At 71.4% G+C, this 56979-nt stretch carries 55 protein-coding genes and 1 riboswitch (2 of these 56 cut by a window edge); of the genes, 21 read left to right on the forward strand and 34 right to left on the reverse strand.

Going from position 1 to position 56979, the window contains the following annotated elements; translation table 11 throughout:
* Both ABFX50_RS15600 and ABFX50_RS15605 read left to right on the forward strand, forming a co-directional pair.
* Positions 1-518 carry the 3' portion of an ABC transporter ATP-binding protein gene (locus tag ABFX50_RS15600; RefSeq protein WP_346146982.1) on the forward strand. Its footprint begins 475 nt before the window's first position, so only the last 518 of its 993 coding nucleotides appear in the window; the start codon falls outside the window, past its left edge; its stop codon occupies positions 516-518.
* Positions 515-1495 carry an ABC transporter ATP-binding protein gene (locus tag ABFX50_RS15605; protein WP_346146984.1) on the forward strand — a complete coding sequence of 327 codons (981 nt, stop codon included), beginning with the start codon at positions 515-517 and terminating at the stop codon, positions 1493-1495. The genes ABFX50_RS15600 and ABFX50_RS15605 overlap by 4 nt, the downstream gene beginning before the upstream one ends.
* Positions 1496-1747: 252 nt before the next feature.
* Here the strand turns inward: ABFX50_RS15605 and rpe are convergent, their stop codons facing one another.
* From rpe to pyrR, 23 genes are all read right to left on the reverse strand, one after another.
* Positions 1748-2401 (reverse strand): ribulose-phosphate 3-epimerase, encoded by a 654-nt coding sequence (gene rpe, locus ABFX50_RS15610; protein WP_346146986.1) that lies wholly within the window; start codon positions 2399-2401, stop codon positions 1748-1750.
* 138 nt (positions 2402-2539) lie between these two features.
* Positions 2540-4147, reverse strand: a complete 1608-nt coding sequence (locus ABFX50_RS15615; RefSeq protein WP_346146988.1) for an RsmB/NOP family class I SAM-dependent RNA methyltransferase — start codon at positions 4145-4147, stop codon at positions 2540-2542.
* Complete coding sequence (gene fmt, locus ABFX50_RS15620; protein WP_346146990.1) at positions 4147-5076, reverse strand: methionyl-tRNA formyltransferase; 930 nt, start codon at positions 5074-5076, stop codon at positions 4147-4149. Before fmt ends, ABFX50_RS15615 begins: the two co-directional genes overlap by 1 nt.
* 2 nt (positions 5077-5078) lie before the next feature.
* Positions 5079-5627 (reverse strand): peptide deformylase, encoded by a 549-nt coding sequence (gene def, locus ABFX50_RS15625; RefSeq protein ID WP_346146992.1) that lies wholly within the window; start codon positions 5625-5627, stop codon positions 5079-5081.
* A gap of 71 nt (positions 5628-5698) precedes the next feature.
* The gene (locus tag ABFX50_RS15630) at positions 5699-7033 is read right to left on the reverse strand and encodes a hypothetical protein (RefSeq protein ID WP_346146994.1); all 1335 of its coding nucleotides are present in this window, start codon (positions 7031-7033) and stop codon (positions 5699-5701) included.
* 23 nt (positions 7034-7056) lie between these two features.
* Positions 7057-8655 (reverse strand): hypothetical protein, encoded by a 1599-nt coding sequence (locus ABFX50_RS15635; RefSeq protein WP_346146996.1) that lies wholly within the window; start codon positions 8653-8655, stop codon positions 7057-7059.
* Positions 8656-8704: 49 nt separating this feature from the next.
* On the reverse strand, positions 8705-10876 hold the full coding sequence (locus ABFX50_RS15640; protein WP_346146998.1) for a primosomal protein N': 2172 nt from the start codon (positions 10874-10876) through the stop codon (positions 8705-8707).
* Positions 10877-11178: 302 nt separating this feature from the next.
* The gene (locus ABFX50_RS15645; RefSeq protein WP_346146999.1) at positions 11179-12441 is read right to left on the reverse strand and encodes an ATP-binding protein; all 1263 of its coding nucleotides are present in this window, start codon (positions 12439-12441) and stop codon (positions 11179-11181) included.
* Positions 12442-12646: 205 nt separating this feature from the next.
* Entirely contained in the window at positions 12647-14914 is a 2268-nt protein-coding gene (locus ABFX50_RS15650; RefSeq protein WP_346147001.1) for an ATP-binding protein, read from the reverse strand.
* Positions 14915-15154: 240 nt separating this feature from the next.
* On the reverse strand, positions 15155-16342 hold the full coding sequence (metK, locus tag ABFX50_RS15655) for a methionine adenosyltransferase (protein WP_183658981.1): 1188 nt from the start codon (positions 16340-16342) through the stop codon (positions 15155-15157).
* Positions 16343-16471: 129 nt separating this feature from the next.
* Complete coding sequence (locus tag ABFX50_RS15660) at positions 16472-16738, reverse strand: hypothetical protein (protein WP_346147003.1); 267 nt, start codon at positions 16736-16738, stop codon at positions 16472-16474.
* Between the two features lie 216 nt (positions 16739-16954).
* On the reverse strand, positions 16955-18202 hold the full coding sequence (gene coaBC / locus ABFX50_RS15665; protein ID WP_346147005.1) for a bifunctional phosphopantothenoylcysteine decarboxylase/phosphopantothenate--cysteine ligase CoaBC: 1248 nt from the start codon (positions 18200-18202) through the stop codon (positions 16955-16957).
* A 7-nt stretch (positions 18203-18209) separates the two neighbouring features.
* On the reverse strand, positions 18210-18479 hold the full coding sequence (gene rpoZ, locus ABFX50_RS15670; RefSeq protein WP_183658975.1) for a DNA-directed RNA polymerase subunit omega: 270 nt from the start codon (positions 18477-18479) through the stop codon (positions 18210-18212).
* Positions 18480-18503: 24 nt separating this feature from the next.
* Positions 18504-19040 (reverse strand): guanylate kinase, encoded by a 537-nt coding sequence (gmk, locus tag ABFX50_RS15675; protein ID WP_346147086.1) that lies wholly within the window; start codon positions 19038-19040, stop codon positions 18504-18506.
* 136 nt (positions 19041-19176) lie between these two features.
* A complete protein-coding gene (mihF, locus tag ABFX50_RS15680) occupies positions 19177-19500 on the reverse strand; it encodes an integration host factor, actinobacterial type (protein ID WP_183658973.1) in 324 nt (107 codons plus the stop codon).
* A 302-nt stretch (positions 19501-19802) separates the two neighbouring features.
* Positions 19803-20492 carry an orotidine-5'-phosphate decarboxylase gene (gene pyrF / locus ABFX50_RS15685; protein ID WP_183658971.1) on the reverse strand — a complete coding sequence of 230 codons (690 nt, stop codon included), beginning with the start codon at positions 20490-20492 and terminating at the stop codon, positions 19803-19805.
* Complete coding sequence (locus ABFX50_RS15690) at positions 20489-21457, reverse strand: dihydroorotate dehydrogenase (RefSeq protein ID WP_183658969.1); 969 nt, start codon at positions 21455-21457, stop codon at positions 20489-20491. Before ABFX50_RS15690 ends, pyrF begins: the two co-directional genes overlap by 4 nt.
* On the reverse strand, positions 21447-22313 hold the full coding sequence (locus ABFX50_RS15695; RefSeq protein ID WP_221242423.1) for a dihydroorotate dehydrogenase electron transfer subunit: 867 nt from the start codon (positions 22311-22313) through the stop codon (positions 21447-21449). Before ABFX50_RS15695 ends, ABFX50_RS15690 begins: the two co-directional genes overlap by 11 nt.
* Before the next feature lie 6 nt (positions 22314-22319).
* The gene (gene carB, locus ABFX50_RS15700) at positions 22320-25607 is read right to left on the reverse strand and encodes a carbamoyl-phosphate synthase large subunit (protein WP_346147009.1); all 3288 of its coding nucleotides are present in this window, start codon (positions 25605-25607) and stop codon (positions 22320-22322) included.
* Complete coding sequence (carA, locus tag ABFX50_RS15705) at positions 25594-26700, reverse strand: glutamine-hydrolyzing carbamoyl-phosphate synthase small subunit (RefSeq protein WP_183658963.1); 1107 nt, start codon at positions 26698-26700, stop codon at positions 25594-25596. Before carA ends, carB begins: the two co-directional genes overlap by 14 nt.
* On the reverse strand, positions 26697-28025 hold the full coding sequence (locus ABFX50_RS15710; RefSeq protein WP_346147011.1) for a dihydroorotase: 1329 nt from the start codon (positions 28023-28025) through the stop codon (positions 26697-26699). Before ABFX50_RS15710 ends, carA begins: the two co-directional genes overlap by 4 nt.
* Positions 28025-28939 (reverse strand): aspartate carbamoyltransferase catalytic subunit, encoded by a 915-nt coding sequence (locus tag ABFX50_RS15715; protein WP_183658959.1) that lies wholly within the window; start codon positions 28937-28939, stop codon positions 28025-28027. Before ABFX50_RS15715 ends, ABFX50_RS15710 begins: the two co-directional genes overlap by 1 nt.
* The gene (pyrR, locus tag ABFX50_RS15720; RefSeq protein WP_183658957.1) at positions 28936-29469 is read right to left on the reverse strand and encodes a bifunctional pyr operon transcriptional regulator/uracil phosphoribosyltransferase PyrR; all 534 of its coding nucleotides are present in this window, start codon (positions 29467-29469) and stop codon (positions 28936-28938) included. The genes ABFX50_RS15715 and pyrR overlap by 4 nt, the downstream gene beginning before the upstream one ends.
* A 316-nt stretch (positions 29470-29785) precedes the next feature.
* Between pyrR and ABFX50_RS15725 the strand changes: the two genes are divergently transcribed.
* The 8 genes from ABFX50_RS15725 (at position 29786) to bldD (ending at position 37899) form a co-directional block, all read left to right on the forward strand.
* Positions 29786-30007 carry a DUF3040 domain-containing protein gene (locus ABFX50_RS15725; RefSeq protein ID WP_183658955.1) on the forward strand — a complete coding sequence of 74 codons (222 nt, stop codon included), beginning with the start codon at positions 29786-29788 and terminating at the stop codon, positions 30005-30007.
* A gap of 79 nt (positions 30008-30086) precedes the next feature.
* Positions 30087-31484, forward strand: a complete 1398-nt coding sequence (locus tag ABFX50_RS15730) for an amino acid permease (protein WP_346147014.1) — start codon at positions 30087-30089, stop codon at positions 31482-31484.
* A gap of 16 nt (positions 31485-31500) precedes the next feature.
* A complete protein-coding gene (locus ABFX50_RS15735) occupies positions 31501-32730 on the forward strand; it encodes an arginine deiminase (RefSeq protein WP_183658951.1) in 1230 nt (409 codons plus the stop codon).
* 2 nt (positions 32731-32732) lie between these two features.
* The gene (argF, locus tag ABFX50_RS15740; protein WP_346147015.1) at positions 32733-33737 is read left to right on the forward strand and encodes an ornithine carbamoyltransferase; all 1005 of its coding nucleotides are present in this window, start codon (positions 32733-32735) and stop codon (positions 33735-33737) included.
* Positions 33738-33886: 149 nt separating this feature from the next.
* Positions 33887-34822: a carbamate kinase gene (arcC, locus tag ABFX50_RS15745; RefSeq protein ID WP_346147017.1), complete on the forward strand. Its 936-nt coding sequence runs from the start codon at positions 33887-33889 to the stop codon at positions 34820-34822.
* 11 nt (positions 34823-34833) lie between these two features.
* Entirely contained in the window at positions 34834-36258 is a 1425-nt protein-coding gene (locus tag ABFX50_RS15750; RefSeq protein WP_346147019.1) for an amino acid permease, read from the forward strand.
* A complete protein-coding gene (locus ABFX50_RS15755) occupies positions 36255-37139 on the forward strand; it encodes a universal stress protein (protein WP_346147021.1) in 885 nt (294 codons plus the stop codon). Before ABFX50_RS15750 ends, ABFX50_RS15755 begins: the two co-directional genes overlap by 4 nt.
* Before the next feature lie 265 nt (positions 37140-37404).
* A complete protein-coding gene (gene bldD / locus ABFX50_RS15760) occupies positions 37405-37899 on the forward strand; it encodes a transcriptional regulator BldD (protein ID WP_026214021.1) in 495 nt (164 codons plus the stop codon).
* Between the two features lie 153 nt (positions 37900-38052).
* On the opposite strand, the gene ABFX50_RS15765 is transcribed toward bldD, so the two are convergent.
* Positions 38053-38835, reverse strand: coding sequence for an MBL fold metallo-hydrolase (locus tag ABFX50_RS15765; protein ID WP_346147023.1), 783 nt, complete (start codon positions 38833-38835; stop codon positions 38053-38055).
* A gap of 83 nt (positions 38836-38918) precedes the next feature.
* On the opposite strand from ABFX50_RS15765, the gene ABFX50_RS15770 reads away from it, so the two are divergent.
* Positions 38919-39317 (forward strand): MerR family DNA-binding protein, encoded by a 399-nt coding sequence (locus ABFX50_RS15770; protein WP_346147025.1) that lies wholly within the window; start codon positions 38919-38921, stop codon positions 39315-39317.
* Positions 39318-39512: 195 nt separating this feature from the next.
* Here ABFX50_RS15770 and ABFX50_RS15775 read toward each other — a convergent pair whose 3' ends face one another.
* The 3 genes from ABFX50_RS15775 to ABFX50_RS15785 form a co-directional block, all read right to left on the reverse strand.
* Positions 39513-39959, reverse strand: coding sequence for an SAV_6107 family HEPN domain-containing protein (locus ABFX50_RS15775; protein WP_183658939.1), 447 nt, complete (start codon positions 39957-39959; stop codon positions 39513-39515).
* A gap of 315 nt (positions 39960-40274) precedes the next feature.
* Positions 40275-40466, reverse strand: a complete 192-nt coding sequence (locus tag ABFX50_RS15780; RefSeq protein WP_346147027.1) for a ferredoxin — start codon at positions 40464-40466, stop codon at positions 40275-40277.
* Complete coding sequence (locus ABFX50_RS15785) at positions 40463-41626, reverse strand: cytochrome P450 (protein WP_346147029.1); 1164 nt, start codon at positions 41624-41626, stop codon at positions 40463-40465. Before ABFX50_RS15785 ends, ABFX50_RS15780 begins: the two co-directional genes overlap by 4 nt.
* Positions 41627-41708: 82 nt before the next feature.
* Here ABFX50_RS15785 and ABFX50_RS15790 point away from each other — a divergent pair, with 82 nt between their 5' ends.
* Positions 41709-42323, forward strand: coding sequence for a TetR/AcrR family transcriptional regulator (locus ABFX50_RS15790; RefSeq protein ID WP_346147031.1), 615 nt, complete (start codon positions 41709-41711; stop codon positions 42321-42323).
* Positions 42324-42664: 341 nt separating this feature from the next.
* Positions 42665-43648, forward strand: a complete 984-nt coding sequence (locus ABFX50_RS15795) for an aldo/keto reductase (protein ID WP_346147032.1) — start codon at positions 42665-42667, stop codon at positions 43646-43648.
* Positions 43649-43837: 189 nt separating this feature from the next.
* Here ABFX50_RS15795 and ABFX50_RS15800 read toward each other — a convergent pair whose 3' ends face one another.
* Complete coding sequence (locus ABFX50_RS15800) at positions 43838-44665, reverse strand: L,D-transpeptidase family protein (protein ID WP_346147034.1); 828 nt, start codon at positions 44663-44665, stop codon at positions 43838-43840.
* Positions 44666-44763: 98 nt separating this feature from the next.
* On the opposite strand from ABFX50_RS15800, the gene ABFX50_RS15805 reads away from it, so the two are divergent.
* Both ABFX50_RS15805 and ABFX50_RS15810 read left to right on the forward strand, forming a co-directional pair.
* Positions 44764-45240: a YbaK/EbsC family protein gene (locus ABFX50_RS15805; RefSeq protein WP_346147036.1), complete on the forward strand. Its 477-nt coding sequence runs from the start codon at positions 44764-44766 to the stop codon at positions 45238-45240.
* Positions 45237-45782 (forward strand): GNAT family N-acetyltransferase, encoded by a 546-nt coding sequence (locus ABFX50_RS15810; protein ID WP_346147038.1) that lies wholly within the window; start codon positions 45237-45239, stop codon positions 45780-45782. The genes ABFX50_RS15805 and ABFX50_RS15810 overlap by 4 nt, the downstream gene beginning before the upstream one ends.
* Positions 45783-45907: 125 nt before the next feature.
* Here the strand turns inward: ABFX50_RS15810 and metF are convergent, their stop codons facing one another.
* The gene (gene metF, locus ABFX50_RS15815) at positions 45908-46828 is read right to left on the reverse strand and encodes a methylenetetrahydrofolate reductase [NAD(P)H] (protein WP_183658922.1); all 921 of its coding nucleotides are present in this window, start codon (positions 46826-46828) and stop codon (positions 45908-45910) included.
* A 99-nt stretch (positions 46829-46927) separates the two neighbouring features.
* Here metF and ABFX50_RS15820 point away from each other — a divergent pair, with 99 nt between their 5' ends.
* Positions 46928-47974, forward strand: coding sequence for a polyprenyl synthetase family protein (locus ABFX50_RS15820; protein WP_346147040.1), 1047 nt, complete (start codon positions 46928-46930; stop codon positions 47972-47974).
* Positions 47975-48136: 162 nt separating this feature from the next.
* Here the strand turns inward: ABFX50_RS15820 and thiE are convergent, their stop codons facing one another.
* The 3 genes from thiE to ABFX50_RS15835 are packed head-to-tail and all read right to left on the reverse strand — an operon-like array spanning position 48137 to position 50330.
* Positions 48137-48772: a thiamine phosphate synthase gene (thiE, locus tag ABFX50_RS15825; protein WP_346147042.1), complete on the reverse strand. Its 636-nt coding sequence runs from the start codon at positions 48770-48772 to the stop codon at positions 48137-48139.
* Complete coding sequence (locus tag ABFX50_RS15830) at positions 48750-49124, reverse strand: Rv2175c family DNA-binding protein (RefSeq protein ID WP_183658916.1); 375 nt, start codon at positions 49122-49124, stop codon at positions 48750-48752. Before ABFX50_RS15830 ends, thiE begins: the two co-directional genes overlap by 23 nt.
* 30 nt (positions 49125-49154) lie before the next feature.
* Positions 49155-50330 carry an NAD(P)/FAD-dependent oxidoreductase gene (locus ABFX50_RS15835; protein ID WP_346147045.1) on the reverse strand — a complete coding sequence of 392 codons (1176 nt, stop codon included), beginning with the start codon at positions 50328-50330 and terminating at the stop codon, positions 49155-49157.
* Positions 50331-50387: 57 nt separating this feature from the next.
* A riboswitch (TPP riboswitch) is annotated at positions 50388-50502 on the forward strand.
* Here ABFX50_RS15835 and thiO point away from each other — a divergent pair.
* The 5 genes from thiO (at position 50491) to ABFX50_RS15860 (ending at position 54844) form a co-directional block, all read left to right on the forward strand.
* Complete coding sequence (gene thiO / locus ABFX50_RS15840; protein WP_346147046.1) at positions 50491-51546, forward strand: glycine oxidase ThiO; 1056 nt, start codon at positions 50491-50493, stop codon at positions 51544-51546. (Overlaps the previous riboswitch by 12 nt.)
* Before the next feature lie 14 nt (positions 51547-51560).
* A complete protein-coding gene (gene thiS, locus ABFX50_RS15845; protein ID WP_346147048.1) occupies positions 51561-51761 on the forward strand; it encodes a sulfur carrier protein ThiS in 201 nt (66 codons plus the stop codon).
* A complete protein-coding gene (locus tag ABFX50_RS15850) occupies positions 51754-52509 on the forward strand; it encodes a thiazole synthase (RefSeq protein WP_346147050.1) in 756 nt (251 codons plus the stop codon). The genes thiS and ABFX50_RS15850 overlap by 8 nt, the downstream gene beginning before the upstream one ends.
* Positions 52510-52706: 197 nt before the next feature.
* The gene (pknB, locus tag ABFX50_RS15855) at positions 52707-54629 is read left to right on the forward strand and encodes a Stk1 family PASTA domain-containing Ser/Thr kinase (protein WP_346147052.1); all 1923 of its coding nucleotides are present in this window, start codon (positions 52707-52709) and stop codon (positions 54627-54629) included.
* Positions 54630-54640: 11 nt separating this feature from the next.
* Complete coding sequence (locus ABFX50_RS15860) at positions 54641-54844, forward strand: hypothetical protein (protein WP_346147054.1); 204 nt, start codon at positions 54641-54643, stop codon at positions 54842-54844.
* A gap of 54 nt (positions 54845-54898) precedes the next feature.
* On the opposite strand, the gene alc is transcribed toward ABFX50_RS15860, so the two are convergent.
* Positions 54899-55846 carry an allantoicase gene (gene alc, locus ABFX50_RS15865; RefSeq protein WP_346147056.1) on the reverse strand — a complete coding sequence of 316 codons (948 nt, stop codon included), beginning with the start codon at positions 55844-55846 and terminating at the stop codon, positions 54899-54901.
* Between the two features lie 18 nt (positions 55847-55864).
* On the reverse strand, positions 55865-56979 hold the 3' portion of the coding sequence (allB, locus tag ABFX50_RS15870; protein ID WP_346147058.1) for an allantoinase AllB. It continues 190 nt past the right edge of the window; 1115 of the gene's 1305 nt are visible here — the last part of the coding sequence; its start codon lies off the right edge, out of view; its stop codon occupies positions 55865-55867.

Raw genomic sequence — 56979 nt, forward strand, 5'->3', positions numbered from 1 at the left:
AGCGCGCCACGATCGCGATGGCGCTGGTGTGCGACCCGGGCCTGCTGATCGCCGACGAACCGACCACCGCGCTGGACGTGACCGTGCAGGCGCAGATCCTCGACCTGCTAAGGGAGCTGCAGGAGCAGAGCGGCACCGCGATCATCCTCATCACCCACGACCTGGGCGTGGTCGCCACCGCCGCCCACGACGTGCTGGTCATGTACGCGGGCAGGGCCGTCGAGCGCGGCACCGTGCGTGAGGTGCTGCGCGAGCCCCGCCACCCGTACACGTGGGGGCTGCTCGGCTCGATGCCGACGCTGCGCCGCCCCGTCACCGAGGAGCTGCGGCCTGTGCGCGGCGCCCCTCCCAGCCTCCTCAACGTGCCGAAGGGCTGCCCGTTCCACCCGCGCTGCGACTTCGTGGAACTGCCGGGGCCCCGGGTGTGCACGGGCGAGCGGCCCGAGCTCTCCCCGCCGCGCGGGCACGGCGACGCCTGTTACCTGACCATGAAGCAGAAGCGGGAGGTGGCCCCATGACGCTGCTGGAGCTGTCGGGACTGGAGAAGCACTTCCCCGTCAGGGGCGGCTTCCCGATCAGGCGTCAGATCGGCAGGGTGCACGCGGTGGACGGCGTCGACCTGACCGTCCACGCGGGGCAGACGCTCGGCCTGGTCGGCGAGTCCGGGTGCGGCAAGTCCACGACGGGACGCCTGGCCGCCCGCCTGCTCGAGCCCACCGCGGGACGCGTCCTCTACGACGGCCGCGACATCAGCCACGCGAGCCGCAGGGCGCTGCGACCGATCAGGCCGGAGATCCAGATGATCTTCCAGGACCCGTACTCGTCGCTGAACCCCCGCCACACGGTCGGCGCGATCATCAGGGGCCCGATGGACGTCAACGGGCTCAACCCGAAAGGCGGGCGCGAGGCCAGGGTCCGCGAGCTCCTGGAGATCGTCGGGCTCAACCCCGAGCACGTCAACCGCTTCCCGCACGAGTTCTCCGGCGGCCAGCGGCAGCGGATCGGCATCGCGAGGGCGCTGGCGCTGAAGCCCAGGCTGATCGTCGCCGACGAGCCCGTCTCCGCGCTCGACGTCTCGATCCAGGCCCAGGTGGTCAACCTGCTGGGGCGGCTGCAGCGGGAGCTCGGGATCGCCTTCCTGTTCATCGCCCACGACCTGGCCGTGGTGCGGCACTTCTCGCAGCGGGTGGCGGTGATGTACCTGGGCAGGATCGTCGAGATCGGCGACAGGACCTCGCTCTACGAGAGCCCCCGGCACCCGTACACGCACGCGCTGCTGTCGGCGGTGCCCGAGGTGGCGGTGGACGGCGGCGGCAGGGAGCGGATCAGGCTCACCGGCGACGTGCCGTCGCCGATCGACCCGCCGTCGGGCTGCCGCTTCAGGACCAGGTGCTGGCGGGCGCAGGAGAAGTGCGCGCTGACCACGCCGCCGCTGACGCGGCTGCAGGGCGACCGCGAAGGCCACCTGACCGCGTGCCACTTCCCGCTGCCCTGATCCCGCGCCCGCTGACCCCGCCCGCTGATCCCGTACGGCAAGCCCCGCCACGCCCACCGTGGTCACCGCTGACCGCCCGTCCATCACGCGATCTCCAGCAGGACTCCGGCGCGCCACCCCGACGCCGCATCCGGCGACCTCCGCCCCGCCGCCGCGCATGCCCCGCCGCCACGCGGAGCCCGTGGCGGCGCCGGGCGGCGTCGGGCGCCGGGGCGCGGCGGGGTGGTGGGGCCGTTCGCGGTGAGAGAGCCGTCAGGTGGTGGCGAGTTCGCGGAGGTGGTCGATGGCGGCCGAGGGGTCGGCGGCGCCGTAGACCGCGCTGCCCGCGACGAACACGTCGGCGCCCGCCTCGGCGCAGCGCTCGATGGTGTCGGCCGCCACCCCGCCGTCGACCTGGAGCCACACCTCGCCCCCGTACCTGGCGATCAGCTCCCTCGCCCGCCTGATCTTCGGCAGGACCACGTCGAGGAACTTCTGTCCCCCGAAACCGGGCTCCACGGTCATCAGCAGCAGCATGTCGATCTCGGGCAGCAGGTCCTCGTACTGCTCGACCGCCGTCGAGGGGTTCAGCGCGAACCCCGAGCGCGCCCCCGCCGCGCGGATCTGGCGCAGCGTGCGCACGGGGGCCTTGGCGGCCTCGGCGTGGATGGTGACGCTGCCCGCGCCCACCTCGGCGTAGGCGGGGGCCCACCGGTCGGGGTCCTCGATCATCAGGTGGCAGTCGATCGGCGTCGAGGTGGCCTTGAGGAGCGCCTCGACGACCGGAAGGCCGATGGTGAGGTTGGGCACGAAGTGGTTGTCCATGACATCCACGTGCAGCCAGTCGGCGTTCGGCACGCGGGCGGCCTCGTCGGCGAGCCTGGCGAAGTCGGCGGACAGGATACTGGGCGAGATCTGAACGGCCATGATGCCCAGAGTTTAGTGAACGCCTTCCGGCTGTCCGCCACCGGCCGCCGAGCCGCTGCCCGCACCCGGCCGTCCAGGCTAGCGCCAGCGGCCCCGTCCTGACAGGACCTGAGGCGCGAACGCACGCCCCCGGCAGGGTCAGGAGGGCGTGGCCGTCTTGCGCAGAAGCGCGATGAACATGGCGTCGGTGCCGTGACGGTGGGGCCAGAACTGCGCGTGCGGCCCGTCGCCGAGCCCCTCGACCTCGGGCAGGAAGGCACGGGCGTCGAGCTGTTCGGCGTCGTTCCTGCGCTTCAGCGCGTCGGCGACCACGACCTGGGTCTCGGCCAGATGCGGCGAGCAGGTCACGTAGGCCACCACGCCGCCGGGCCGCAGCGCGTCGAGGGCGGCGGCCAGCAGACGGCGCTGGAGCGCGCCGAGCTCGGCCACGCTCGCGGGGTCACGCCGCCACCTGGCCTCAGGACGGCGGCGCAGTGCGCCGAGCCCGGTGCAGGGAGCGTCGAGCATGACCCTGTCGAAGACGCCAGGACGCCACGGCGGCTCGGTGCCGTCCGCGGTGACGACCGCGGCCTGCCTGGTGGTCTGCCAGACCAGCCGGGCCCTGTGGTACTGGGCGTCGGCGGCCAGCAGCCTGGCGCCTCCGGGGAAGGCGGCGGGATCGCGGGCGTCGAGCCCCGCCAGGTCGCCGTGGGTGGCGATGGCGTCGAGCAGGCCCGCCTTGCCGCCGGGGCCCGCGCACATGTCCAGCCAGAGCTCGTCGGGGCCCTCCACGGGAACCCTGGTCAGCGCGAGGGCGACGAGCTGGCTGGCCTCGTCCTGGACGGCGGCGCGGGTCTCGGCCACCGCGAGGACCCGGCCTGGGTCGCCCTCGGGAAGGTAGGCGGCGTAGGGCGAGTAGCGTCCTGGCTCGGCCCCAGAGTCCTCGAGCTCCTCCATCGAGCTGCGCCCCGGCCTGACCACCAGCGTGACCATGGGCCTGGCGTTGTCGGCGGCCAGCAGCTCGGAGGTCTCCTTGGGGTCGCCGCCGAGCGCGTCGCGGAAGGCGCTGACGATCCAGCGGGGATGGCTGTAGGCGACCGCGAGGTGACCGACGGGGTCGGTGTCCTCCGAGGGCGCGACGATCGGGATCCACTCCTCCAGGGACCTGGAGGCGATCTTGCGCAGGACGGCGTTGGCGAAGCGGGAGGCGCCGGTGCCGATGCGCAGCCGTACCAGGTCGACGGTGGTGCCGACGGCCGCGTGCGGAGGGACGCGCATCTTGAGCAGTTGGTGGGCGCCCAGGCGCAGCGCGTCGAGCACGGCAGGGTCGGGCTCGCGGTCGCCGCACATGGCGATGATCGAGTCGTAGGTGCCAAGACCGCGCAGCGTGCCGTAGGCCAGCTCGGTCGCCAGCGCGGCGTCGCGGCCGGCGAGGCCGCGCTCGCGCAGCAGGCGGGGCATGAGCAGGTTGGCGTAGGCGTCGCGCTCGTCGACGGCCCTCAGCAGGTCGTAGGCGGCGTTGCGCGCCTCGTCGCGCGTCGGCTTCGGCGGTCGCGGCCCACGACCGCGCCCTCCGGGGCCGCGCCCTCCCGCAGAACCTGGCCCGCCAGGCGAGCCCTGCCCTCCCGAGGCACCCCGACCTCCGGAAGATCCGTGCCCTCCGGAGGAACCGCGGCCGCCCGAAGGCCCGCGGCCCCCCGAGGAGCCGGAAGAACCGCCCGAGGAGCCCGAAGAGCCCCGGCGGCCCTGTGATCCACGATCCGCCATCAGACCAGCCGATCCTCAGCCGTGAGGCGCACGCCGCGCGCCCACTCCCCCGCGGTCATCAGCCGCTTGCCCTGTGGCTGCACCTCGCCCAGCTCCACCGGGTGGGTGCCGGTGCCGACGCGCACGGTGTTCTTCTCCACCGAGAGCTCGCCGGGGGCCAGCCGCTCAGCCGACGCGACAGGCCGTACGGGGCCGAGCTTCACCCGCTGGTCGCGGAAGGTCGTCCACGGCCCCGGGTTGGGCGTGCAGGCCCGCACGAGCCTGTCCACCCGCATGGCGGACGCGCTCCAGTCGACCTGGGCGTCCTCGACGGTGAGCTTGGGCGCGACGGACACCCCTTCGGGCGGCTGGGGACGGGCCTCCAGCGTGCCGTCCTCGACGCCGTCGAGCGTGGCCGCCAGCAGCCCCGCGCCCGAGATCGCCAGTCGCGCCAGCAGCTCGCCGCTGGTGTCGGTGGCCTTGATCTCCTCGGTGACCACGCCGTAGACGGGCCCCGCGTCGAGCTCCTTCACGATCTGGAAGGTGGCCGCGCCGGTGATCTCGTCGCCGTGGAGCACGGCGTGCTGCACGGGAGCGGCGCCGCGCCAGGCGGGCAGCAGGGAGAAGTGCAGGTTGATCCACCCGTGGCGGGGGATGTCGAGCGCGGACTGCGGCAGCAGGGCCCCGTAGGCGACCACGGGGCAGCAGTCGGGCTCCAGCGCGGCCAGCTGGGCGAGGAAGTCGGGGTCGCCCACCTTGGCGGGACGCAGCACCTCGATGCCGGCCTCCTGCGCCAGCTCGGCGACCGGGCTGGGCTGCAGGGAGCGTCCCCTGCCCGCGCGGGCGTCGGGACGGGTGAGCACGGCCACCACCTCGTGGCGCGGCGAGTCGATCAGCGCGCGCAGCGAGGGCAGCGCGGTCTCGGGAGTGCCGGCGAAGACCAGGCGCATCGTCAGAGGGCCCTCCCGCCCGTGGCGTGGGGTGAGAACTTCACCGTGGGGGCGGACAGCCCGCTCCACTCGGCCTCGCGGATGGCCTTCATCGCCAGCTTGCGCTGCTTGGCGTCCATCCTGTCGATGAACAGGATGCCGTCGAGGTGGTCGGTCTCGTGCTGGAAGCACCTGGCCATCAGGTCGGTGCCCTCGAGCACGACCGGCTCGCCGTGCATGTTGAAGCCCTTGGCGACCGCCCTGATCGCCCGCGGCGTCGGGAAGGACAGGCCGGGGAAGGACAGGCAGCCCTCCTCGCCCTCCTCGTCGAGGTCGGCCGACAGGTCGAGGTCGGGGTTGATCAGGTGCCCGAGCTGGTCGTCGACGTAGTAGGTGAACACGCGCAGGCCGACACCGATCTGCGGGGCCGCGAGGCCGGCGCCCGGCGCGTCCATCATCGTGTCGGTGAGGTCCTTGACCAGCTTGCGCAGCTCCTTGTCGAAGTCGACGACGGGGGCCGCCGGGGTGCGCAGCACCGGGTCACCGAACAGCCGGATCGACTGAATGGACAAGGGGTACTCCGTTCGCGTAGATGGGATCAACCCAGTCTACTGATGGGAAACGACGCGCTTGGCTCACGCGGTCAGTCGGGCGCGTTCCCCGTGAGCTGGGCCTCCAGCGAACGGGCCTTCATCGCGGCCTTCCTGGCGGCCTTGGCCACCGCCTGGTCCCCGTGGTGGTTGGCGAGCAGGTCGAGCACGGCGATGGTGTCGGGGTGGTCGACGGAGGCCATCTCGCCGACCAGGCGCACCAGCTCCTCGCCTGCCTCCAGGACGTCGAAGGAGCCCATCGCGCCCGGCGCGTCGGCGAAGTAGAGCAGCGCGGCCAGCGAGTCGATCGCGATCCAGGTGTGGTCGTCGGGGCTGAGCGGCGGCGCGGGCAGGTCGCGGATGTGCAGCCAGGAGGCGGCGTAGCGCCACATGAGCGGCTCGTCGAGCGCCTTGCGGACGGGCAGCTCGGCCTCGGGGCCCAGCTCCTCCAGGATGGTGCCGACCGCGCCGCGCTGCCCCGCGGTGCCCGAGGCGGCGACCTGGACCAGCTCGTGGGCGGCCGACTCGGGAGAGCGGCGCTCCAGCCAGTAGGCGACCACGCTGGGCGTGACCGCGCCCGTGATCATCGCCTCGACCAGCTCGGCGGCGGCGTAGTCGGAGTAGACCTCGACCTCGGCGGCCGTCGGCGCGTCGTGGCCCTCGCGCAGCAGGTCGCGCCTGACCGCCCAGACACCGAGCGGGGTGAGCCTGAAGTGGCCCGTGGCGGTCTGCTCGACCAGGCCGCAGTACTCGAGCACCGCCAGCGCCTCGTAGAGCTCGGCGGGCAGCACGGCGGCCAGGCGGCGCAGCTCCACCACGCCGGGGGCGCAGGCCACCTCGTGGGAGTGCAGGATGCCCTTGGCCAGGGTGGCGGCGGCCACGCCCGTGCGAACGGAGTAGATGGTGGCCAGCGTCTCGGCCAGGTGCTCGTCGATCACCTTCGACCCCGTCAGGCCAGGCTCCTCGGCGTTGGCGTCGGCCCTGTCGAGGACGTCCATCACGACGCCGTCCCAGAACTCCAGCGTCGCCTCGACCGGCAGCTGCGACGGGAGCGGGCCGCGGCCGGCCGTGCCCCTCATGATCTGCAGCAGCCCCGTGTTGACCGCGACGATCCACAGCAGGCGCAGGCGCGAGGGAGCCAGGCCGAGCTCGGCGACTGCGGCCTCGGCGTCGGCCGCGTGCAGCAGGCCGTGCTCGGTGACCGGACGGGTGCCCGTCCACGCGGTCAGACGCATGGCGTCTGCGACCAGCGGCACCCGTGGCACCGCCCTGGCCAGGTCGGCGTCGGACGCGAGCGCGACCGGCGGGAAGACCAGGCCTTCGACGTGCTTGTCCTCGAGCGGAGGAGGCTTACGCAGCTCGGTGAGATCGAAGACGTTGTTTGCCACCCACGAAACTTACTGCACACGCGTCACAGGGACGTACCGATCGCGCGGGAGCGTGCCTTGAACGCGGCTTTCCTGGCGGCCTTCGCCAGGGTGCCGTCGGGGATGGATCTGCCGAGAAGTTCGAGGACGTCGACCACGTCGGGGTGGTCGACCCGCCACATCTCCTCGATCAGGTAGGCGGGCGGTCCCGAGGCGGCGATGTTCTCGGCGAAGATCTCCGGGTCCTCCTCGGCGGCGGGCATCGCGAGGGCGAGCATGTCGACGCTCACCCAGAGCAGCTCCTCCTGCGTCAGGGGAGGCGCAGGCAGCCCACGGGAGGTCAGCCAGTGGATGGCGTGCGGGCGCAGCTCCTGGTCGTCCAGGCAGGCGCGCACCGCGCTCTCGGCGGCCGAGTCGAGCCTGTCGACGATGGTGACCGCGATGCCGCGCGCCACGGCCGGCGCGCCGCCCGCCGCCGACAGCAGCTCGGCGGCGGCCTCGGCGGGGCTCCTGCGCTCCAGCCAGCGCTGGATGTCCTCCTCGGCCAGCTCCGTCGGCATGCCCGACAGCAGCCCTTCGATCAGGCCCATGGCGTCGGCGGCGGCCAGGTCCTCGGCTTCCGGAGCCTCCAGGCCGTGGCCGAGGTAGAGGCGGCGCAGGCCGTAGCAGGCCAGGGGGGTCAGCGTGACGGCGTCGCCCGAGCGCGACACCAGGCCGCAGTGGGCCAGGCGGCCGAGCGCGGCGTCGACGTCGGGCCGCTCGTACTCGAGCAGCTCGTCGAGGTACTCGCCGACCACCGTCACGGGAACGGGCGACTGCAGGCGGTAGAGCATGTCGAACAGGTCGTAGAGCTCCTCGTCGAGCTCGGCGGAGCCGGTGACCTGACCGGCGGTGTCCTTCTCGACGAGGAACTCGACCATCGAGGCCCACGCGTCCATGGGCGCGCCCCGCTCGCGCAGGCGGCCGAGGTCCCACAGCAGGCTCGGGGTCGGCAGCGGCGCGGCCGCCGCGTCCTTGACGCGCAGGCGCCCCTTGGCGGTGGGCGTGGTGCCGCGCTCGGCCATCCACTCGCCGAGCGCGCGCGCCTCGCCCAGGACGGGGACGGCCTCGAGCGCCGCCTCCAGCTCGTGCTCGGGAGCCAGCCGTACGGCAGGCAGCGGCGCGCAGGCGGGGCAGTCGCACGGCGCCTCCCCCAGGTCGGGCACCTCGCCCGCAGGAATGGCGATCGACTGCTCGAGCGACTCGGGCCCGATCGAGCTGAACAGGCTCTTGGCCATGCCGAAGTTGGCCGGGTCGGCCAACGCGGTGGCCATCTCAGGCTCGATCCCGGTGAGCGCGCCGCGCATCAGCGCGGCCCGCTCCTCGGAGATCTCACCCAGGTCGAGGAGGAAGTCGACCAGCGTGCGTGCGGCCGCGACGGTCTCGGACGCGCTCTCGGGCGGCGCGATGACCTTGCGGGGATAGATCGACAGGAGCAGCTCTTCGAAGGTGGCAGGGGTGAACTCGCCGAGCTCGGTCACGTTCAGGTAGTCGCTGGCGTAGTCGCAGAGCAGCCGGACCTCGTCCGCGTCCACGTCGACTTCGTGCGCCCGCCCCCAGGCGCGCAGATCGTCGATGGCTCGGTTCACCCATTCGATCGACACAGGGTGACGCTAACGGAGTACTTACGCCCGCGCGAATCGGGGAAAGGGGCTATATCAGGTCGAGAGGGTCAACACTTACCCTCACGACATCCTGCGCCTTACGCGCCGCACGCACCCCCGTGGCCCCTTTCAGCGCGAGAGCCAACTCAGGCCCCACCGACCTGGGCACGCGGATCATGGCACGTTCCTGCTCGCCGTCGCTCCTTCTCGTCTCCACGGGGACGGGCCCGAGCACCTGCGCCTGCGAGGGCAGCCTGACCTCCCCGAGCATCTCCCTGACGGCCGAGGGCGAACCGGTCAGCGTCGCCATCCGCACCGCGGGAGGGAAGCCCAGCTCCCTCCTGTCGGCCAGCTCGCGCTCGGCGTGCGTGATCGGGTCCCAGCGCAGCAGCGCCTGAACGGCGGGCATCGCGGCGTCGGCCAGCACCACCAGCTCGGCCGAGGGCCTGAGCAGGGCGGCGGCGTTCATCCAGCGGCGCACCGCCTCCTCCCCCGCCCTCAGATCGGCCCTGCCCAGCATCGCCCACCCGTCGAGCAGCACCGCCGCCGTGTAGCCTCCCGCCGCGACAGGCTCGGCGCCGGGCGTGGCCACCACCAGCGCCCGCCCCTCCCCTACCGTGGCCAGCACGCCGTCGCGGCCCGAGGTCTTCACGGGCACCGAGGGAAAGGCGCGCCCCAGCTCCTCCGCCGTACGGCGGGCGCCCACCACGGAGGCGCGGATCCTTCCGTCGCCGCAGGACGGGCAGCGCCAGTCGCCCGCGATGCGCCCGCACCACCGGCAGTAGGGGGCGGCGTGCCCGCCCCTCAGCGCCAGCGGCCCGTGACACAGCAGCTGCTCGGTGAGCGTCGCGCGTGTCGGCGGGTGCGCGCACCGCGCCGGAGCCCTGCACGTACGGCAGGCGAGCGAGGGCAGGTATCCGCGACGCGGGACCTGCACGAGCACCGGCCCGTCCTCCAGGCCCAGCCTCAGCGCCCGCCAGGCCACACTGGGCAGCCGCGCGGCGCGGGCCGCCTGGTCCTTGGCGAGCTCGCCGTCCTCTCCGGCGGGCTTCACCCTCGGCGCGACGGCTCTGACGGTGGCCCTGTCGGCCACGATCGGGCCCGCCCACCCGGAGGCCAGCAGCTGCGTGGCCTCGGCCGTGCGGGAGTAGCCGCCGATCAGCATGCCCGCGCCCGCCCTGTGCGCGCGCAGCGCCAGCACCTCCCTGGCGTGCGGGTAGGGGGACAGACGTTCGGCGTGCAGGTCGTCGCCGTCGTCCCAGATGACGACCAGGCCCAGCTTCTCGACGGGGGCGAACATCGCCGCCCTCGTGCCCACGACCGCCCGCACCTGACCGCGCAGCGCCCGCAGCCACCTGCGGTAGCGCTCGGCGGGCCCGAGGTCGGCGGTGATGGCCACATGCCTGCCCTCGCCCAGCGCCCCGGTCAGCGCCTCGTCCACCATGACGACGTCCTTGCCGTCCGGGACGACGACCACCGCCGCCCTGCCGCCCTCGAGCGTCGCGCGCACGGCCTCGGCGACGGGGACCGCCCAGCCGGTGTTGCCAGGCAGCGCGCTCCACACGGCTCTAGGGTGCCTGCCGTCCCTCAGCGCCTCGAGGAAGGAGGGCCCCATGGGGTAGGCCTCCCACGCGCCCGAGCCCTCGCCGGTCCGCCCTGGCCGCTCCTCGTCCGCCACCGCGCCGCCCTGCTCCCCGCCGCCCTGCTCCGTCCCACCGGGCGCCGTCCCACCGGGCGCCGTCCCACCGGGCTCGGTCTGGGCGGGCCCGGTCTGGGCGGGGGCGCTCTTGTCGGACTCGGCGCGGGCGTGCCTGGGGGGCACCGCCAGCCGCAGCACGTCGGCCATGGTCCCCGCGTAGCGGTCGGCGACCGCGCGGGTCAGCCCCGCGATCTCGGGGGTGAGCACGGGCTCGGGCGAGACCACCCGCTCCAGCGCCGCCAGCCTGCCGCCGTGGTCGCTGCCCGCCACCCGCTCCAGCAGGAAGCCGTCGACGAGCTTGCCGGCGAAGCGGACCCTCACCCGCACGCCAGGACGCGCCTCCGCGTCCATCCGCTCGGGCACCAGATAGTCGAAGGGCCTGTCGAGGTGCGGGAGGGGGTTGTCGACGACGACCCTGGCCACCGGCAGGTCGGCGGCGGCCACGGGGGCGCCGAGGGTCTTGGCCTTCTCCGCGGGCCGTACGGCCTCCAGTGGCAGCAGGGCATCGTCGGAGTCGGTCACAGACTACGTCTACCAGATGCCGGGCACCGGCCGGTCAGGCCGGAGCCGCCAGGGCAGGTTCTCCGAAGGGCAGCCGGCGCGTGGTGCCGCCGGCAGTGTCGCGCGGCCCGCTGACGTGGACCTTTGCCAGGTGTGGAGCTCCTCCCTCCACTGTGGACCAGCGGGCGGCCTCGAGCGGCGGGACGCCCGGCAAGCGCTTCGGCCTGCGGGGCGACGCAGGAATTGCCGCCGCGGACCGCCCGGCCGCCCGCCGGCATCACCAGCATGGACAGTGGCGGCGGGCGCCGCATCGGGAGAAGTGCCTAGAGCCGCACCGAGGTGTCCTCGGTGGTCACCCAGGCGGCCACGTGGGTGCGGGAGGCCAGGTTGCTCTTGGCGAGGATGTTGCGAACGTGGGCGTCCACCGTGCGCTTGGAGATCACGAGCCTGTTGGCGATCTGCAGATTGGTCAGCCCCTCGGCGATGAGGGTGGCGACCTGCGCCTCCCTCGGGCTGAGCGGGGCCGCGCGCGGCGCGGGAGGCGTGCGCGGGGGTGGCGGCGGCGGAGGCGTCCGGTCGAGGGGGGCTCGCTGCCTGCCGTCGAGGCGGGCCAGGCCCACGCGCCGGTAGAGGCCGAGCAGCCGGTAGCGCATGCCGTCAGCCGTGGGCTCCCTGAGCACGACCGAGTGGTCGACCAGGTCGCACAGCACGGCGGCGACGTCCGCCTCCGGCAGGCCTGCCGCCGCGCCCGCCGCCTCGGCGACCTCCAGGGGGAAGCTCCCGCTGAGCACCGACAGCGCCTCCCACAGCACCCGCTGCTCCGCGCCGCACAGGGCGTGGCTCCACTCCACCAGCGAGCGCAGGTCGCGCTGGCGGGCCAGGACGTTCGTGCTGGAGCCCGCCAGGTCGGGCCAGCGGTCGTCCATCCGCTCCAGCAGTTCGGCCAGCGGCAGCGAGCGCAGGCAGCCGGCGGCCAGCTCGATGGCCAGGGGGACCCCTTCCAGGCTTCTGCAGATCTCCTCCGCGAAGGGACGGGTGGCCTCGGTCAGCTCGAACCCCTGGTCGACGGCGCGTGCCCGCTCGACGAGCAGCGCGAGCGCCTGGTGTTCGGGCAGCGGGCCGACGGTCAGGACCCGCTGGCCCGGCACGGTCAGCAGCACGCGGCTGACGGCCAGCACCTTCGTCGTGCCCGTCCCCCGCAGCACCGCCTCGACCAGCCTCGACACCGGGCCCATCAGGTGCTCGCAGGTGTCGAGGACCAGCAGGGCCCGCCATCCCGCGAAGGCGTCGGCCACCTCCTCCGCCGTCGTCAGCTCCGGCCTGCCCATGGTCGCCGCCACCGCGGCGACCAGGGAGCGCTCGTCGGCCACGTGGGAGAGCTCGGCGTACCACACCCCGTCGGGAAAGCGCCTGCGCGCCCCGTGGGCGACCCTGGTCGCCACCCTGCTCTTGCCCACCCCTCCTGGCCCTGTCACGGTGACCAGACGCGACTCCGACAGGCCGAGCAACCCCTCGGCGATCTCCTCCGCCCGCCCTGCGAGGCTGGTGTACTCGACAGGCAGGTTCCCCTTCCCCGCTGTGGTCATCTCGGTCACTCCTTCGGCGAACCCTGGGGCCCGGCGGGCCGGCACCCCCGTAGCCGCCCGCCGGGCCGTCCGTCTCGCGAACGTCCTGGTTCGCGATCGACGCGAACCGCCCCCGCGGCCCCCGAGGTACGGACACGACGAGTATTCAGGGCATCACGCTTGGCAACATCGGGAGAAGTGCCTATTCCCATCACGATGTTCGGGCTCATGAGCGCCCGCGCTCCTTGATCACCCAGGCGGCGATCTGGCTGCGCCCGGCGAAGCCGAGCTTCTTGAGGATGTTCTCCACGTGGGTGTCGACGGTCCTGGTGGCGATCACCAGGCGCTGGGAGATGAGGCGGTTGGTCAGCCCGTCGGCCACCAGCCTGGCCACGTCGATCTCCCTCGGCGTGAGCAGCGCCAGCCCATGGTCCTCCTCCTGCCGGGAGGAGCCTGGGCACAGCGTCAGGGCGCACGCGACCACCTCCGCCGCCGACATGGCCTTCCCCGCGGCCGCCGCCCTGACGTAGTGCGGTCCGAGCGCGGCGCGCAGCCGCTCCTCACAGGCCGAGTGCTCCCTGGCCAGCTGCCGCGAGCCGAAGAAGGCGCTCACCTCGACCTTCCACAGGCCGCCTGTGGCGCTCAGCAGCATGGCGGCGCGGGTGTGCTCGTCGAGGTCGGTGGCCAGCCAGCCCACCACCTCGACGGCGAAGGCGGTGGCGTGGTTGGTGCGCATGCGCGCGTGGGCGCGCACCGCGGAGGTGGCCAGGCGCATGGCCTCGGCGTACTCGCCCCTGCCACGCAGCGCGAGCGCCAGGATGAGGTCGGCCCAGGCGCCGATGACGTCCTCGCGCTGCTCGGCGCAGAGCCTGCGGGCCCTGCGCAGCACGTCCACGGCCTCGTCGAAGCGCAGCTGCGCCACGTGGACCAGCCCGAGGGTGACGATCCCCTCGACCGCGGCGACGCCGCGGCTGCCCGTCATGGCCTTCAGCGCCCGCCTCAGCCCCTGCTCCGCCGCGTCGAGCTCGCCCATCACGAAGTGGTACATCCCTCGCACGACCTCCAGGCGGCGGCTGCCGGGGTGCTCCCTTGGCTCGTCGGCTGCCTCGAGGGCGGCGACCAGGTCGTCGGCCTCGGCCAGGCTGAGCCGCGCGGCTTCGAGGTCGCCCTGCCCGACCCTGATGTGGGTGAGCGTCATCAGGGCCGCGAGCCGGGGGAAGCCCTCGATGCCGCTGGTGGCCAGGAAGCGTTCGAGATAGCTTCTGCCCTCCCTCGACATCCCCGCGTACAGCCAGAGGAACCACAGCCCCACCAGCATCCGCGCGCAGCTGTCCACCTGTCCTTCGGCGGCGGCGTACGACTCGATCGCCGCGCGGAAGTTGGGCCACTCCCCGCGGGCCGTGCTCCAGGTCGCCAGACGGCTGACGGAGTTCTGCTCGCACCCGAGCCTGACGGCCATGGCCAGGTAGTGCTCCCTGTGCCGGCGCCGTAGCTCGCCGAGCTCGCCGGCCGACATCCTGGCCAGCGCGAACTGCCTGACGCCACCGAGCATCCTGTAGGCGACGCGGCCCTCGTCCCGCTCGGTGATGACGACCGACCTGTCGACCAGCGCGGCGAGCGCGGGATAGACCTCCTCCTCGGCCAGCCCCTCGCCCGAGCACACCGCCTCCGCCGCCGCGAGGTCGAAGGGCCCGGCGAAGACGGCGAGCCGCCGCCACAGCAGCCGCTCCTCGGGTCCGCACAGATCGTGGCTCCAGCCGGCGGCCGACTCCATGACCGAGCCGCCAGGCTGCCCTCCCATCGTGCGCAGGATCTCCTCCAGCGGCATGACCCGCGCCCGCACCGCGGCCAGCTCGATGGCCAGCGGAACGCCCTCCAGCCTGCGGCACAGCCCCGAGACCAGCGCCGTGTTCTGCTCGGTCAGCCTGAAGGAGGGATCGGCCATCCGCTCGACGAGCAGCGCGTACGACTCGGTGGCCGCCACCTCCGCCAGCGAGGCGCCCGCGCAGGGCACGCTCATCGGGCGCACCTCCACGGTGTGCTCGCCAGGCGCGCGCAGCACCTGCCTGCTGGTGAGCAGCATGTGCAGCCCTGGCGCCGCCGCCAGCAGCGCCTGGGCCAGCGCGGAGACCTCCTCCGGCAGGTGCTCGCAGCCGTCGAGCACCAGCAGTGTCCTGCGCGGACGCAGATGGCCCGCCAGCAGGCGCACCCCGCTGTGCGAGACCAGCTCGTGGATCCCCATCGCCTGGGCGAGCGCGTGCTCCAGGCTCTCGGCCGAGGTGAGGCCCGACAGGCTGACGAAGACGACGCCGTCGGCGAAGGCCCTGCGCGTCAGCCTGGCCGCCCTGATCGCCACCCTGGTCTTGCCCACGCCCGCGACGCCCGTCAGCGTGACGAGCCTGCCGCGCTGCAGGGCGCGCCGTACGGCCCCGACCTCCGCCCTGCGTCCGACGAGGCTGGTGGTCTCCTGTGGCAGGGCGGGCCTGAACGTCACGGACCCGTCCCCGCTCGGCGTGACGACGGCACGCCCGTGCCGCCGACGAGTAAAAGGCTCACGGTCAAAGATCTTGCCCATCCGGCGAGCTGCCTATCCGCGATCTCACCTACGGGCGGCCTCCCCGGCCGGCTGGAGGCCACCTGGAAGCCACGTTATAGAGATCGCCGCGATTCCTCCCGCCGAACGCGGCAATGCCGCACTCCACAGGAGTGCGGCATTGTCGTGGACGCGAAGGGGTCAGAGACCGGCGGCGGTGCGCAGCGCCTCGGCGCGGTCGGTCGACTCCCACGAGAAGCCCTCACGGCCGAAGTGGCCGTAGGCGGCGGTCTCGGAGTAGATCGGGCGCAGCAGGTCGAGGTCGCGGATGATCGCGGCGGGACGCAGGTCGAACACCTGGGTCACGGCCTCCTGGATCTTCTCCACGGCGACCTTCTCGGTGCCGAAGGTCTCGACGAACACGCCGACCGGATGCGCCTTGCCGATGGCGTAGGCGACCTGGACCTCGGCGCGGTCGGCCAGACCGGCGGCGACGATGTTCTTGGCGACCCAGCGCATCGCGTAGGCGGCCGAGCGGTCGACCTTGGACGGGTCCTTGCCGGAGAAGGCGCCGCCACCGTGGCGGGCCATGCCGCCGTAGGTGTCGACGATGATCTTGCGTCCGGTGAGGCCGGCGTCGCCCATGGGGCCGCCGATCTCGAAGCGGCCCGTCGGGTTGACCAGCAGGCGGTAGCCGTCGGTGTCGATGTCGAGCCCGGCGAGCACGTGGTCGACCACGTGCTCCTTGATGTCGGGGGTCAGCATCTCCTTGAGGTCGATCTCCGCGGCGTGCTGCGTGGAGACGACGACCGTGTCGAGGCGGACGGGCTTGTCGCCGTCGTACTCGATGGTGACCTGGGTCTTGCCGTCGGGACGCAGGTAGGGCACCAGGCCCGACTTGCGCACCTCGGACAGGCGGCGGGCCAGCCGGTGCGCCAGCGTGATAGGCAGCGGCATCAGCTCGGGCGTCTCGCGGCAGGCGTAGCCGAACATCAGGCCCTGGTCGCCCGCGCCCTGACGGTCGAGCTCGTCGATGTCACCGTCGACGCGGTGCTCGTAGGCGTCGTCGACGCCCTGGGCGATGTCGGGCGACTGCGCGCCGATGGAGGCCGACACGCCGCAGGAGGCGCCGTCGAACCCCTTGTGGGAGGCGTCGTAGCCGATCTCAAGGATCTTCTCGCGGATGACGCCGGCGATGTCGACGTAGGTCTCGGTCGTCACCTCGCCTGCGACGTGGACCTGGCCGGTAGTGATCAGCGTCTCGACGGCGACCCTGCTCTTGGGGTCGTCCTTGAGCATGGCGTCGAGAATCGCGTCACTGATCTGGTCGGCGATCTTGTCCGGGTGGCCTTCTGTGACCGACTCGGAGGTGAACAGGCGACGTGACAACTCAGTGGCTCCTCATGCAGCGGCTGCTGACGGATGTGCGGCTCGGGCGGGTAGGACACGCCAGGGCCATCGCCGAAGTGTAGCCCTACATGCCTGCGCGCCGCGAAACTGCTCTCATTGTGCCCCTTGTCAGAGCTCAGGGAGCGGATCCAGGGGCAGCAACTCGGGGTCGAACACCTCCGCGTCGGCCGCTGCCACGACGGCGGCGTACTCCTCGTCGAACTCGAAGAACATCTCCCCCACCTGGATGACGGGGCTCGGCGCCATGGTGATGGGGCCCAGCCTGGTCGCTCGGGGAAAGGCGGCGTAGAGCGAGACGGGACGGTCGTTCCTCAGCATCCTGGTGGCCAGGACGGAGACGGACCTGTCGGTCACGACGATCAAAAAGTTGGCCACGCCGGGCGGGCCTATGGACAGCGCGGGAAAGACATAGCGGATCTCCTCCCCCTGACGCAACAGAGCCCGGCAGCGATCTCTGACAGCCGACGTCACCGGCATCGCATCCCCCCTCGCCGACCCTCAGTATCCGCAGGCAGACGGGGTGCCGCAACGGTTGATCAGGTAACCGCCCATGCCGAAAGCGCGCTTGCCTGAACGGTCGAGGCGGGCGCCTCAGACGAGGCGGGCGGCCACCAGGCCCCACACGGTGTCGGCGAGGTCCTCCTTGGGACCGCGCGGCACCTCCACAGGGGAGCCGCCCGCGACGAGCACGGTGGCGGCGTTGTCGGGGGTGCCGAACGCGAGCCCCTCGCCGACCTGGTTGACGACCAGCAGGTCGCATCCCTTGCGGGCCAGCTTGGCCTGGCCGTTGGCCAGCACGTCGTCGGTCTCGGCCGCGAACCCCACGATCACGTACGGCGGCGCCCCCGCGCCCGAGGAGGCGCCAGGGCCCGGGACGGGGCCCACGCCCGCCGCCTGCCTGGCCGCGCGCCTGCGCTCGCCGAGCTCGGCGAGGATGTCGGGGTTCTTGACCAGCTCGATCGGCTCGGGCTCGCCGTCGCGCTTCTTGATCTTGGACTCGCGCCGCACCGCGGGCCTGAAGTCGGCCACGGCCGCCGCCATGACGACGGCGTCGGCGTCGGCCGAGGCGGTCAGCACGGCCTCGCGCAGTTCGAGCGCGGACTCGACCCTGACGACCTTGGCGCCCGCCGGATCGGGCAGTGACACGTTGGCGGCGACGAGGGTGACCTCGGCCCCCCGCGCGACGGCCGTACGGGCGAGGGCGTAGCCCTGCAGCCCCGAGGAGCGGTTGCCGAGGAAGCGGACCGGGTCGAGGGCCTCGCGGGTGCCGCCGGCCGAGATGACGACCTTGCGCCCCTCGAGGTCGCGCGGACGGCCCGCCATGACGGTGCGGCAGATCTCGAAGATCTCCGCGGGGTCGGGCAGCCGTCCTGGTCCCGTGTCGGCGCCCGTGAGGCGCCCGACGGCGGGGTCGATGACGATGGAGCCCCGCTCGCGGAGGGTGGCGACGTTGGCCACGGTCGCGGGGTGCTCCCACATCTCGGTGTGCATCGCGGGCGCGAACACCACGGGGCACCGAGCGGTGAGCAGGGTGGTGGTCAGCAGGTCGCCGGCGAGTCCGTGGGCCGCCTTGGCCAGCACGTCGGCGGTCGCGGGCGCCACCACGACGAGATCGGCCTGCTGGCCGAGCCGCACATGGGGCACCTCGTGCACGCCGTCCCAGACGTCGACGGTCACCGGGTGGCCCGACAGCGCCGCCCACGTGGGCTCGCCCACGAAGCGCAGCGCGTCGCGGGTCGGAACGACCCGCACCTCGTGACCCGACTCGGTGAACAGGCGCAGGAGCTCGCAGGCCTTGTAGGCGGCGATGCCCGCGCTGACGCCCAGGACGACCCTCATGGAAGGGTCAGACCGCGCCTTCGATGGGCTCGGCGTTGAGCAGGCCCTCGGAGACCTCGCGAAGCGCGATGGACAGGGGCTTCTCCTGGGCGTGGGTCTCGACCAGGGGACCGACGTACTCCAGCAGGCCCTCGCCGAGCTGGGAGTAGTAGGCGTTGATCTGGCGGGCCCGCTTGGCGCCCATGATCACCAGTGAGTACTTGCTGTCGACGATGTCGAGCAGCGAGTCGATCGAGGGGTTGGTGATGCCCTCGGTCGTGGGGGCGATGCCTGCCACGTTGTCAGACCTCTCGTCGGAATGCTATGCAGTCATCAAGGCTATCAGCCTGTGGCATACGTCCTGGACGTTCGTGTTGACCAGCGTGGTATCGAACTCCTTCTCGGCCGCCATCTCGACCCTGCCCGCCTCGAGGCGGCGGGCGATGACGTCCTCGGGTTCGGTGCCGCGGCCTCGCAGCCGCTTCTCCAGCTCCTCCCACGAGGGAGGGGCGAGGAAGACCAGCAACGCCTCGGGCATGCTCTCCCGCACCTGCCTGGCGCCCTGGAGGTCGATCTCCAGCACCGTGGGCACGTTCTGGGCGAGCTTGTCGATGACGGCCTGCCGTGGCGTGCCGTACCTGTTTCCCGCGAACTCGGCCCACTCCAGCAGCTCGCCGGAGGAGATGAGCCTGTCGAAGCCCTCGTCGTCGACGAAGAAGTACTCCACACCGTGGGTCTCGCCCGGACGGGGCTTCCTGGTGGTCACCGAGACCGACAGCCACACCTCTGGGTGTGCCCGCCGGAGCTCGGCGACGACCGTGGACTTGCCGACGCCCGACGGCCCGGAAAGGACCGTCAGCCGCCGGGTGGCGCGCTCGTGAGAGCCACCACCCGGGGGAACGAAACCACCGCGATCCGTGCCATCACCATCGGACCAGGACCTGTCGGTCACTTCGTTACCCCCGTCGAACCTGCGCTTTTCTGTGGTACCGAGGTTAGCCCTCGTTGCCACCGAACTCGCGCTCGAGGGCAGCCCTCTGGTTCGCACCGAGACCCCGCACGCGGCGGGACTCGGCAATAGCGTGCCGCTCCATCAGCTGCTTGGCGCGGACCTTGCCCACGCCGGGGAGCGACTCCAACAGAGCCGACACCTTCATCTTGCCGATGACGTCGTCTGTCTGCCCATCCTTGAGCACCTCAGCCAGAGAAACCGCGCCGTGCTTGAGCCGGTTCTTGACCTCGGCACGCTCCTTACGGGCCTTGGCAGCCTTCTCCAGGGCTGCGGCGCGCTGCTCAGGGGTCAGGGGAGGAAGAGCCACGCCGGGTCACCTCGAATTTCTGTCGATGTACTCGGACGGGAAGGGAAACTAGCTGGTCAACGCGTCCTTAGCAACGTCAAAGGCAGTTTCTGTGGTGACAAAGTCCAGTTCAGCACTTTGCGTGATCACGAAACCACGCTGCGTAGATCAAATCGCCCTCACTTCCCGGTTCTCGCCGTTCGTCAAGCGAGATCACCGGAATGCGATCATGATCACAGAACCCCGTCCGGAGGGGTGGAAACGGGCGGCCGAAAGCCTGCTGGAGAAGGGCTTCGAGCGCGCCCGCCGTACCGGACGAACGGTCACGAACGCCGTAGAGAGGCCGCAATGGAGGCAGCGGTCGCACCGGGGTCGGGAGAGGCCGTGATGGGGCGGCCGATGACGAGCAGGTCCGCGCCGTCGGCCAGCGCCTGCTCGGGTGTGGCCACCCGCGCCTGGTCCTGGCTGTCGGCCCCCGCGGGGCGCACTCCCGGAGTGATCAGCGTGATGGAGGGCCCCACGGCCGCGCGCACCGCGGCGACCTCGTGGGGCGAGCACACCAGAGCCGTCGCGCCCGCCTCCACCGACATCACCGCCATCCGCCGCACGGCGTCCTCGGGGGTGCCCTCGACGCCGATGGCGGCCAGATCGGCCGCCGACAGCGACGTGAGGACGGTCACCGCCGCGATCTTGGTGTGTGGAGCGGCCTCCACGGCCGCCTGGATCATCGCGGGGCCCCCCGCCGCGTGCACGGTCAGGATGGCGGGCCGCAGGCGCGCTACGGCCCTTGTGGCCCCTGCGACGGTGTTCGGGATGTCGTGCAGCTTGAGGTCGAGGAAGACCCGCACCCCGCTGGCGCCGCGCACGGAGGCGATCACGTCGGGTCCGTAGCGCAGGTACAGCTCCAGGCCGACCTTGACGGTGCTCACGTGCGGGGTCACCAGCGAAGCCCAGCGGGCCGCGGTCTCCAGATCAGGTGCGTCCAGGGCGACGGCGATGGGTGCGGGCGTCACAGGGAACTCTCCTCCGAGTCGACGAGCAGATGTCTTGCGGTGGGCCGGTGGGCCAGGCCGACGGCGTCGGCCAGGCGGTGGAAGCCCTTGGCCTGCAGCAGCTCCTCGAGCTCGCGCTCGATGCGCAGGCAGGCGTAGGGGTCGTGGAAGAGCGCCGTGCCCACCCCGACGACGCAGGCGCCCGCCAGGATGAGCTGGAGCGCGTCGTGCCCGCTCGTCACGCCGCCGACGCCCACGATGGGCACGCCGGGGATGGCGGCGTGGACCTGCCAGACGCACCTGACCGCCAGCGGCAGGATCGCGGGCCCTGACAGGCCGCCGGTGCCCGCGGCGAGGGTGGGCCTGAGCGCGTCCACGTCGATGCTCATGCCGAGCGGATTGTTGATCATGGACAGGGCGTCGGCTCCCGCGTCCACGCAGGCGCGGGCGACGGCCACGACGTCGGCCACGTCGGGTGAGAGCTTGGCGACGACAGGCACGTCGTAGCGCATGACCGAGCGGACCGAGGCGATCACCTCGGCCGCCGCTCCCCCGTCGCGGGCGAAGACGCGGCCTCTGTCCTCGATGTTGGGGCAGGCGAGGTTGACCTCGACGGCGGTCACGCCCGGCGCGTCGGTCAGGCGGCGGGCCAGCGCGGAGTACTCGGCGACGGTGCCGCCGCCGACGGAGACGACGGTCCTGATGCCGCGCTGGGCCAGCCACGGCAGCTCGCGTTCGAGGAAGGCGTCGATGCCTGGACCCTGCAGTCCGACCGCGTTGAGCATCCCGGAGGGTGTCTCGGCCATCCTGGGCGTCGGCCTGCCCGCGCGCGGGGCCATGGTGATCGACCTGGTCACCAGCGCGCCGAGGCGGTGCAGGTCGAAGAACTGGGCCAGCTCGCGTCCCGAGCCCGCGCACCCGGCCGCCGTGGTGACGGGGTTGGCCAGCTCGACATGGGCGAGGAAGGTGCGCATGTCAACCGACATTGCGCGCTCCGCCGCCCGGGGCCCCGAGCGCGTCGAACGGGATCGTTCCGACGTCCTCGAACCGCACTCGTTCCCCCCTGAAGACAGGACCCTCCACGCAGGCGCGCACCATCCTGGTCACGCCGTCGTCGCCGATGACGGGCAGCACGCAGGTCATGCAGACCCCGATGCCGCAGGCCATCGACTCCTCCACCGCCACCTGGACGGGGATGTCGAACTCGATCGCCACCGCGGTGACCGCGCGCAGCGTCTCCATCGGCCCACAGGCGTAGATGACGTCGGCGCGCGTGTCGGCGATGACGGAGGGCAGCACGTCGGTCACGCTGCCGCGCAGGCCGAGCGAGCCGTCCTCGGTGGTGAGCGTGGTCGTCTCTGCCATCCTGCGGGCCCGCATCGCGCCGAAGACCCTGTCGGCCGAGGCCGCGCCGAGCGCGAAGTCGATGCGGCAGCCCCGTTCCATCAGCGCGTCGGCGAGAGGGAACAGGGCGGCCGCGCCGTACTCGGCGCCGACCAGGACGCAGCTGGCCGGGTCGCGGGGCAGCGGGAAGGGCCGCCCCAGCGGCCCCACCAGGTCGAGGGTGTCGCGGGCGCGCCGCTCGGCCAGCCATGACGTGCCGGGGCCCTTGGCGGTGAAGACCAGCTCCACCGTGCCGCCGTAGTCGGGCTTGACGTCATGGATGGACAGGGCGCGCCTGGTCACCATCGAGGTGCGCGGACCCCCGACGGCGACCGAGACGAAGTGGCCTGGCCTGAACCTCTCGGCGACGCCGGGCGCCACGACGGTCAGCGCATGGTAGGCGTCGACCCGGCGCGTCGTCAGCACCGTGCCCGTCACCTGCACCGGAGTCCCGGCCAGACTCGATCACCCCCGCAGGGCTCGTGCGTGCTCCTGAAGGGACCGTACGCCCACATCGCCCCGCACGATGGCCTGGATGCCCGCCGCCGCCGCGGCGAGTCCCTGGACCGTCGTGATGCACGGGATGCCGCGCAGCACGGCCGCGGTGCGGATGTCGTAGCCGTCGAGGCGCGGCCCGGACTGGCCCGGGCTGCCGAACGGCGTGTTGACGATCAGGTCCACCTCGCCGTCCAGGATGCGCTGCACGATCGTCGGCTCACCGTCGGGTCCCGTTCCCTCGCTCTGCTTTCGCACGATCTTGGCATGGACTCCGTTGCGGCGCAGCACCTCCGCGGTGCCCTCCGTGGCGAGAATCTCGAAGCCGAGATCGGCGAGCGCGCGCACCGGGAAGATCATCGAGCGCTTGTCCCTGTTGGCCACCGAGACGAAGGCCCTGCCCTTGGTGGGCAGTTCGCCGTAGGCGCCCGCCTGGGACTTGGCGTAGGCGATGCCGAAGAACTCGTCGATGCCCATGACCTCGCCCGTCGAGCGCATCTCGGGGCCGAGCACGATGTCGACGCCGCGGAAGCGGTTGAACGGCAGCACCGCCTCCTTGACCGCGATGGAGGCGTCGAGCGGCAGCGTGCCGCCGTCACCCGTCGCGGGCAGCATGCCCTCGGCCCTCAGCTCGGCGACCGTGGCCCCCATCATGACGCGGGCCGCCGCCTTCGCCAGCGGCACCGCCGTCGCCTTGGAGACGAAGGGCACCGTACGGCTGGCCCTCGGGTTGGCCTCCAGGACGTAGAGCACGCCCGCCGCCATCGCGTACTGCACGTTGAGCAGGCCGCGGACGCCGACGCCCCTGGCGATGCCCTCGGTGGCGGCGCGGATGCGCTTGATGTCGTTGCCGCCGAGGGTGATCGGCGGCAGCGCGCAGGCCGAGTCGCCCGAGTGGATGCCCGCCTCCTCGATGTGCTCCATCACGCCGCCGAGGTAGAGCTCCTCGCCGTCGAACAGGGCGTCGACGTCGATCTCGATGGCCTCGTCGAGGAACTTGTCGACCAGGACCGGGTGCCCGCCCTCCTGGGCCGCCATGTAGGTGGTCAGCGTCTCGTCGTCGTAGACGATGGCCATGCCGGCGCCGCCGAGGACGTAGGAGGGGCGCACCAGGACCGGGTAGCCGATCTCGTCGGCGATGGCCAGCGCCTCGGGGACGGTCAGCGCCGTGCCGTGCTTGGGCGCGGGCAGCCCGGCCTCCGCCAGCACGCGGCCGAACGCACCGCGCTCCTCCGCGAGGTGGATGGACTCGGGCGAGGTGCCGACCACGGGCACGCCGGCGTCCTTCAGCGCCTGGGCCAGTCCGAGGGGTGTCTGGCCGCCGAGCTGCACGATGACGCCCACGACGGGGCCCGTCTGCTGCTCGGCGTGGACCACCTCGAGGACGTCCTCGAGCGTGAGCGGCTCGAAGTAGAGCCGGTCGGAGGTGTCGTAGTCGGTCGAGACCGTCTCGGGGTTGCAGTTGACCATGACGGTCTCGAACCCGGCCCTGGACAGCTCGAAGGAGGCGTGCACGCAGGCGTAGTCGAACTCGATGCCCTGGCCGATGCGGTTGGGCCCGCTGCCGAGGATGAGGACCTTCGGCCTGTCGCCGTGGGGGACCTCGCTCTCCTCGTCGTAGGTGGAGTAGAGGTAGGGCGTCTTGGCCGCGAACTCCGCCGCGCAGGTGTCGACGGTGTTGTAGACCGGGCGCAGGCCGAGCGCGTGGCGCAGGTCGCGCACCCGCGTCTCGTCCATGCTGCGGATCTCGCCGATCTGGGCGTCGGAGAAGCCGAGGTGCTTGGCCCGCTCCAGCGCCTCGCGGGTCAGCTCGGGCGCCTCGCCGAGCGCGCGGGCCTCCTCGTCGAGCAGCATGAGCTGGTCGATGAACCACGGGTCGATGTTGGTCGAGTCGAACAGCTCCTCGGCCGTGGCGCCCGCCCTGATGGCCTGCTGCATGGTGCGCAGCCTGCCGTCGTGGGGGGTGCGGCAGTCGTCGAGCAGCTCCTGCTTGGGCGCGACGTGCCCCGCCCAGGAGAAGGACGAGCCCTTCTTCTCCAGCGACCGCAGCGCCTTCTGCAGCGCCTCGGGGAAGGAGCGGCCGATCGCCATGGCCTCGCCCACCGACTTCATGTGCGTGGTGAGCGTCTGGTCGGCGCCGCGGAACTTCTCGAAGGCGAACCTCGGCACCTTGACCACGATGTAGTCGAGGGTCGGCTCGAAGGAGGCCGGGGTCTCCTTCGTGATGTCGTTCGGGATCTCGTCGAGCGTGTAGCCGATCGCCAGCTTGGCCGCGATCTTGGCGATGGGGAAGCCCGTCGCCTTGGAGGCCAGCGCCGAGGAGCGCGACACGCGCGGGTTCATCTCGATGACGATCATGCGGCCCGAGCTCGGGTTGACCGCGAACTGGATGTTGCAGCCGCCGGTGTCGACGCCGACCTCACGGATGACCGCGATGGCCACGTCGCGCATGTTCTGGTACTCGCGGTCGGTCAGGGTGAGCGCGGGGGCCACGGTCACGCTGTCGCCGGTGTGCACGCCCATCGGGTCGATGTTCTCGATGGAGCAGACGATGACGACGTTGTCGGCCTTGTCGCGCATGACCTCGAGCTCGTACTCCTTCCAGCCGAGGATCGACTCCTCGAGGAGCACCTCGGTGGTCGGCGAGGCGTCGAGGCCCGCGCCCGCGATGCGGCGCAGGTCGTCCTCGTCGTAGGCGAAGCCCGAGCCGACGCCGCCCATGGTGAAGGAGGGGCGCACGACCAGCGGGTAACCCAGCTCGCCGGCCGCCGCCACGCACTCGTCCATGGTGTGGCACACCACCGACCTGGCCGACTCGGCGTTGAGTCCCTGCTCGCGCGCGACCTTGGCGACGATCTCCTTGAAGCGCTCGCGGTTCTCGCCCGCCTGGATGGCGTCGAAGTCGGCGCCGATCAGCTCGACGTCGTAGCGCTCGAGCACGCCCGCCTCGTGCAGGGCGACCGCGGTGTTGAGCGCGGTCTGCCCGCCCAGGGTGGGCAGCAGCGCGTCGGGGCGCTCCTTGGCGATGATCTTCTCGACGAACTCGGGGGTGATCGGCTCGACGTAGGTGGCGTCGGCGAACTCGGGGTCGGTCATGATCGTGGCAGGGTTGCTGTTGACCAGGATCACCTTGAAGCCCTCGGCGCGCAGCACGCGGCAGGCCTGGGTGCCCGAGTAGTCGAACTCGCACGCCTGCCCGATGACGATCGGTCCTGAGCCGATGACCAGGATCGACCTGATGTCCTCACGCTTGGGCACGGCTCATGACCTCACAGAACTCGTCAAAAAGGTAGGCGGCGTCGTGCGGGCCGGCGGCCGCCTCGGGGTGGTACTGCACGCTGAAGGCGCGCCCGTCGAGCAGCCGCAGCCCCTCGACGCACTGGTCGTTGAGGTTGACGTGGCTGACCTCCGCGCGGCCGTACGGCGTGTCGAAGGGCTCGCCGAGCGGCGCCTGGACGGCGAAGCCGTGGTTGTGCGCCGAGATCTCGACCTTGCCCGTGCGGACGTCCTGGACGGGCTGGTTGACGCCGCGGTGGCCGTAGCGCAGCTTGTAGGTCGGCAGGCCGAGGGCGCGGCCGAACAGCTGGTTGCCGAAGCAGATGCCGAAGAACGGGATCCCCGCCCCGAGCACCTCGCGCAGCGTCGTGACGTCGGCGGTGGCGGGGTCGCCCGGGCCGTTGGAGAAGAAGACGCCGTCGGGCGCGACGGCCATGACGTCCTCGAAGCTCGCGGTGGCCGGCAGCACGTGCACCTCGCAGCCGCGTTCGGCCATGCGGTGCGGGGTCATGCCCTTGATGCCCAGGTCGACAGCGGCGACGGTGAAGCGCTTCTCGCCGATGGCGGGCACCACGTAGGGCTCCCGCGTGGCCACCTCGGCGGCCAGGTCGGCGCCCTCCATGGCCGGTGAGCGCCGCACGCGCTCGACGAGGGCTTCCACCGGCTCGGAGGGAGCGGTGAAGATGCCCGCGCGCATGGCGCCACGCTCGCGCAGGTGGCGGGTCAGCGCGCGGGTGCCGGTGATCGCGATGCCGACGACCCCCTGCTCCTTGAGGTAGTCGTCGAGGGAGCGGTTGGCCCGCCAGTTGGAGACCACCCTGGACGGCTCGCGCACGACGTATCCGGCGACCCAGACCTTCGAGGACTCGGGGTCCTCGTCGTTGACGCCGGTGTTGCCGATGTGCGGAGCGGTCATGGCGACGATCTGGCGATGGTAGGACGGGTCGGTGAGGGTCTCTTGGTAGCCGGTCATACCGGTGTTGAAGACCATCTCACCGAACGTCTCGCCCTCGGCGCCGTACGGGATTCCGTGGAAGACACGGCCGTCTTCCAAGACAAGGACGGCGTTACTCAAGCGAGCTTCCCTTCGAGAACGGTTGGCCTGCCACGCAGGAACGTCGCCAGCACCCTGCCGGGGAGGGTCATGCCCTCGTAGGGGGTGTTGCGGCTCTTGGAGGCGAAGGAGGAGGGATCCACCTCGGCGCGCGCGGTGGGGTCGTAGAGCACGATGTTGGCGGGGGCGCCGACCTCGAGCGGCCGGCCGTGCCCGGGCAGGCGGCCGATGCGCGCGGGGGCGGCGGACATGCGCTCGGCGACGCCCGCCCAGTCGAGCAGGCCGGTGTCGACCATGGCCTCCTGGACGACGCTGAGCGCGGTCTCGAGGCCGACCATGCCCATGGCCGCCGCGGCCCACTCGGTCTCCTTGTCCTCGACCGGGTGCGGCGCGTGGTCGGTGGCCACCACGTCGATCGTGCCGTCGGCCAGGGCCGAGCGCAGCGCCTCGACGTCGGCGCGGGTGCGCAGCGGCGGGTTGACCTTGTAGATCGGGTTGTAGGAGCCGTTGGGCGACTGCTCGACCAGCTCGTCGGTGAGCAGCAGGTGGTGCGGGGTCACCTCGGCGGTGACGTTCCAGCCCTTGGACTTGGCCCAGCGGATGATCTCCACCGAGCCCGCCGTGGAGACGTGGCAGACGTGCAGGCGCGAGCCGACGTGCGCGGCCAGCAGGCAGTCGCGGGCGATGATCGCCTCCTCGGCCACCGCGGGCCAGCCGGACAGGCCGAGCCTGCCGGAGATGACGCCCTCGTTCATCTGGGCGTCCTTGGTGAGCTTGGGCTCCTGGGCGTGCTGGGCGACGACGCCGTCGAAGGCCTTGACGTACTCGAGCGCCCTGCGCATGAGCACGGCGTCGTCGACGCACCTGCCGTCGTCGGAGAAGACGCGCACGCGGGCGGCCGAGTCGGCCATCGCGCCGAGCTCGGCCAGCTGCTTGCCCTCCAGCCCGACGGTGACGGCGCCGACCGGCTGCACGTCGCAGTGGCCGAACTCCTGGCCGAGCCGCCAGACCTGCTCGACGACGCCCGCGGTGTCGGCGACCGGCATGGTGTTGGCCATGGCGTGGACGGCGGTGTAGCCGCCGCGGGCGGCCGACTGGGTGCCGGTCTGCACGGTCTCGGCGTCTTCGCGGCCCGGCTCGCGCAGGTGGGTGTGCAGGTCTACCAGGCCGGGCAGGGCGATCGCGCCCCGCCCTTCGACGACCTCGGGAAGCCCCGCCTCGGCCGCGCCGTCGCCGTCGGGCCGGGTGCCTTCGGACCCGGCGGGACGGATCTCCGCGATGAGGCCGTTGACCACGGCGATGTCGACGGGCTCGCCGCCCAGGATGCGAACGTTCTTGATCAGCATCAGATCTCTCCCCCGAGCAGCAGGTACAGGACGGCCATGCGGATGGTCACGCCGTTGGCGACCTGCTCGACGATCGTCGAGCGCGGCGAGTCCGCCACCTCGGCGGCGATCTCCATGCCCCTGTTCATCGGGCCCGGGTGCATGACGATGGCGTCGTCGGGCATCTTGGCGAACCTGTCGCGGTCGAGGCCGTAGCGGCGGGAGTACTCGCGCTCGCTGGGGAAGTAGGCGGCGTTCATCCGCTCCTTCTGCACCCGCAGCATCATCACGACGTCGGACTTGGGCAGCACCGAGTCGAGGTCGTAGGAGACCTCGCACGGCCAGGTGCCGATCGAGACCGGCAGCAGCGTCGGCGGCGCGACCAGGGTCACGTCGGCGCCGAGCGTGGCCAGCAGCAGCACGTTGGAGCGGGCGACGCGGCTGTGCAGCACGTCGCCGACGATGGTGACCTTGCGCCCCTCGAGGTTGCCCAGGCGGCGGCGCATGGAGAAGGCGTCGAGCAGCGCCTGCGTGGGGTGCTCGTGGGTGCCGTCGCCCGCGTTGACGACGCTGCCGCGCACCCAGTTGGCCAGGCGGTGCGGAGCGCCCGAGGCGCCGTGGCGGATGACGACGGCGTCGGCGCCCATCGCCTCGAGGGTCAGCGCGGTGTCCTTGAGCGACTCGCCCTTGGAGACGCTCGAGCCCTTGGCGGAGAAGTTGATGACGTCGGCCGACAGGCGCTTGGCCGCCGCCTCGAAGGAGATGCGGGTGCGGGTGGAGTCCTCGAAGAACAGATTGACCACCGTACGGCCGCGCAGCGTCGGCAGCTTCTTGATGGAGCGTTCCGAGACGCGGGCCAGTTCCTCGGCGGTGTCGAGGATCAGCAGCGCGTCGTCCTTGGTGAGGTCGGCCGCCGAGATGAGATGCCTGTTCACTTGATCAGCTCCACTGCGTCGCGCCCGTCGGTCTCCTCCAGGTAGACCTTGACCTTCTCGCTCTTGGAGGTCGGGAGGTTCTTGCCCACGTAGTCGGCCCTGATGGGCAGCTCGCGGTGGCCCCTGTCAACCAGGATGGCCAGTTGCACGGCCGTGGGCCTGCCGAGGTCGTTGAGCGCGTCGAGCGCGGCGCGGACCGAGCGTCCCGAGAAGAGCACGTCGTCGACGAGGACGACGGTCCTGCCGTCGATGCCGTCGGCGGGCAGGTCGGTACGGCCCAGCGGGCGCGCGGGGCGCAGCCTGAGGTCGTCGCGGTACATCGTGATGTCGATCGAGCCGACGGGGACCTTCACGTCTTCGAACTGCTCGATCCGCTCGGCGAGCCTGGCGGCGAGAGTGGCGCCCCGGGTCGGGATGCCGAGGAGGACGACGCCGTCGGCGCCCTTGGTGCGCTCGAGGATCTCGTGCGCGATGCGGGTCAGCGCCCGGTGGATGTCCGGGCCTTCGAGAACGGCCCTTGGTTCGGACATGGGTGTAGCTCACCACCTTTCCCGCCTCACAGGACGGGTCTTAAAGGGTGTTGGGTCGCAGTCACATTACCAGCAGCTACCAGCAGCGATACGCCGGGGCCACTCCGGCGTCACGCCGCCCGTCGTACGGCGACGAGGTCGGCCACGGAGAACGCCCACGAGCTCGTGGAGCGGCTGACCGGCAGGCCGACGACGCGAGGCGGCCGGGGATCACCCCTGGGCTCACCGAGTGCGCTGAAGCACGACTGAGCGATTTTGCAAAAGCGGACAAAAGAGATAAAAACTCCTCCAAGTCTTTCTTGGGGAGGTTTGCAGCATGGCCCTGTCCGAGCGCGAGCGCCAGGTCCTCGACGGCATCGCGCGCCAGTTCGCCGCGGACGATCCGGCGCTCGCGCGCAGCTTCTCCGAGCACGGCAAGGGCCCTGTGACGGCCGAGCGCATCGCTGGTCGATGGGACGCGTGGCCCGCGGCCCTGATCGCGGTCTGCCTCGCGCTGTTCGCCGTCGTGCTGATCCTCTCCGGCTCGCCACAGGCCTGAACGGCGTTTTGGCACTCTCCGCGTAGGGGAGGTCACCCGATGTCGTATGACTCGGGGGATTTCTGCGTCGGGGGGCGCTATGGGGGAACCGCGACGGCCGGCTGACGTCGGCCTCGACAGCGCCGAATCCGAAATCGCGGGGATCGTCCCCGTCCATGGCCGCAGCCTCGGCCTCGGCTCGGCCGTCGCGCTCGTCATCGGCAACGTCGTCGGCACGGGCATCTTCCTGCTGCCCGCCTCCCTCGCAGCGTTCGGCACGGTCAGCCTGGTCGCGATGGCGGCGGTGACCGTCGGCGCCATCGCGATGGCGATGGTCTTCGGCAAGCTGGGCGCCAGGATTCCCGCCGGCGGCGGACCCTATGCCTACGCGCGCAACGCCTTCGGCGAGTTCGCCGGTTTCTGGAACGCCTGGTCGTTCTGGCTGACGGCGTGGATCGGCAACGCCGCCATCGCGGTGGCGTGGGTCGGCTACGTGCAGTACTTCGCCCAGCAGGTCGTCGGCCTCGACTGGAGCGGCACCGCCGCCGCGATCGTCATCGCGCTGATCGGCCTCTGGATCCCCGCGGTGGTCAACATGCTCGGCGCCAGGAACATGGCGGCCTTCCAGCTGGTCACCACGATCCTGAAGTTCGCGCCGCTGCTGTTCGTCGCCGTGGTGGGCCTGTTCTTCGTCCAGGGCGCCAACTTCGGCCCCTTCAACGCCACCGACGGCAACTGGGTCGGGGCGCTGTCCCTGGCCGGCGCGGTCGCGCTGTTCATCTACTCCGGCGTGGAGAGCGTCTCCATCGCCGCCGAGAAGATCAAGGACCCGGCCCGCAACATCGGCAGGGCCAGCATCATCGGCGTCCTCGCCTGCGCGGCCCTGTACATGCTGAGCACCGTCGCCGTCATGGGCACCGTCCCGCACGCGCGGCTGCTGGAGTCCTCGGCGCCGTTCGCCGACGCGCTCAACAACATGTTCGGCGGCTCGGCGGGGGGCGTGCTCATGGCCGCCTGCGCCATCATCTCCGGCATCGGCGCGCTCAACGGCTGGACCATGCTGGTGGCGGAGATGCCGATGGCCGCGGCCAGGGACGGGATGTTCCCCGCGATGTTCGCCAGGGAGTCGCGGCGCGGCGCGCCCCTCGCGGGCATCCTCGCGGGGACGATCCTGACCTCGGTGATGCTGCTGGTGGCCTACGCCTCGGAGAACGCCTTCAACACGATCGTGCTGCTGGCCTCCTTCACCACCGTCATCCCCTACTTCTTCTCCGCCGCCGCCCAGCTGTACTGGCTGGTCACGGGGGCTCGCGTGGTCGACAAGAGGCGGCTGACGCGCGACATCGTCATCAGCGTGATCGCGCTGGTGTTCGCGTTCTGGATGGCGTACGGCTCCGGCGCCGACGCGGTCCTCGGCGGCACGCTGATGCTCCTGGTGGGTGTGCCCGTCTACATCTGGGTGAAGGCCAAGCGAGGCGAGTACGGCCCGCAGGTCTAGGAAAGGAAGACTGGTTATGACCTTTCATGTCGATTCCGAAGTGGGCAAGCTCTCCAAGGTCCTGCTGCACAAGCCAGAACTGGCGCTGAAGCGGCTCACGCCGACCAACAAGGACGCCTTCCTCTTCGACGACGTGCTGTGGGTGCAGCGCGCGGTCGAGGAGCACGAGGAGTGGCAGCAGACCCTCAGGGACCGGGGCATCACCGTCTACATGCTGGCCGACCTGCTGCGGGAGACGCTCGACATCCCCGAGGCGCGCAAGCACATCCTCGACCACGTCGTCGACGAGCGCTGGCACGGCCCGCTGGCCACCGACGCCGTCCGCAACACGCTCGACGCGCTCCCTTCCAGGGACCTGCAGCAGTTCCTCACCGGCGGCATCACCAAGGCCGAGATCATGGAGCGGGGCGCCGACCCCAAGAGCGTCGCCTTCCACGTGCTCGACGACCACGACTTCGTCCTGCCGCCGCTGCCCAACCACCTGTTCACCCGCGACACCTCCTGCTGGATCTACGGCGGGGTGTCCATCAACGCGATGAAGAAGAAGGCCAGGCAGGCCGAGACGGTCAACTTCGAGGCGATCTACACCTACCACCCGATCTTCGCGGCCGAGGCCGGCAGGTTCGAGGTGTGGATGCCCGGCACCAAGGTCGCGCCCGCCACCATGGAGGGCGGCGACGTCCTGGTCATCGGGCGCGGCTCGGTGCTGATCGGCATGAGCGAGCGCACCCAGCCGCAGGCGGTGGAGATGCTCGCGCGCAACCTGTTCGCCAAGGGCGCGGCCAAGAAGATCGTGGCGCTCAACATGCCGAAGGCGCGCGCCTTCATGCACCTCGACACCGTCATGACCATGGTCGACGTCGGCGTGTTCACCAAGTACGCCGGCCTCGGCATGCTGCCCTCGTACACCATCGAGCCCGGTGACAACGAGAAGGAGCTCAAGGTCACCGACCACCCCGCCGAGGACATGCACAAGGCGATCGCCAGGTCACTCGACCTCGACGACATCAAGGTGCTGACCGCCACGCAGGACGTCTACGCCGCCGAGCGGGAGCAATGGGACGACGGCTGCAACGTGCTGGCCGTCGAGCCCGGCGTCGTCGTCGCCTACGAGCGCAACACCACCACGAACAACTTCCTGCGCGACAACGGCATCGAGGTCATCACCATCCGCGGCAGCGAGCTCGGCCGCGGCAGGGGCGGCCCTCGCTGCATGAGCTGCCCGCTCGAGAGGGAGGGCATCTGACCATGGGCTTCAACCTCCGCAACAGGAGCTTCCTGAAGGAGCTCGACTTCACGCCCGAGGAGTTCGCCTTCCTGCTCAGGCTGTCGGCCGACCTCAAGCAGGCCAAGTACGCCGGCGTCGAGCGGCAGCGGCTCAAGGGCAAGAACATCGCGCTCATCTTCGAGAAGACCTCCACGCGCACCCGCTGCGCCTTCGAGGTCGCCGCCCACGACCAGGGCGCGCACGTCACCTACCTCGACCCGAGCGGCTCACAGATGGGCCACAAGGAGTCGGTCAAGGACACCGCGCGCGTGCTCGGCAGGATGTTCGACGCCATCGAGTACCGCGGCTCCAGGCAGGAGTACGTCGAGGAGCTGGCCGCCTACTCGGGCGTGCCGGTGTGGAACGGCCTGACCGACGAGTGGCACCCGACGCAGATGCTGGCCGACATGCTGACCATGCAGGAGCACAGCGACAAGCCGCTGCACGAGATCTCCTTCGCCTACCTCGGCGACGCCCGCAACAACATGGGCAACTCGCTGCTGGTCACCGGGGCGATGTTCGGCATGGACGTGCGCCTGGTGGCGCCCAAGGCGCTGCAGCCCGACCCCAAGCTGGTCGTCAAGCCCGCCAAGGACCTGGCCAAGCAGACCGGCGCGACGGTGACGATCACCGACGACGTGGGCAAGGGGGTCAGGGGCGTCGACTACCTCTACACCGACGTGTGGGTGTCGATGGGCGAGCCGAAGGAGGTCTGGGACGAGCGGATCACGCTGCTGAAGCCGTACCAGATCAACGACAAGGTCGTGAAGGCCACGGGGAACGCCAAGGTCAAGGTGATGCACTGCCTGCCCGCCTTCCACAACAGGGAGACGAAGGTCGGCGAGGACATCTACGAGAAGACCGGGCTGGACGCCCTGGAGATCACCGAGAGCGTCTTCGAGTCACCACGCTCCATCGTCTTCGACGAGGCCGAGAACCGCCTGCACACCATCAAGGCCGTCATGGTCGCGACCCTCGGAGACTGACATGCGCAGCCACCGCGCCCTCCGGGCGAACACCATCAAGGCACGTGCACACCTCGCAACCCTCGGAGACTGACATGCGCACCTACCGCGCCCTCCGGGCGAACACCATCAAGGCACCTGCACACCTCGCCACCCTCGGAGACTGAGCGATGCGGGTACTGGTCGCCCTCGGGGGCAACGCGCTCATGAAGCGCGGCGAGAAGCCGGACGCCGACACGCAGCGGGCGAACGTGGCCGTGGCGCTCAAGACGCTGTCGAAGGTCGCCGAGCGGCACGAGCTGATCATCACGCACGGGAACGGCCCGCAGGTGGGCGTGCTGGCGCTGGAGAGCACGTCGGACCCCCACCTGACCAAGCCCTACCCGTTCGACACCCTGGTCGCCGAGACGCAGGGCATGATCGGCTACTGGATGCTGCAGGCGCTGCAGAACGCCCTGCCTGGCCGTCAGGTGATCTCGATCGTCTCGCAGACCCTGGTGTCGGCGGTCGACCCCGCCTTCGACGACCCGACCAAGTTCGTCGGCGAGGTCTACGACGAGGAGGAGGCGCGGAAGCTGGCCGAGGAGTACGGCTGGACGGTCAAGCCCGACGGCCAGTACTGGCGCCGCGTCGTCCCCTCGCCCAAGCCGCAGCGCGTGGTCGAGACCAGGCTGATCCGCAAGCTGGTGCGCGACGGCGTCACGGTGGTGTGCGCGGGAGGCGGCGGCATCCCCGTCATCCGCGACGAGAACGGCCGGCTGTCGGGCGTGGAGGCCGTCATCGACAAGGACCTGACCGGCTCGTTGCTGGCCGAGTCGCTGGAGTGCGACGCGTTCCTGATCCTCACCGACGTCCCGCGCGTCATGAGGGACTTCGGCACGCCCCTGCAGAGCGAGATCAGTCACACCACTCCGCACGAACTGCGCTCGATCGACTTCCCCGAGGGCTCCATGGGGCCGAAGGTGGAGGCGGTCTGCAGGTTCGTGGAGACCACGGGCGACATGGCCGCGATCGGCAAGCTCGACGAGGCCATGTCGATCCTGGAGGGCACGGCGGGGACGATCATCACTCCGAACGCCACCTGGCCGTTGTCCAGCACCCTGTAAGGAGGCTCCGCGTGGCGCTCGTCGAACGGCTGTTCCGCACCAAGCCCACCGACCAGATCGTGGCGGAGGGCGGACACGGAGAGGGCGGCGAACTGCGCCGCACCATGTCCCTGTGGCAGCTGACGCTGTTCAGCGTCGGCGCCACACTGGGCACGGGGATCTTCGTCATCCTCGGCCAGGCCGTCCCGAAGGCGGGGCCCGCGGTCGTGCTGGCCTTCGTGCTGGCCGCCGTCACCGCGCTGTTCTCCGCGCTGTCCTACGCCGAGCTCGCGGGGACGATCCCGGTGTCCGGCTCGTCCTACTCCTACGCCTACGCCACGCTCGGCGAGATCGTCGCGTGGGTGTGCGGGTGGTGCCTCATGCTGGAGTACGCGGTCTCGGTGGCGGCCGTCGCCGTGGGCTGGGGCGAGTACCTCAACACCTTCCTCCAGGGCGCCTTCGGCTGGACGCTGCCGGCGGCGATCACCCACTCCCCCGGCGACCAGGGCGGCGTGGTCAACCTGACCGCCATCCTCATCGTGGTGCTGGCCACCTGGCTGCTGCTGCGCGGCGCCTCGGAGTCGGCCACGGCGAACTCGATCTTCGTGCTGATCAAGGTCGCGGTGCTCGCCTTCTTCTGCGTGGTGGCCTTCACCGCCTTCCAGTCGGGCAACTTCGCCAACTTCGCTCCCATGGGCGTCGCCGGCGTCACCGCCGCCGCCGCCCAGGTCTTCTTCTCCTACATCGGCTTCGACGCCGCGTCCACGGCGGGCGAGGAGGCCAAGAACCCCAGGCGCGACCTGCCGCTGGCGATCATCTTCTCGCTGGCCATCGTCACGGTGATCTACGTCCTGGTCGCGCTGGCGGCCATCGGCGCCATGCCGTGGACCGACTTCGACCCCGACTCCACCGAGGCCAGCCTCGCGCTCATCGTCGACCTGGCCACCGGTGCCACCTGGCCCGGGCTCATCGTCTCCTTCGGCGCGGTCATCGCGATCGCCAGCGTGGTCATCACCGTCCTGTACGGCCAGACCCGCATTCTGTTCGCGATGTCGCGCGACGGGCTGATCCCCAAGGTCTTCCAGCGCGTCGACCCGCGCCGCCAGGTGCCGGTCGCCAACACCCTCATCGTGTGCGTGTTCGTCGCCGTGCTGGCCGGGCTCGTGCCGCTCGGGCAGCTGGCCGAGGCCACCAGCATCGGCACGCTGTTCGCCTTCACCATCGTCAACATCGGGGTGCTCGTGCTCCGCCGTACCAGGCCGGACCTGCCGCGCACCTTCCGCACGCCGCTGTTCCCGATCACACCGATCCTCGGCGTGATCTTCTGTGTGCTCCTCATGTACGAGCTGGCCTGGGTCACCTGGGTGGCCTTCCTGCTGTGGACCGGCGTGGGCCTGGTGGCCTACTTCCTGTACGGCTTCGGCCACTCGCGCCTCAACGAAGGGAGCGTCCGATGAAGATCGAACATGTCCTCGCCGGCTTCCTGCCCGACTCCCGCGGCCATGACGGGCTGGCGCTCGCCGTCCTGCTGGCACGTCAGGCTGAGGCGAAGCTGACGGTCGCGACCGTCCAGCCCCCTCCGTGGGCCTCGCCCGGCCCCGGCAGGGCCGACGAGAGCGCGTGGCGGGCCTATCTCAAGGAGCAGGCCACAGCGGGGTTCGACCAGGCGCGCCAGGTGGCGGGCGAGCAGGCGGACTACATCACCCGCTTCAACAGGGGCAGCGGACGCGGTCTCGTGGAGCTGGCCCGCACCTCCGACGTCGACTCCGTGGTGATCGGCTCGGGCCCGCGCGGGTCGAAGGGGCGCATCTCGCTCGGCAGCACGGCCGACCAGCTGCTGCACGCCTCACCCGTGCCGGTGCTGCTGACGCCCAAGGGCTACGCCGAGGACCTGCCCTCGCGCGTCGACAGGCTGACCGTCGCCTACCGGCGAGGGCCCGGCTGCGACTCCGCGGTCAGCGTCGCGGTCGGCGTGGCCGCCGCGCTGGACGTGCCGCTGCGCCTGGTCACGCTGGTGGTGGGCGCGAACAGGGCCAGGATCGAGCAGCAGATGCTCGGGAACCTGCGCGAGCAGGCCACGGCCGACCTCGAACGGGCCGTCGAGGGCCGCCGCCGTGAGGTCGAGGTGGAGACGCTCGAGGGCAGGAACGTCACGACCGCGTTGGCGGAGACCGAATGGCGGAAGGGCGAACTGATCATCCTCGCCTCCAGCGAGTCGGGGCCGCTACGGCGGGTCTTCCTCGGGGACACATCGGTCAAGATCATAAGGGCGGCGCCGCGTCCGGTGCTCGTCCTCACCCGAGAGCCGTTCGGTTCTCGGCAAACACTGACGAAGTAGTGTTACTCAAGGGACATGGGTGACGTTTGAGGCGGACCCTCCCGGACCGGATTCGGCATCTTTTTTCCAATCAGCTTGACCTTCGGCTCCCACAGCTTTACCGTCACTGTCCGTAACCACACCTCGCGGCGTTCTGGGGTAAAACCCCAAAGCCACGGCTACCGAAGGTGCCCGTTCGGGCGTCAACCCCCCGGTGGTCCAGGCACAAGCCGCGAGGGAGCACAATCTACTGAGAGCTGTACATAACGAGCCGGGGGGCCACACGATGCCGTCTGAGTACGCCAAGTCGCTGGGTGCACGACTCCGCGCCATCCGCACCCAGCAGGGGCTGTCCCTGCACGGAGTCGAAGAGAAGTCGCGCGGACGCTGGAAGGCGGTCGTCGTGGGTTCCTACGAACGCGGCGACAGAGCGGTCACGGTGCAGAAGCTTGCCGAGCTTGCCGACTTCTACGGCGTGCCGGTCTCCGAGCTGCTGCCCGGTGGCGCGGCGCCCAGCCCGCTCGGGCCGACGCCGAAGCTTGTGATCGACCTTGAGCGCCTGGCGACGCTGCCCAAGGAGAAGGCGGGGGCGCTGGCGCGCTACGCGGCCACCATCCAGAGCCAGCGTGGCGACTACAACGGCAAGGTGCTGTCCATCCGCCAGGAGGACCTGCGCTCGCTTGCCGTCATCTACGACAAGTCGCCCAGTGAGCTGACCGAGGAGCTGATCAGCTGGGGCGTGCTCGACGCGGAGGCCCGCCGCGCCGTCGAGTCTTTCTGACCCCCTCACGCCCGGACGAAGGGGCGCCTCCGGAATCTCCGGAGGCGCCCCTTCGCCGTCCACCCCGCGTCTCAGGCCCGCTCGCCTCTGTAAGGGGCCTGCCCCCGGACTTCAGGCGAGCGCCCGATTCACCCAGCGGACCTGTCCAGGGGCTCAGGCCCGCTGGGTGAATCGGGCGAACTCCCACGGGTCGTGCGCGGAGAAGACGCTCACCTCGTCCGCGTGCTCGCTCGCCAGCTCCCGCAGCCTGCCCTGGTTGGCGATCCGCAGCTCGGCGTCGACCTGCGAGTCGAGCTGCACGATGTCCAGCAGCGGGTGCGACTCGGGGCTGCCCGTGTCCAGCTCCCGGTGGTAGAAGTAGGCGTCGCCCGCGTGCACGAGCCACTCCTTCCCCGCCCGTACGGCGACCGCCGCGTGGCCGACCGTGTGCCCGCCCAGCGGCACCAGCAGGAACTCCTCGGGCAGCTCGCGCAGCGCCTGGACGCCCGCGAAGCCGTACCACTCCTGGCCATGGCCCGTGCCGTACGTCTCCCAGCGCGGCCCGTGCGCCCAGTGCGCGGGACGGTAGCGGCGACTCGGCCCCTCGGCCATCGCCGCCTCGTACTCCGCCGCCATGACGTGCACCCGCGCCTCGGGGAAGTCGGGAAGCCCGCCCGCGTGATCGACGTCGAGATGGGTCAGCACGATGTGCCGGACGTCGGCGGGGTCGTAGCCCAGCTCGGCCACCCGGCTCAGCGCGGTCTCGCCCCTGTCGAGCCGCGGCGAGACCAGCTCCACCCACTCGGGGTCGAGGACCTCTGCCGGCCTGTCCACGGAGTCGAGGCCCAGCCCGCTCTCGACCAGCACCAGCCCGTGCGCGTCGGTCTCGACCAGCAGCGCGTGGCACACAGCGGCCGCGGACTCGAGGCCTTCGTAGGTGGGGTCGAGGACGCGCATGGACCCCAGGTTCAAATGGTGAACTCTTGTCATGCGGCCTACACTGCTACTTGAAGCGCGGTTCAAGTCAAGGAGGTTCCCGGATGCTGCTCGACATCGGCGAGGTGGCGCAGCGGTCCGGCCTGGCCGCCTCCGCGCTGCGGTTCTACGAGCGCAAGGGGTTGATCAGCCCCGTCGGCCGCAACGGGATCAGAAGGGCCTACGAGCCTGAGACGCTCAGCCGCCTGGCGCTGATCGCCTGCGCCAGGCGTGCGGGGTTCACCCTGACCGAGATCGCCACCCTGCTGCACGCGAGGCCGTCCGACGCGGCGCTGCGCGAGCGCGTGGCGCAGAAGGCCGACGAGCTCGACGGGCGCATCGCCCAGCTCACCCGCATGCGCGACAGCCTGCGCCACGCGGCCTCCTGCACCCACGACCCGCTGGTGTCCTGCCCCGAGTTCAAACAGGTCGTGCGCGGCGAGACACCCGACCCCGCGAGCTGACCTCTTTCGGAGGCCGGACGTGATCTCGCAGGGGCGGTGTGGGAGTTGGTGGAGGCGGGGATGAGGCACATCGTGCTGAGCCTGCCCACGCCGTACCCGGAGGGCGTGGCCCGCCGGCTCACCGACGAGATCATCGCGCCGGTTCGAGCGGGTCTCTGAACGCCGGCCTCCCTGGCGGGGCCGACGGGTGCGGGGTCAGCCGGCGAGGGGGATGGTGACCGGCAGCACGGGCTGGCCGGGGACGCCGAGGATCTGCTCGACCGTGGAGACGAACGTCTCGGCCTCGGCCAGCAGCTCGTCGGCGTCGGCGAGGGTCACGCCGCGCACCATGCCGGCCTCCGCGGCGGCACGCTTGGCGGCGCTGATCGAGAAGTAGCCTGCCCACTCGGCGAGCTCGGGCTCGGCCTCGGGCAGCAGCTCCCACGCGCTGCGCAGGCGCCGCCTGCGGCCCTCCATCGGACGGGGACGGGCGGCGAGGATCGCCGCCGCCGCGCGCAGTGCCGCCAGGTGGGCGGCCACATATCGGGACGCGGGGGTGCGGGCCGTCGCGGCCTCGGCCAGGCAGCCGCGTGAATCGGTGAGATGTGCCCTGACCGCAGGCGACAGCCTGGGCCCGTGCGTGTCACTGAGCCGTGTCGTCATGCCAGCCTCCTTTGAGGGGTCTTGGCGGCTCCCGGCGTTCGCGCCGATGAAGTCAACAGTTGCAGACCCCACCGACATTTCCGCCGGGCGGCCGGACGAGGAGCTTCCCCTCTCCCCGTCCGGCCAGGGCACGCCCACTCGTCTCCGCCGACGACGAGGACGCACCCTTCGCCCGGGGGACCCGACCGCGGGCTCCGCCTGGGGGTGGCGACGCCCGCGACCAGGTCCTTCGACGTGAGCCGCGAGCCTCACGTCGTCATCGAACATAATTTCGATGACCGAGGATGTCAACCGATTCCGCGAACACAGGTTCGATCAAACAGCCGCCAGCGCGCCCGAGGGGCAGAGGGTGAGCGCCCGCCTGACCGCCTGCTCCAGACCTGCGGGCACCTCGCTCCTGAGCACCACGACCAGGCCCTCCTCCTCGCTCTGGTCGAACACGGCCGGCACGGTCAGCGCGCACATGCCGGCCCCGATGCACACCCCCGTGTCGGCAGTGACCCTCACCAGGTCACCCGCAGGCTGTGCACGCCGTAGATGCTCATGTCCGCCCGCATCGGCACCTCCTCGGCGGGGATCGCCAGCCGCAGCGAGGGGAAGCGCCGCAGCAGCGCGGGGTAGGCGACCCGCATCTCGATCCTGGCCAGCTGCTGGCCGAGGCACTGGTGGATCCCGTGGCCGAAGGACAGGTGGCTGCCCGCCGGCTGCCGTACGTCCAGCGCGCAGGGGTCGGCGAAGCGGGAGGGATCGCGGTTGGCGGCCGGGATGGACAGCGCGACGCACTCCCCTGCCCTGATGGTCGTGCCCTCGATGACGACGTCCTCGACGGCGGTCCTCGTGGGGCCGACATGGATGATCGACAGGTAGCGGAGCAGCTCCTCCACCGCGTTGTCGATCACGGCGGGGTCGTCGCGGACGAGCGCGAGCTGCTCGGGGTGTTCCAGCAGCGCGAACGTGCCGAGCGCGAGCATGTTGGCGGTCGTCTCGTGCCCCGCCACCAGCAGCAGGAAGCCCATGCCCGCGATCTCGTCGTCCTCCAGCTCCCCGCCGCCGATCAGCCCGGTGAGCAGGTCGTTGGCGGGCTCGACGCGCTTGCGGGCGATGAGCGTGTGGAAGTACTTGACCAGGTCGTCGACCGCCGACTCCATCTCTCCCGGAGAGCTGTCCAGCCGCAGCAGCCTTGCCGACTCGCTCTGGAAGTTCTCCCTGTCCTCGTACGGCACGCCGAGCAGCTCGCAGATGACCAGCGAAGGGATCGGCAGCGCGAAGTCGCGCACCAGGTCGGCGGGCGGCCCCGCGCGCTCCATGTCGTCGAGGCAGGTCGCGGCGATCTCCTCGATGCGAGGCTGAAGCTGGTTCATCCTGCGCACGGTGAAATGCCCGGTGAGCAGCCGCCGGTAGTGCGTGTGATCGGGCGCGTCCATGCGGAGGAAGAAGCCCGGCGGCACGCGCCCCTTCGGCAGGTGCCTGGAGGCGACGAGCGGATGCTGGAGATCGGGCTCGGTGCTGAACCTCGGGTCGGACAGTACGGCACGGCCGGCCGCGTGCCCGCGCACCAGCCAGCCGACGTGCCCGTCCGCGAACGTCAGCGGCCGCACGGGCGCAGGATCGTCGAACAACTCGTCCGGCGGATCGAGCCTGCGCTGCCGGCTCATCGGGTAGGTCATACCGCACTCCTTCGTGAGATCGACTCCCTCCCAGAAAACATCATCGGATGCAAAGTTTCAATCAGTGCAGTATCTTGGTTGCATGAAGGTCGAAACGGGACTTCGAGCACGTAAGAAGGCCCGCACCAGACGCGCGCTGGTGGAGGGCGCGATGCGGCTGTTCACGCAGAAGGGCTACGAGCAGACCACGCTGGCCGAGATCGCCGCCTCGGCGGACGTCTCGACGCGCACGTTCTTCAGCTACTTCGCGGGCAAGGAGGACGTGGTCTTCTTCGACGCCGACGACCGCCTGCGCGAGGCCCTGGCCATGATCGGCGGACGACTGCCGGGCGAGTCGGTCGCCGCCCTGCTGGCGCGGGTGGTGGAGGCGGGCGCACGGTGGGAGGACGACCTCACGGGCAGGCTCGCCACCGAGCGCTTCCACCTGATGACGGCCGTGCCCGCGCTCCAGGCCAGGGCGCTCCACCTGCTGTTCGACAGCCAGCGGCGGCTGGCCGAGGCGTTGTGCTCGGCCTACCCCGACGAGGTGGACCCCGTGACGGCCGCGGCCGCCGTCGGCTCCTTGGTGGGAGCGGCGAAGCTGGCGGCCGTCATGAGCCTGACGAGGGGCGAGACTCCCGAACAGGCGTGGACGGCGGCGCGCAGGGCGGCGGAGATCGCCGCGGGAGGTCTCCGGCCGCTCGGCCGCACGCCCTGACAGACCCGCCAGGAGCCCTCAGGGCTTCCTGGAGCTCCTGATACGGCCTCCGGCCACTCGAATGGCCCGGCCGCCTGACGACTGCCCTGCGTGGATGTGAAGGCCCACTGGACCCACGACAGCAGCCGGCGCGACCGCGCCCCGGCCTTCCCTGGAGAAGGGCGGCGACCCTCGAGTGGTCAGGCCGGTCCAGACGCCCGCCGCGCCTCCAGCGGACGACAGAGGCACTGGCCCCCATGCCGCCGATCGTGATCCTCTCCTCCGTGGTGTAAGACACCCTTTGTCCGTGATGTCACCCCTGACCGGCATCGCGGGAGGCAACCGACCCGGATAGGAACGATGTGAACCACGATCGCCAGCCGTACCGCAGATGTGGCCGCAGCGGGCTGCTGCTGCCCGCGATCTCCCTCGGGCTGTGGCACAACTTCGGCGACGGCAGAACTCTGGAGAGCCAGCGGGAGATCCTGCACAAGGCGCTCGACCTCGGCATCACCCACTTCGACTTGGCCGACCGCTACGGCCCGCCGTTCGGCGCGGCCGAGCACACCTTCGGCGCGATCTACCGGCGTGACCTGCGCTCGCTGCGCGACCACATCGTGGTCACGACCAAGGGCAGCAACCCCATGTGGGACGGCCCGTACGGCAAGGGCAACTCCCGCAAGCACCTGCTGGCCACGCTCGACCGCTCCCTCGACAGGCTCGGCCTCGACTTCGTCGACATCTTCTACCTGCACAGGCAGGACCCCGAGACACCGCTGGAGGAGCAGGCGGCCACGCTCGACCACATGGTCCGCACCGGCAGGACGCTCTACGTCGGCGTCTCCAACTTCAGCCCCGAGGCGACGGCCGAGATCGCCGCCCTGCTGCGCGGGATGGGCACGCCGCTCCTGGTCCACCAGCCCCGCTACTCGATGATCAGGCGCGGCATCGAGGCGGAGCTGCTGCCCGTGCTGGAGCGCGAGGGGATCGGCTGCGTCGTCTACTCGCCGCTGGCGCAGGGCCTGCTGACCGACCGCTACCTCGACGGCATCCCCGACGACTCGCGCGCCGCCGAGGGCCGCTTCCTCGGCAGGAGCGACGTCACGCCAGAGGTGGTCGGCTTCGTCCGCGCGATCGGCTCCATCGCCGCCGAGCGGGGGCAGACGGTGGCGCAGATGTCGCTGGCGTGGGCGCTGCGCGACCCGCGCGTCACCTCGGTGCTGGTGGGCGCCTCCAGCGCCGCCCAGCTGGAGTCGAACGTCGCGGCAGTCGACAGGCTCGACTTCACCGAGGGCGAGCTGGCCGCGCTCGACCGGGCCGCGAAGGAGGCGGACGTCCTCGCGTAGGAGCACCGGCCTGCTCCACCTCGGCGGGCGCTCGCAGGGCCTTGCCCTTCGGGCGCCCGCCGGTGCGTCTCGTCGGTGCCCGCACGCCCGGCCAGGTCACCTCCGGCCCCCGCCGGCTTCCACGATCACCTGGCCGCGGGGCGCCCGAGGCGTCGTGGCGTGACCCGGAGGGCCGGCCTCAGCGCGGAGCTATCGCTGGAAACGGCCTCGGACGTGCACGGGAACGCCCTTGCCGAGGAGCCCAGGGAGCACCCCCGCCACGTTCATCGGCAGCCGCACACACCCGTGCGAGGCGGGGTACAGCGGCACCGACAGCGCGCCGTGGAAGGCGATGCCGCCGTTGAAGAAGATCGGGTTGTAGAGCTGGCCCAGGTAGGACCTGTGCCAGCCGGAGGCGCGCCACGTCGTCTTGAAGTTGCCCGTCGGCGTGGTCGCCGAGCCGCAGAAGCGCTGCGACTTGCCCTGCCACACGGCCGTCTCGCAGTACGGCACGCCGCTGCCCGAGGAGATGTGGGTGATGAGCTTCACCTGGCCGTCGACGTAGAGGACCATGACCTGCTTGGCCAGGTTGACCTCCGCCCTGGTGGGCTTCCCGCCGGGCACCAGGATCTTCGGGCTCTTCGGGCTCTCCAGCGCCGCCCACGTCCGCTTGCCGACGGTGCTGCTCGGCTTGATGCCGTTGACCTTCTGGAAGGCCCACACCGCGGCGAGCGTGCTGCCGCCGTACCTGCCGTCGACCCTGCCTGGCAGGTAACGCAGGTCCTTCAGGCGCTGCTGGAGCCACTTGACCGCCGAGCCCTTGGAGCCGAGCTTGAGCGGCTTGTCAGGCGCGGTGACCGCGCCGGCCATCACCGCCGCGCCCGCCTTCACAGGCGTGCCCGCCTTCACGGACGCGACCTGCGTGGCCCCCGTCACGGGCCGCACGTCCACGGCGGCGGCCGCCGGGCCGCCCGCTGAGAGAATGACGGTCCCAGCCGTCATGAGCGCGGCCAGACCGAGCTGACGTCGTGCCCACATGCCAACCATCCCCTCATATCATTAACAATTGAATCAACGGACCCTAGCGCACCACCATGCCTCGGCAATCCGTTGGTCAATCTGTTTAGAGTGGGCGCATGCCCGAAAAGTTGCACCCCAACGCCGTCCGCGTCGCATCGGCACTGCGTGAGCTGGGTGCCACAGGTGAGATCGTGGTCCTGCCCGACTCGGCGCGCACCGCCGCCGAGGCGGCCGCCGCGGTGGGCGTGGACGTCGGCGCCATCGTCAAGAGCATGCTCTTCGAGGCCGACGGCGCTCCCCTACTGGTGCTGACCAGTGGCGCGCACAACGTGGACGTGAACCTGATCGCCCGCACGGTCGGCGCCGAGAAGGTGCGCAGGGCTGCGCCCGAGTTCGTCCGCGCGGCCACCGGGCAGCCCATCGGCGGCGTCGGCCCCGTCGGCCACCCCGCGCCCATCCGCACGCTGGTCGACAGCTGGCTGGGCAAGCACGAGGTGATCTGGGCCGCGGGCGGCCACCCGCACGCGGTCTTCCCGACCACCTTCGACGAACTGCTGCGCATCACCGGCGGCACGGTGGTCGAGGTCGAGTGATCGAGATCCGCGGCACGGGACCTGCGGAGTTCACCGACCGTCTGGAGACGGTGATGAGCATCTACACCGCCGCCATGCACCCTCCTGAGGAGCAGATCACCGGGCGGCAGGCGATCATGCGTGGGCACGGAGCCCATCCGGACTTCCGCTGCCTGTTCGCCGAGCTGCCCGACGGCACGACGGCGGGCTTCGCCTACGGCTTCCACGGCCTGCCGGGGCAGTGGTGGCACGACGTGGTCTACCGGGCGCTCCAGGAGAGGTCGGGCACCGAGGTGGCCGAGGCGTGGCTGGGCGACTCACTGGAGCTGGCCGAGGTCCACGTGCACCCCGACTACCAGGGCAAGGGCATCGGCAGGGCGCTGGTCCTCGCACTGTGCGAGGGACGTCCCGAGCGCTCGGCGGTGCTGTCGACCCACGACCACCCGACCGCCGCCCGCCACCTCTACCGCAGCCTCGGCTTCACCGACCTGCTCACGCAGTTCGTCTTCCCCGGCGGCTATGAGCACTACGCGATCGCGGGCGCGGTCCTGCCGCTCCGCTGAGCGCCGCCCGGCAGGCCTGCCGGGCTTTGCCTGCCGGCGTGCGTGCCGGCGTGCGTGCCGTACGGGACGCCTGCCGGTTGCCAGCGGGCGTGCGTGCCGTACGGGACGCTCTCGCGGTCAGACGGTCAGACGGTCAGCGCGGCGGGGTGCAGGAGCTGGAAGACCTCACGCGTCGCGCTGGAGCGGTTGAAGGTGATGAAGTGGATGCCGGGTGCGCCCTCGTCGAGCAGCCGCTGGCACAGCTCGGCGCCGTGGTCGATGCCCAGGCGGCGCACCGCGGCGGGGTCGTCGGCGACGGCCTCGAAGCGGGCGGCGACGTCGGGAGGGAACGGCGCCCCCGACAGCTGCTCCGACCTGGCGATCGTGCTCATCCTGGTGACCGGCATGATGCACGGGATGATCGGCGTCTCACAGCCCTGGGCGGCCACCCTGTCGCGCAGGCGGAGGTAGTCGTCGGCCTGGAAGAACATCTGGGTGATCGCGTAGTCGGCGCCCGCCCTGCACTTCCTGACGAAGTAGTCGGTGTCGGCCTCGATGGAGGGCGAGCGAGGGTGCTTGTAGGGGAAGGCGGCGACGCCGACGCAGAAGTCGCCCGCCTGCCTGATCAGCCTGACCAGGTCCTCGGCGTAGAGGACGCCCTCGGGGTGCTTGACCCACTCGCCGTTGGGGTCGCCTGGCGGGTCGCCGCGCACGGCCAGGATGTTGCGCACGCCCGCGTCGGCGAAGCGGCCGACCAGGTGGCGCAGCTCGCGGATGGAGTGGTTGACCGCGGTGAAGTGGGCCACGGGCGTGAGCGTGGTCTCGTGCGCGATCCGCTCGACGATGTCGACGGTGCGGTCACGGGTGGATCCGCCCGCACCGTAGGTGACGGAGACGAAGGTCGGGCGCAGCGCCTCGAGCTCCCTGATGGATCGCCAGAGCTGGCGCTCGCCCTCCTCGTTCTTCGGAGGGAAGAACTCGAAGGAGAAGGAGCGGCCGCCGGAGGCGAGCAGATCGCGGACGGTGGGGACGCGATCGGGAAGGACGGAGGGTCGACCCAGAGCCATAATCCAAGGCTACCGGTACGAAGGCGGGCGGTGCGGCAACGTCCATATGACGGAGGCGGGAGATCGAAACCCCAGCTACAGCCCGTTACTCTCATTGACATGAGCATGGACACCCTCCGCACCGAGGTGGATCGGTCCCTCGGTGAGTTCCTCGACCGGCAACGTCCCATCGTCAACGGCCCGGATCTCGCACCGTTGCTCAACGCGGCCAGGGAACTGCTCTCGGGTGGCAAGCGACTGCGTCCCGCCTTCTGCTACTGGGGCTGGCGAGCGGCGGGAGGCGGCGACGAGCCCGGCATCTTCGTGGCCGCGGCCTCGCTCGAGCTGCTGCAGGCCAGCGCGCTGGTGCACGACGACGTGATGGACAAGAGCGACCTGCGCAGGGGCATGCCCTCCGCGCACCGCCGCTTCCAGCGCCTGCACGAGAAGAGCGACTGGTACGGCTCGGCCGAGCAGTTCGGCGAGGGCGCGGCGGTCCTGCTGGGCAACCTGCTGCTGATCTGGTCCGGTGAGATGTGGCGCTCGAGCGGCCTGCCGAACCTGGAGGCCACCCAGCCCTTCCACGACCACATGCGCACCGAGCTGATGTGCGGGCAGTACCTCGACCTGCTGGAGCAGGCGCACGGCGAGAACACCTTCGAGTCCGCGCTGCGGGTGGCGCTCTACAAGAGCGGCAAGTACTCCGTGGAGCAGCCCCTCAGGCTCGGCCTCACGCTGGCCGCAGGCGGCGGCGCGCCGTGGATCGAGGAGCTGTGCGTCGAGTACGGCAACCGCGTCGGCATCGCCTTCCAGCTGCGCGACGACATCCTCGGGGTGTTCGGCGACCCGGTGGAGACCGGCAAGCCCGCGGGCGACGACCTGCGCGAGGGCAAGCGCACGATGCTCATCGCCCGCACCCTGGCCGCGGCCACCCCCGAGGACGCGGCGACCGTGCGGCGGCTGCTCGGCGACCCCGGCCTCGACGCGGAGGGGGTGGACAAGCTGCGCGGCGTCATCGAGGCGAGCGGCGCGCTGGACGAGTGCGAGGAGATGATCGCCAGGTATCTGGAGGAGTCGCTCGCCTCGCTGGACGACGCCCCGATCACCACCGAGGCGCGCTCCGCGCTGGCCGACCTCGCGGTGGCCGCCACCTCCCGCAAGACCTGACCCGCGGCTGAGTCCTCGGCCCCTCCCCTGGACACGACCGCCCGCCCGGGCCCTCCCCCGGACGCGGCTCGCTCGACGCGGGTCGGCGGCGCATGCCGGCCGTGAGTTCTCCGGCCGCCCACGCGTGATCGCCGGCGCGACCCGCACGCCCCGTGACGGGCGTCAGCCGGCCAGGCGCTTGGCGAACTCCGCCGCCGCCGCGCCCGGATCCTCCGCCTCGGTGATCGCCCTGACGACCACGACGCGGCTCACGCCGTACGACCTGACCTCGTCGAGGTTGTCGAGGTCGATGCCGCCGATGCCGAACCACGGCCTGGCTCCTGGGAGCCCCGCCGCGTGCCTGAGCAGGTCGGGGCCCGGCGCGTGCCGTCCCGGCTTGGTCGGGGTCGGCCAGATCGGGCCGCAGCAGAAGTAGTCGACACCCTCCTCCACGGCGGCCGCCGAGGCCTCCGCCGCCGAGTGGGTGGACCTGCCGATGAGGATGTCGTCGCCGAGCATCTCTCGCGCGACGCGCACGGGCAGATCGTCCTGGCCGAGGTGGAGCACGTCGGGACGGGCCGCGAAGGCGATGTCAGCCCTGTCGTTGACCGCCAGCAGCGCGCCGTGGCGGTCGCAGGCGTCGCGGAAGACCTCGAGCAGCGCGAGCTCCTCGCGCGCCTCAAGGCCCTTCTCCCTCAGCTGGACGATGTCGACGCCGTTGCCGAGCACCGCGTCGAGGAAGTCGGCCAGGTCTCCCCTGTCACGACGACCGTCGGTGCAGAGGTAGAGGCGGGCCTCAGAAACCGAGCGCTTGGGCACGCCGCTTGACCTCGGTGTGGCGACCTGCCTTGATCGCGTCGATGGGCGAGCCTGGCAGGGACTCGTCAGGGGTGAACAGCCAGCGCAACGACTCGACGTCGTCGTAGCCGGCGTCGAGCAGGAGCGTGAGCGTGCCCGGCAGGCCCTTCACGACGTCCTTGCCCTCGAGGAAGGCCGCCGGCACCTGCGGGCCCCCGCCGCCTCGCCGTACGCCGACGAGCTTGCGGTCCTTGAGGAGCTGCTTGGCCCTGCCGATCGTCAGATCGAGGCGCTCGGCCACCTGGGGGAGAGTGAGCCACTCGCCGACGAGCTGGTCGGTCTCCCGATCTATCTGTGCAACAGAAAGCGTCACGAATCCACCACTACCACATCGCGTCCTTGCTCAAACAACACAATCACGGAGAGCCACCTCGGGATCGGCCAGGCGCCCTGGGTCCAGCCGCTGGCCGGCCTCGATGAGCCTACGGCCCTGGACGAGGTCTCGAGGCCTGTTGACGGTCAGCACAGCCGCCAGCCTGTCGTCGTCGTGCAGCCAGCAGACCGACCACCTGCTCACGGGAGCCGCGGCCGACGGGTCGCCGCGGCGCACCAGGCGGGCCCCGGGGTGGTGGCCCGCGTACTGCACCATGTGGCCGAACTGCTCCGACCAGAAGTACGGAACGGGATCGTACACGGACTCGTCGCCCAGCAGGCTGGCCACGGCGACCTCGGGGGCGTTGAGCGCGGTGTCCCAATGCTCCACGCGCAGCCTGGTGTGGAAGCGGCGCGACCACCAGGCCGCGCAGTCGCCGACGGCGACGACGTTCGGCAGGGAGGCGCGCAGGTGCTCGTCGGTGACGACGCCGTTGTGCAGGTCGATGTCGGAGCCGGCCAGCCACTCGACCGTGGGCCGCACGCCGATGCCGGTCACCACCACGTCGGCCTCCAGGCTCCCGCCGCCGACCAGGCTCACCCCGCCGGGGTCCACGGAGCCGACCATGGTGTTCAGCCGCAGGTCGATGCCGTCGTACCAGGGGATCGTGTGCGCGCCCACCTCGGCGCCGACCACGTGCGCGAGCGGAGCGGGGCCCGCCTCGAGCACCGTGACCGCGCAGCCCGCCCTCATGGCGGCCGTGGCCACCTCCGCGCCGATCCAGCCCGCGCCGATGATCACCACCCTGGCCCCCTGGACGAGCTCGGCGCGCAGCGCCAGCGCGTCGTCGAGGGTGCGCAGGACGTGCTGGCGGCCCTCGCCGGGCAGCCTGATCGGCTCCGCGCCGGTGGCGATCACCAGGCCGTCGTAGGCCATCTCGCCCTCGGTGGTCTCCACCACGCCCTCGGCCAGGCCCTTGGCCGACACCCCCGCCCTGTGCTCCACCCCCATGCCCTCGAGGTCGGAGTCGACGAAGCTGGAGTCGGCGTCACCCAGCAACACCGCCTTCGACAGGGGTGGCCGGTCGTAGGGCCGGTGCCGCTCCTCCCCCAGCAATGTGATCGTGCCGCCGAATCCGCGCGCCCTGAGAGCTTCGGCGCTGCGTACACCGGCCAGTCCCGCACCTACCACCACGACATGCTTCACGGTCAAGACCATAACCAATGGTTCAAGGGGGACGTCCGGCGTGAGTAGGCTGGTCGGTGGAAGACGCGCGGGAGTCCGGCCACACCGGGCTGAGAGGAAGGCTTGACGGGCCTTCGACCGCAAGACACCTGATCCGGATCATGCCGGCGAAGGGAGCGAGATGGACCTGATCGTGGGCGGCGGCGTGGTGGGCCTGTCCATCGCCTGGCGCCTGGCCCGCGCCGGCCAGGACGTCACCGTGATCGACCCGGCCCCCGCCTCCGGCGCCTCCCATGCGGCCGCGGGCATGCTGGCCCCCGTCAGCGAGGTCGCCTACACCGAGGAGCCGCTGCTCAGGCTGGGCCTGGCCGCGCTGGAGCGCTGGCCCGCCTTCGCCGCCGAACTGGAGGCCGACAGCGGCCTGTCGGTCGACTACCGCGCCCACGGCACGCTCGACGTGGCCTTCGGCGCCGACGACCTGGCGGCGCTCGAGGAGCTCGCGGCCTTCATGGACAAGCTGGGGCTGCCCGTCGAGCGGCTGACGGGGCGCGAGTGCCGTCGCCTGGAGCCGATGCTCTCGCCGTCCGTGCGGGGCGGGGTGCTGGCGGGCGGCGACGCGTGGGTGGATCCCCGCCGCGTCACCGCGGCCCTGCTGGCCGCGCTGGAGACGATGAGGGTCCCCGTCGTCCCTCGCCGCGCCACCGACCTGCTCGACGGCGCGGTACGGCTGGCCGACGGCGAGCTCCTGACCGGCGAGCGCGTCGTCCTGGCGGCGGGGGCGTGGAGCGGCGAGCTCGCCGACGTGCCCGTGCGCCCGGTGAAGGGCCAGATCATGCGCCTGCGCTCCCCCCACCCGCTGCTCGGCAGGTGCGTGCGCGGCATGGTGCACGGCTCGCCCGTGTACCTCGTCCCGCGCGGCGACGGCGAGGTGGTGGTCGGCGCGACGCAGGAGGAGTTGGGCTTCGACACCAGGGTGACCGCGGGAGGCCTGTACGAGCTGCTGCGCGACGCCAGGGAGCTGGTGCCGGGCGTCACCGAGCTGGAGCTGGCCGACGTGGTGGCGGGCCTGCGCCCCTGCACCCCCGACAACCTGCCGCTGGTCGGCGAAGTGCGCCGGGGGCTCGCGCTGGCGACCGGACATCACAGAGGCGGAGTCCTGCTGGCTCCGCTCACCACCGCCCTGCTCCAGGGCGAGGAGCCCGAACTGGCCGCCCTGTGCTCGCCACAGCGGTTCTAGACAAGGAAGTGCTGATGGAAGTGACGATCAACGGCGCCGCGCACGAGGTGCCCGACGGCACCACGGTGGCGCAGGCCGTCCAGCGGCTGACCGAGCAGACGACGGGTGTGGCCGTCGCGGTCAACGACGAGGTGGTCACCAGGGGCACGTGGGCGACCACGCCGCTGGCCGACCGCGACAGGATCGAGATTCTCACGGCGGTGCAGGGTGGATGAACTGATCATCGCGGGAGAGAAGTTCTCCTCGCGGCTCATCATGGGCACAGGGGGCGCGCCCTCGCTGGAGGTGCTCGACCAGGCGCTGGTCGCCTCGGGCACCGAGCTGACCACGGTGGCGATGCGCCGCCTCGACCCCGCCGCGCGCGGCAGCGTGCTCGACGTGCTGCGCGAGCGGCGGATCAAGGTGCTGCCCAACACCGCGGGCTGCTTCACCGCGGGCGAGGCGGTGCTGACCGCCAGGCTGGCCCGTGAGGCGCTCGGCACCGCATGGGTGAAGCTCGAGGTCATCAACGACGAGCGGACCCTGCTGCCCGACCCGATCGAGACCTTCGACGCGGCCGAGCGGCTGGTCGCCGAGGGGTTCGTGGTCCTGCCGTACATCGGCGACGACCCGGCGCTGGCCCGCCGCCTGGAGCAGGCCGGGTGCGCGGCGGTGATGCCGCTCGGCGCGCCGATCGGCTCGGGCCTCGGCATCCGCAACCCGCACAACATCGAGCTGATCGTGGAGTCGGCCTCGGTGCCGGTGATCCTCGACGCCGGCATCGGCACCGCGAGCGACGCGGCGCTGGCGATGGAGCTGGGGTGCGACGCCGTCCTGCTGGCCACGGCGGTGACCAGGGCGCAGCGGCCCGACCAGATGGCCTCGGCGATGCGCCTCGCGGTCCAGGCCGGACGGCTGGCGCGCCAGGCGGGCCGCATCCCCATGCGGCGCTACGCGGAGGCCTCCTCGCCGATGACCCCGTGAGGCCCCCGCACGCCATGAGAGCCTTTTCCCCGGCTTGGTGAGCGCGGGCCTGAAGTGGCCGTGGTTCACGGCCAGACCTTCTGGGGCGCCGGTCCGCTTGCCGAGCGGGGGCCGCCCTTCAAGATCATGGAACAAACGGGCATCGGTTTCGGATTGTGCGGCCCTGCCGGTGGCAAATCGCCCGTAAACTCGGCCAGGTGGACACGACGATTGCGGACCCCCTGGTCGGGAGACTCCTCGACGGGCGCTATCGCATCGAGTCCCGGATCGCCCGGGGCGGGATGGCGACGGTCTACCTGGCACTCGACATCAGGCTCGACCGCACGGTCGCGCTCAAGGTGATGCACCGCTCCCTTGCCGAGGATCCCGCGTTCGTGCGCAGGTTCATCGGCGAGGCGAAGTCGGTGGCCAGCCTGTCACACCCCAACGTGGTGCACGTCTTCGACCAGGGCACCGACGGCGACGTGGTGTACCTGTCGATGGAGTACGTGCCGGGCAAGACGCTGCGCGACGTGCTGCGCGCGCGGGGCAGGCTGCCCGCCCGCGAGGCGCTCGAGATCATGATCCCGGTGCTGGCCGCGCTCGGCGCCGCCCACCAGCAGGGCATGGTCCACCGCGACATGAAGCCCGAGAACGTCCTGCTGACCGACGACGGCAGGGTCAAGGTCGTCGACTTCGGCCTGGCCAGGGCGATCGAGGCGACCAACCAGACCCGCACCGGCGTGATGATCGGCACGATCGGCTACATGTCGCCCGAGCAGGTCATGACCGGCGGCGCCGACGTGCGCAGCGACGTCTACGCCGCGGGCATCATGCTGTTCGAGCTGGTCACAGGGCAGCAGCCGTACGACGGCGAGACGCCGATGTCGGTCGCTTACCGGCACGTCCACGACAGGGTGCCGCCGCCCTCGTCGCTGGTGGACGCCCCACCCCTCATCGACACGCTGGTGGCGCAGGCCACCGCGCGCGAGCCCGACGACCGTCCTGCCGACGCCACGGCGATGCTGGTGGCCGCGGTCGACGCGCACAGGATGCTGCCGAGGGAGTCGAGCCCGCCCTACACCACGGGCCAGCACTACGTCCCCTCGGGCGAGCATCCGCGCTCCCGCGTCGCGCCGGCCAACCCGACGCTGATCGCGCCGCGCACCGAGGTGCTGACCGCTCCCGCGAGCTCGGGTGAGCCGCCCGCGCGCAGGCGCGGCTTCAGGCCCAACTGGTTCCTGGTGACGCTGGCCGCGCTGATGGTGGTGGCGGTCGGCCTGACCGGCTGGTACTTCTCGCAGACCCAGTACGTCCTGGTGCCCGAGCTGGTCGGCAAGAACGTCGCGAGCGCCAAGACCGAGGCCGCCAAGATCGGGCTCGTCGTGAAGGTGGCCGAGGGCCAGTACGACGAGAAGGTCGGGCAGGGCAAGGTGCTGAGCACCGACCCCGTGAGCCGGAGCGAGGTGGAGGCGGGCGCGACGATCACGATCGTGCCCTCGCTGGGCGCCAAGCGGGTGACGGTCCCCAACGTCGAGGGCCTCGACCAGAACGACGCGGCGATCAAGCTGTCGGAGGCGGGCCTCGAGCTGGGCAAGGTGAGCAAGGTCGCCAACCCTAAGGTGCCGCGCGGCCTGGTGACGCAGACCAGGCCGAGCATCGGCGACAAGGTCAAGGAGGGCACCAGCGTCAACCTGGTGCTGAGCGCGGGCCTGGTGATGCCCGACGTCAGCGGCATGTCCAAGGACGAGGCCGCGCAGTTCCTGACCGAGCAGGGCTTCCAGGTGCAGGTCAACGAGGTCGACGACGACGCCGAGCCGTGCACGGTCATCGCGCAGAACCCCAGGGCCAGGGCCGAGGTCGATCCGGGGACGATGACCAGCATCACAGTCTCGCGCTGTGGCGGCGGCTGGGAGGACTGGTTCGGCAGGAACAACGGCCAGGACGCCAACGATCAGGACGACTTCAGGATCGTCCCCAACGTGGTGTTCAAGAGCGTGCAGGACGCCACGACCGAGCTGCAGCAGCAGGGCTACAAGGTGAAGGTGCGCAACATCTCGAACGGGGCGCAGGTTCGGTTCCAGAGCCCGCGTGGCGGCGAGGAGCGGCCCGCGAACACCATGGTGACGATCTGGCGCTGACCGCCAGGAACGTGACCTCGCTCAAGACCACCTCGATGGCGTGGACCGGCGACGGACGGCTCGTCCTCGCCGGCCGCTTCGTCACCACAAGCGGTGTGCTGCCGGCGGAGTCGGACCACGCCGCTCACGTGGTGGCGTGGCGTCCGGGCGAGGCCGAGCTCTCGCTGAGGAGGATCGAGCTGCCACCCGGCGCCCTGGCCACGCTCAGCCCGTGAGCCGCGCGGACCCCGGTGGACACGGCCGAGGTGCGCGCCGGGCGGACGCTCCCTCTAGGCCGGCGTGCCGAACAGGCGGACGCGGGCCAGCCCTCCGTCGGGGTAGATGTCGACGCGGACGTAGGCGGCGGGCCGGTCGTCGTCCACGCGGAAGCGGTGCGGGGTGTCGGGCTGCAGGCGGGTCTTCGGCAGCAGCTCGAACCACGTCTCGCCGTCCGCGCTGGCCCGCATGGAGAGCGCGCCCGGCGCGTTGAACAGCAGGTTGGTGGTGTCGACCTCGATCAGCCTGATCACCCCGAGCGCGGCGAGGCGGATCACCAGCCAGTCGTTGCCCCCGTCGCGGCGGCGCGCGGTCTCCCAGCCCTCCGCCTGGTGCCTGGCCAGCCCTGGCGCGAGCACGTTGTTGGGCGAGGAGTAGAACTCGTTGGAGCAGGAGGTGACGACCGCGCCGTTGGCCAGCGCCGCCAGGTCGAGGCCGAGTCCCTCGTAGACCGACAGGTCGGTGCGCACCTCCCCGTGCACGCGCAGGCGGGCGATGCCGCCGTCGGGGAACATGTTGAGGCGCACGTGGGTGTAGCGGCACTCGTCGGCCACCTCGAAGTGGTGCTCGGCGTCGCCCTTGAGCTCGCTCTTCGGCACGATCTCCACCCACTCGGCCGCCTCCAGCTCGGCGACGCTCGGGTGACCCTGCACGGCGCAGGCCTCGACGGAGGCGTGCGGCGGGTAGTTGCCCTTGAACCAGGCGGTGTCGATCACGACGCCGCGGACCACACCGGGCAGGCCGAGCCTGACGATCGCCCAGTCGTGGCCGGGCTCACGGCGGCGGCGCGTCTCCCAGCCGTCGTAGACCTGGCCCTTGTTGCCGAACGTCTCGGCCTGGAAGCCGGGACGGCCGGGGCGGATCAGGCTCTCCTTCTCGGCGAAGGACTCGTCGTTGGCGGCGACGACCGAGCCGCCGAGCGTGCGGAGGGCCAGGTCGGGAAGGGCGATGAAGCTGGGCATTCGGTGTGCTCTCTCCTGTCAGAGGAAGGTGCCGCGAGGCGGGGCGGTGAGGTCGACGGTCGCGCCGCGCAGCCAGGTGGTGCGCACGACGCCCCTGAGCACGCGGCCGTGGTAGGGCGTGACGGGGTTCTTGTGGTGCAGTCCCGCGGCGTCGACGGGGTTGGCGGCGTCCGGGTCGAAGGCGACGAGGTCGGCGTCGTTGCCGGGGGCCAGGCCGCCCTTGCGCGGGATCCCCGCCAGGGCCGCGGGGTTGGCCGACATCCAGCGCACGACGTCGGGCAGGCCGTGCCCGCGCCTGGACGCCTCGGTCCAGATCGCCGGCAGGCCGAGCTGGAGCGAGGCGATGCCGCCCCACGCGGCGGCGAAGTCGGGGATCTTGAGGTCGGAGGGCGAGGGCGAGTGGTCGGAGACGACGCAGCTCAGCACCCCGCCGGCCAGACCCTCCCACAGCAGGTCGCGGTTGGCCTCCGAGCGGATCGGCGGGCAGCACTTGAAGGCGGTGTCGCCCTCGGGCACCTGCTCGGCGGCGAGCGTGAGGTAGTGCGGGCAGGTCTCCGCCGAGACGCGCAGGCCGTCGCGCCGGGCGGCGGCGAGGGGCTCCAGGCAGTCGGCGCTGGAGACGTGCAGGATGTGGACGCGGGCGCCGGTCTGCCTCGCCAGCTCGATCACCTGCTCGACCGCGCGCCGTTCGGAGGCGCCCGGCCTCGACTCAAGGAACTCGGGGTAGGTCGGGCCCGTGGGATCGAGCAGCAGCGAGGGGTCCTCCGCGTGGACGACCATCAGCCCGTCGAACTCGGCGATGACCTCGAGCGCCTGCCGTACCTCGTCGGGGGTCAGCGGGGGGAACTCCTCCACGCCCGAAGGGGACAGGAAGCACTTGAAACCGTAGACGCCGCGCTCGTGCAGGGGGCGCAGATCGGCCAGGTTGCCGGGGATCGCGCCGCCCCAGAAGCCGACGTCCACGTGGCACTGGCCGCGCGCGGCCTCCTGCTTGGCGGTGAGGGCGCCGGGATCGACCGTGGGAGGCAGGGAGTTGAGCGGCATGTCGACGATGGTCGTCACGCCGCCCGCCGCGGCGGCCCGGGTGGCCGAGGCGAAGCCCTCCCAGTGCGTACGGCCGGGCTCGTTGACGT

The organism is Nonomuraea recticatena (assembly GCF_039533245.1).
GTDB lineage: Bacteria > Actinomycetota > Actinomycetes > Streptosporangiales > Streptosporangiaceae > Nonomuraea > Nonomuraea roseola.

Coding starts and splice junctions, on each gene's coding strand:
- ABFX50_RS15605 (WP_346146984.1), top strand. CDS start 515: ATGACGCTGCTGGAGCTGTCGGGACTGGAGAAGCACTTCCCCGTCAGG.
- rpe (WP_346146986.1), bottom strand. CDS start 2,401: ATGGCCGTTCAGATCTCGCCCAGTATCCTGTCCGCCGACTTCGCCAGG.
- ABFX50_RS15615 (WP_346146988.1), bottom strand. CDS start 4,147: ATGGCGGATCGTGGATCACAGGGCCGCCGGGGCTCTTCGGGCTCCTCG.
- fmt (WP_346146990.1), bottom strand. CDS start 5,076: ATGCGCCTGGTCTTCGCCGGCACTCCCGAGACCGCGCTGCCCTCGCTG.
- ABFX50_RS15645 (WP_346146999.1), bottom strand. CDS start 12,441: ATGACCACAGCGGGGAAGGGGAACCTGCCTGTCGAGTACACCAGCCTC.
- coaBC (WP_346147005.1), bottom strand. CDS start 18,202: ATGAGGGTCGTCCTGGGCGTCAGCGCGGGCATCGCCGCCTACAAGGCC.
- ABFX50_RS15690 (WP_183658969.1), bottom strand. CDS start 21,457: ATGTCGGTTGACATGCGCACCTTCCTCGCCCATGTCGAGCTGGCCAAC.
- ABFX50_RS15710 (WP_346147011.1), bottom strand. CDS start 28,025: ATGCTGATCAAGAACGTTCGCATCCTGGGCGGCGAGCCCGTCGACATC.
- pyrR (WP_183658957.1), bottom strand. CDS start 29,469: ATGTCCGAACCAAGGGCCGTTCTCGAAGGCCCGGACATCCACCGGGCG.
- ABFX50_RS15725 (WP_183658955.1), top strand. CDS start 29,786: ATGGCCCTGTCCGAGCGCGAGCGCCAGGTCCTCGACGGCATCGCGCGC.
- ABFX50_RS15730 (WP_346147014.1), top strand. CDS start 30,087: ATGGGGGAACCGCGACGGCCGGCTGACGTCGGCCTCGACAGCGCCGAA.
- ABFX50_RS15735 (WP_183658951.1), top strand. CDS start 31,501: ATGACCTTTCATGTCGATTCCGAAGTGGGCAAGCTCTCCAAGGTCCTG.
- argF (WP_346147015.1), top strand. CDS start 32,733: ATGGGCTTCAACCTCCGCAACAGGAGCTTCCTGAAGGAGCTCGACTTC.
- arcC (WP_346147017.1), top strand. CDS start 33,887: ATGCGGGTACTGGTCGCCCTCGGGGGCAACGCGCTCATGAAGCGCGGC.
- ABFX50_RS15755 (WP_346147021.1), top strand. CDS start 36,255: ATGAAGATCGAACATGTCCTCGCCGGCTTCCTGCCCGACTCCCGCGGC.
- bldD (WP_026214021.1), top strand. CDS start 37,405: ATGCCGTCTGAGTACGCCAAGTCGCTGGGTGCACGACTCCGCGCCATC.
- ABFX50_RS15765 (WP_346147023.1), bottom strand. CDS start 38,835: ATGCGCGTCCTCGACCCCACCTACGAAGGCCTCGAGTCCGCGGCCGCT.
- ABFX50_RS15770 (WP_346147025.1), top strand. CDS start 38,919: ATGCTGCTCGACATCGGCGAGGTGGCGCAGCGGTCCGGCCTGGCCGCC.
- ABFX50_RS15775 (WP_183658939.1), bottom strand. CDS start 39,959: ATGACGACACGGCTCAGTGACACGCACGGGCCCAGGCTGTCGCCTGCG.
- ABFX50_RS15785 (WP_346147029.1), bottom strand. CDS start 41,626: ATGACCTACCCGATGAGCCGGCAGCGCAGGCTCGATCCGCCGGACGAG.
- ABFX50_RS15790 (WP_346147031.1), top strand. CDS start 41,709: ATGAAGGTCGAAACGGGACTTCGAGCACGTAAGAAGGCCCGCACCAGA.
- ABFX50_RS15800 (WP_346147034.1), bottom strand. CDS start 44,665: ATGTGGGCACGACGTCAGCTCGGTCTGGCCGCGCTCATGACGGCTGGG.
- ABFX50_RS15805 (WP_346147036.1), top strand. CDS start 44,764: ATGCCCGAAAAGTTGCACCCCAACGCCGTCCGCGTCGCATCGGCACTG.
- metF (WP_183658922.1), bottom strand. CDS start 46,828: ATGGCTCTGGGTCGACCCTCCGTCCTTCCCGATCGCGTCCCCACCGTC.
- ABFX50_RS15820 (WP_346147040.1), top strand. CDS start 46,928: ATGAGCATGGACACCCTCCGCACCGAGGTGGATCGGTCCCTCGGTGAG.
- thiO (WP_346147046.1), top strand. CDS start 50,491: ATGGACCTGATCGTGGGCGGCGGCGTGGTGGGCCTGTCCATCGCCTGG.
- thiS (WP_346147048.1), top strand. CDS start 51,561: ATGGAAGTGACGATCAACGGCGCCGCGCACGAGGTGCCCGACGGCACC.
- alc (WP_346147056.1), bottom strand. CDS start 55,846: ATGCCCAGCTTCATCGCCCTTCCCGACCTGGCCCTCCGCACGCTCGGC.